Genomic DNA, 56221 nt, shown 5'->3' on the forward strand with positions numbered 1-56221 from the left:
GTACGTGATCACCGCCCGCGCCAAGGGGCTGACCGAACGGCGGGTGCTCTACGGTCACGTGTTCCGTAACGCCATGTTGTTGATCATCGCCGGCTTTCCGGCGGCCTTCATCGGCATGTTCTTCACCGGCTCATTGCTCATCGAGGTGATCTTCTCCCTCGACGGCTTGGGCCTGCTCAGCTTCGAGTCGGCGATGAACCGCGACTATCCGGTGGTCTTCGGCACGCTCTTCCTGTTCACCCTGCTCGGATTGCTGGTCAAGCTGATCGGCGACCTCACCTATACCCTGGTGGACCCGCGCATCGACTTCGAAAGCCGGGGACACTGAACGCATGCACCTGTCCCCTCTCAACCGTCGCCGCTTCGAGCGCTTCAAGGCCAATCGCCGTGGCTGGTGGTCGCTGTGGCTGTTCCTCGTGCTGTTCGTCGCCAGCCTGGGCGCCGAGCTGATCGCCAACGACAAGCCCCTGGCCTTGCAGTACGAAGGCCACTGGTACTTCCCGGCCTTCAAGCGCTATGCCGAGACCGAGTTCGGCGGGGAATTCCCGCTGGAACCCAACTACAAGAGCCCCTACCTGCGCGAGCTGGTCGAGGCCGGAAACGGTCGCATGATCTGGGCACCGATTCCCTATAGCTACGACACCATCAACTACGACCTGACGGTGCCGGCACCGGCGCCGCCGTCGACGGAGAACTGGCTGGGCACCGATGACCAGGCGCGCGACGTGCTGGCGCGGATCATCTACGGCTTCCGCATCTCGGTCCTGTTCGCCCTGACCCTGACCATCGCCAGCTCCATCGTCGGCGTCATTGCCGGCGCGCTGCAGGGCTACTACGGGGGTTGGGTCGACCTCATCGGCCAACGCTTCCTGGAGATCTGGTCGGGCCTGCCGGTGCTCTACCTGCTGATCATCCTGGCGAGCTTCGTGCAGCCGAATTTCTGGTGGCTGCTGGGGCTGATGCTGCTGTTCTCCTGGATGAGCCTGGTGGATGTGGTGCGAGCCGAATTCCTCCGCGGCCGCAACCTGGAGTACGTGCGCGCCGCGCGTGCCCTGGGCATGGCGGACCGCACGCTGATGTTCCGCCACATCCTGCCCAACGCCATGGTCTCGACCATGACCTTCCTGCCGTTCATCCTCACCGGCGCCATCGGCACGCTGACGGCCCTGGATTTCCTCGGCTTCGGCCTGCCCGCCGGCTCACCGTCGCTGGGCGAGCTGGTCGCCCAGGGCAAGGAGAACCTGCAGGCGCCCTGGCTGGGCATCAGCGCCTTCGCCGTCCTGGCCGTGATGCTCAGTCTGCTGGTATTCATCGGCGAGGCCGCCCGCGATGCCTTCGATCCGAGGAAGTGAGATGTCCAACGAGAACCTGATCGAAGTCCGCGACCTGGCGGTGGAATTCAGCCAGGCCGAGCAAGCCCTGCGCGTCGTCGAGCATGTCAGCTTCGACATCCGCAAGGGCGAAACCCTGGCCCTGGTCGGCGAAAGCGGCTCGGGCAAGTCGGTTACCGCCCATTCGATCCTGCGCCTGCTGCCCTACCCCATGGCCAGCCACCCGGCCGGCAGCATCCGCTACGCGGGCGATGACCTGTTGCAACTGCCAGAACGACGCCTGCGCGGCATCCGCGGCAACCGCATCGCCATGGTGTTCCAGGAACCCATGACCTCGCTCAACCCGCTGCACAGCATCGGCAAGCAGATCGGCGAGGTACTGGCGCTGCACAAGGGCCTGAGCGGCAAGGCCGCCACCGCGCGCATCCTCGAATTGCTCGAACTGGTCGGCATCACCAATCCCGAACGCCGCCTGAAGGCTTATCCCCACGAGCTCTCCGGTGGCCAGCGGCAGCGGGTGATGATCGCCATGGCCTTGGCCAACGAGCCGGAACTGTTGATCGCCGACGAGCCCACCACGGCGCTGGACGTCACGGTGCAGCTGAAGATCCTCGACCTGCTGCGCGATCTGCAGGCGCGCCTGGGCATGTCGCTGCTGCTGATCAGTCATGATCTGAACCTGGTTCGGCGCATTGCCCATCGGGTATGTGTCATGCAGCGCGGAACCATCGTCGAACAAGGGTCGTGCGAGGAAATCTTCGCCCATCCGCAGCATCCGTACACCTGCGAACTGCTCGCGGCCGATCCCCGCGGCGAGCCATTGCCGGTCGCGGAGAACGCACCGCTACTGGAAGCCAATGACCTGCGCGTCTGGTTTCCGATCCGCAAGGGCCTGCTGCGACGCACCGTGGATCACGTCAAGGCGGTGGATGGCATAGACTTCGCGCTGCCCAGGGGGCAAACCCTGGGCATCGTCGGTGAGAGCGGTTCCGGTAAATCGACCCTGGGCCTGGCGCTGCTTCGCTTGCTCGCCAGTCGCGGGGAAATCCGCTTCCAGGGGCAGCCGATCCAGGCGCTGTCGCAGAAGCAGGTAAGGCCTCTGCGACGGCAGATGCAGGTGGTCTTCCAGGACCCGTACGGCAGCCTGAGCCCACGCATGTCGGTGGGCCAGATCGTCGGCGAAGGCCTGGGCATCCACGGCATTGGCAACGCCGAGGAGCAGGAACGTGCGATCATCGCCGCACTGGAGGAAGTGGGACTCGATCCGCAGACGCGGCATCGTTATCCCCATGAGTTTTCCGGCGGGCAGCGTCAGCGCATTGCCATTGCTCGAGCCCTGGTGCTCAAGCCGGCGCTGATCCTGCTCGACGAACCCACCTCGGCACTGGACCGTACGGTCCAGCGTCAGGTGGTTGACCTGCTGCGTACGCTGCAGGCCAAGCATGACCTGACCTACCTGTTCATCAGCCACGATCTGGCGGTGGTCAGGGCATTGAGCCACCAGTTGATGGTGGTCAAGGAAGGACGCGTCGTGGAACAGGGTGATGCGCAGGCGATTTTCGCCAAACCGCAACACCCCTATACCCGGCAGTTGCTGGAGGCCGCGTTCCTGGCCCCGGCGACCGCCGACCAACATTGAAGAGGATGAATCACATGGGTTTTCTCGCCGGTAAGCGCGTACTGATCGTCGGCGTCGCCAGCAAACTGTCCATCGCATCGGGTATCGCCGCGGCCATGCACCGCGAGGGCGCCGAGCTGGCCTTCACCTACCAGAACGAAAAGCTCAAGGGCCGTGTCGAGGAATTCGCCGCCGGCTGGGGCTCGAACGCCGAACTGTGCTTCCCCTGCGACGTCGCCAACGACGAGGACATCGCCAAGGTGTTCGAGGAGCTGGGCAAGAAGTGGGACGGGCTGGACATCATCGTCCATTCGGTCGGCTTCGCTCCCGGTGACCAGCTCAACGGCGACTTCACCGAAGTCACCACCCGCGAAGGCTTCAAGATCGCCCACGATATCAGCGCCTACAGCTTCGTCGCCCTGGCCAAGGCCGGTCGCGAAATGATGAAAGGCCGCAACGGCAGCCTGCTCACGCTCTCCTACCTGGGCGCCGAGCGCACCATGCCGAACTACAACGTGATGGGCATGGCCAAGGCCAGCCTGGAAGCCGGCGTACGCTACCTGGCCGGCAGCCTCGGCCCGGAAGGCACCCGTGTCAACGCCATCTCCGCAGGCCCCATCCGCACCCTGGCCGCCAGCGGTATCGCCAGCTTCCGCAAGATGCTCGCGGCCAACGAGCGTCAGACCCCGCTGCGTCGCAACGTCACCATCGACGAAGTCGGCAACGCTGGCGCCTTCCTCTGCTCGGACCTGGCTTCGGGCATCAGCGGTGAGATCCTCTACGTCGACGGCGGCTTCAACACCACCGCCATGGGGCCGATGGAGGAGTGATTCTCCACTGACCCGGACTGAAAGAACCGCTGCTCAAGCAGCGGTTTTTTTTGCCTGTGTCCTGGGCTTGCCTTGGGGCACTAGAACGAAAAAGGCCGCTGCGAAATGCAGCGGCCTCTTCGATACCCAGGGCGGAATCAGTAACGCTCGATGTCCGCTTTGGCCTGCAACTCGCGACGGTAGGCTTCGAAGGCCTCCTGCCCGGCACGCGAGGAGAGGAAGCGACGGTAGTTGCTCAACTCCTCATCGGTCAGCGCCTGCTGCGGCTGACCTACGCCGTTCAGGCGAATCAGCACATAGTCGCCGCTGGACAGCGCAACCCCTGCATACGCTGGCTTGTCGCCGGCTGCCGGATGAGGCATGCGGAATACCTCCTGCAACACCTGCGGGTCGACACCCTCCTGATTGCGCGATGCCGCTTCCACGGGCTCCCAATGACGTCCCTTGGCCGCCTCGGCGTTCGGCGTGGAAGCATCCTTGAGGCTGGCCAGCAGACGCTCGCCTTCTGCACTCGCCTGCTCCGCGGCGCGGGTTCCGACGAGATGTTCACGGATCTGCGTGGCGACGGACTCCAGCGGCATCTGCTCCGGCTGGCGATGCTCTTTCACGCGCAGCACGACGATCGTGTCGGGATCCAGCTCGATGGCAGTGCTGTTGGCGCCGTCCTCGAGCACTTCCTGGCTGAAGGCAGCCTCGACGACCCTGGGATTGGCCGCCAAGCCTGCACCGCCGCTACGCCCGAAGGGCTCGCTGGTCTGCACCTGCAGGCCCAGGTCCTGGGCCGGCTGGCTCAGATCGGAGGCCTCGTAAGCCGAGTCTTCCAGTTGCTTGGTCTGCTCGACGAAGAGCTGCTCGACCTGCTGCGACTTCACCTCCTGCTCGAGCTTGCTGCGCAGGCTCTCGAACGTCGGAACCTCCGGCGCCTGCACGTCCAGCAGTTTGATCAAGTGCCAGCCATAGCTTGTTTTCACCGGCTCGGAAACCTGACCCTTGTCCAATGCATACAGCGCATCCTCGAAGGGTTGCTCGTAGACCCCGCGGCCGGCGAAGCCCAGGTCACCGCCCTGACGCGCGGAGCCCGGGTCATCGGAGTTTTCCTTGGCCAGGGTCGCGAAGTCCTCGCCAGCGTCCAGACGCTTCTTGATCGACTCGATCTTGGCCTTGGCCTGCTCATCGCTGGTCTTGTCATTGACCTCCACCAGGATGTGCGCGGCGCGACGCTGCTCGGCGAGGTTACCGACCTCTTGCTGGTAGAGCGCCTGCAGTTGCTCATTGCTGGCGGTCGCCTTGTCGAACAACGCGGACTTCTTCAGCTCCAGGTAGTTGACGACGACCTGCTCCGGCGTCATGAACTCCGCTTTGTGTTCTTCGTAGTGCGCCTTCACCTCGTCATCGCTGACGTTCACGGCCGAGGTGTCGGCGGCGATCTTGAGGGTAGCGAAGTCGCGCGTCTGGCGCTCCAGCTCGGCGAAAGCACGGACCTGCGGCTCGCTGACGAACGCGCTGCCGGCGATACCGGCGCGCAACTGGCCGATCAGCAGCTCATCACGCAGCATCTGGCGGAACTGCAGGCGACCGTAACCCATCTGGCGAATCACCTGGTCGAAGCGCTCGGTGCTGAATTTGCCATCCTGCTGAAATTCCGGCGTATTGACGATGATCTGATCGAGTGTCGCTTCGGACAGCGAGAGACCGCCCTCGCGTGCGTCCTGCAACAGCAGGCGACGCTCGATCAGCCCGCGCAGAGCACTATCACGCAGCAGGTTGTCGTCGAGCTTGCTGGCGTCGAAGTTCGGCCCGAGCTGTTGCAGTAGCTGCCGGCGTTGCATCTCGACGGCCTGACCGAGTTCGTTCTGGGTGATCTCCTCGCCGTTGACTTCGGCGGCACTCTGAGCATGACTGGTCGCACGGATGATGGCATCGAAGCCAGTGAGCGCCAGCAACAGGACGATGACGCCGATGATCGCCTTGGCAATCCAGCCCTGAGATTTGTCCCTGATGTTCTGCAGCATTCTTCCCCCAGTGGGACCGGCAAAAAGGCCCGGCCTCGCGGCATGGGTTGGTAGCGGATAAAAGAAAGGCGCATCCACTGGATGCGCCTTCCTGATGTGACTGGAGCAAGAGGCCGTGATCCGTAGACATCACGACCTGGCTAGCGTGAACCAGCGCTCCGTCTCGACAGGCGCCTTACGACGCCCGGGAGACAGCCTCGGAGACGCTTAGTTGACAGCGTCCTTCAGGGCTTTACCGGCTTTGAAACCGGGGATCTTGGCTGCTTCGATGGAGATCGGCTTGCCGGTCTGCGGGTTGCGGCCGGTACGAGCAGCGCGCTCCTTGACGGCGAACGTGCCAAAGCCCACCAGCACCACGGAGTCACCGGCTTTGAGAGCGCCGGTAACGGAGTCGATCACTGCATCCAGTGCGCGGCCAGCAACAGCTTTCGGGATATCAGCGGATGCGGCAATGGCATCGATCAGTTCCGATTTGTTCACTCTAGTCCCCTTATTTCTATTCAGATCGTTTCTATGAATTCGGTGTAAGCGAAGCGGTGCTGGGTGGCCTACCGACACAAGGCCCGCTTTATATCAAGGGCTCGAAAAAAGTGTCAAGGAAGCCGCCTGGCTCAATGGGTGCTGACTCGCTCCTTATTGTCGGAATCGCGCTTCTCTTCTTTTCCAACTATCTCAGGAGCCGCGTCAGGCAAGGGCTCCGGCGCGTATTGCAGCGCAATTTGCAGGACCTCGTCAATCCATTTGACAGGCTTGATCTGCAGGTCGGCCTTAATGTTCTCGGGAATGTCGCGAAGGTCGCGTACGTTCTCGTCCGGAATGAGCACCGTCTTGATGCCGCCGCGGTGTGCCGCCAGCAGCTTTTCCTTCAGGCCGCCGATCGCCAGAACCTGTCCACGCAGGGTGATTTCACCCGTCATGGCCACGTCGGCACGCACCGGAATTTGCGTCAGCGCGGAGACCAGCGCAGTGCACATGCCGATGCCGGCACTGGGGCCATCCTTCGGCGTGGCGCCCTCGGGCATGTGGATGTGCAGGTCGGTCTTTTCGTGGAACTCCGGCGAAATACCCAAACTACGGGCACGACTGCGGACAACCGTCAGCGCCGCGGTGATCGACTCACCCATCACATCGCCCAAGGAACCGGTCTTGGTCAGACGCCCCTTACCGGGCACCACGGCCGCCTCGATGGTCAGTAATTCACCCCCCACCTGGGTCCAGGCAAGCCCGGTGACCTGACCGATCTGGTCCTGCTGTTCGGCAAGCCCATAGCGGAACTTGCGCACACCAAGGTAGTGCTCGAGCGCCTCTGGAGCGATGCTGACCTGGAAGCGCTTCTCGTGGGCATGCTCCTTCACGACGCGCCGGCAGATCTTGGCAATCTGCCGTTCGAGGCTGCGCACACCCGCCTCGCGAGTGTAGTAACGAATGATGTCGCGGATGCTGGCTTCCTCCAGCTCCAGTTCACCCTTCTTCAAGCCGTTGGCAACGGTCTGCTTGGGTGCCAGATACTTCACCGCAATGTTGACCTTCTCGTCCTCGGTGTAGCCCGGCAGACGGATGACCTCCATGCGGTCGAGCAGCGCCGGCGGGATGTTCATCGAGTTGGCGGTGCACAGGAACATCACGTCGGAGAGGTCGTAATCGACCTCCAGGTAATGGTCGTTGAAGTTGTGGTTCTGCTCGGGATCGAGCACCTCCAGCAGTGCGGAAGCCGGGTCGCCACGCATGTCACTGCCCATCTTGTCGATCTCGTCGAGCAGGAACAGCGGGTTTCGCACCCCGACCTTGGTCATCTTCTGGATCAGGCGACCCGGCATGGAGCCGATGTAGGTGCGCCGGTGACCGCGAATCTCGGCCTCATCGCGCACGCCGCCCAACGCCATGCGCACGAACTTGCGATTAGTGGAGCGGGCGATGGATTCGGCCAGGGAGGTCTTGCCGACGCCGGGCGGGCCGACCAGGCAGAGCACCGGGCCCTTGAGCTTCTTCACGCGCTTCTGCACGGCCAAGTACTCGAGGATGCGTTCCTTGACCTCTTCGAGACCGTAGTGGTCGGCATCCAGGATGTCCTCGGCCTTGGCCAGATCCAGGCGCACCTTGCTCTGCGCCTTCCAAGGCACGTTGGTCAGCCAATCGATGTAGGAACGCACGACGGTCGCCTCGGCGGACATCGGCGACATCTGCTTGAGCTTGTTCAGCTCGGCATTGGCCTTGGCCAGTGCCTCCTTGGTCAGTCCGGCGTTATCGATACGCTTGCGCAGCTCGTCGATCTCGTTGTGGCCCTCGTCGATATCGCCGAGTTCCTTCTGGATCGCCTTCATCTGTTCGTTCAGATAGTACTCGCGCTGGCTGCGCTCCATCTGCTTCTTGACCCGTCCACGGATACGCTTCTCGACCTGCAACAGATCGATCTCGGCATCCAGCAGGGCCAGCACGTGCTCAACGCGCGCGGCAAGCTCGGTGATCTCGAGGATTTCCTGCTTCTGCTCGATCTTCAGCGCCATGTGTGCGGCCATGGTGTCGACCAGGCGCGACGGCTCTTCGATCCCGTTGAGCGAGGACAGCACCTCGGCAGGGACCTTCTTGCCCAACTGCACGTACTGCTCGAACTGGCTCATCAGGCTGCGACTGAACACCTCGGACTCGCGGCTGGCGGTGGCGTCTTCTTCGACCATCTCGACCAACGCACGGACGTGCCCTTCCGCCTCGATGAAACGTTCGATGGAGCCACGCTGCTCGCCCTCGACCAGGACCTTGACGGTGCCATCAGGCAACTTGAGCAACTGCAGTACCGTGGCGACGGTACCGACGCGATACAGCGCCTCCTCGCCCGGGTCGTCGTCGGCGGGATTGCGCTGAGCCACCAGGAGGATCTGCTTGTCGCCGGCCATGGCCGACTCCAGCGCCTCAATGGACTTTTCCCGACCGACGAACAGCGGGATGACCATATGCGGATAGACCACGACGTCGCGCAGCGGCAAAAGGGGCAATTCGATGGTTGTCTTCATAAAGTACGCTCTACGACGGCCCATGGGTCTCGCGACCAGAAGTCGCGCCTTGGACCTAAGATGAGGTCAGGCCCGGCAAATTACAAGCCGGTAGGAATGACGAAGGGGCCCGAAGGCCCCTTGCAGGTGACTTAAGCCTCGGGGGCCGCCTTTGCCGGCGGCTCGCTGCTCTCATAGATGAGCAGGGGCTTGGAACTGCCCTCGATCACACTCTCGTCGATCACCACCTTGCTGACGTCGCTCTGCGAGGGGATCTCGTACATGGTATCGAGCAGCACCCCTTCGAGGATCGAACGCAGGCCACGGGCACCGGTCTTGCGCTCCAGAGCGCGCTGGGCAACCGCCTTGAGCGCGTCGGGACGGAACTCGAGGTCCACGCCCTCCATCTCGAAGAGACGACCGTACTGCTTGGTGAGCGCGTTCTTCGGCTCGGTGAGAATCTGCACCAGCGCAGCCTCGTCGAGCTCTTCCAGGGTCGCGATCACCGGCAGGCGACCGACGAACTCGGGAATCAGGCCGAACTTGACCAGGTCGTCCGGCTCGATCTCGCGCAGGGATTCACCGATCTTCTTGTCCAGTTCCTTGCTGCGGACCTCGGCGTTGAAACCGATGCCGCCCTTGGTCGAACGGTTCTGGATGACTTTCTCGATGCCGGCGAAAGCGCCGCCACAGATGAACAGGATGTTGCGCGTGTCCACCTGCAGGAATTCCTGCTGGGGATGCTTGCGACCACCTTGCGGAGGCACCGAAGCCACGGTCCCTTCGATCAGCTTGAGCAGTGCCTGCTGCACGCCCTCGCCAGATACGTCGCGGGTGATCGACGGGTTGTCCGACTTGCGCGAGATCTTGTCGATCTCGTCGATGTAGACGATGCCCATCTGCGCCTTGTCGACGTCGTAGTCGCACTTCTGCAGCAGCTTCTGAATGATGTTCTCGACGTCCTCACCCACGTAGCCCGCTTCGGTGAGCGTGGTGGCGTCGGCGATGGTGAAGGGTACGTTGAGCAAACGCGCCAAGGTCTCGGCGAGCAGCGTCTTGCCCGAACCGGTCGGGCCGATGAGGAGGATGTTGCTCTTGCCGAGCTCGACGTCTTCCTTGCGCTCGCGCTGATTGAGGCGCTTGTAATGGTTGTAGACGGCGACCGCGAGCACTTTCTTGGCGCGCTCCTGGCCGATCACGTACTGATCGAGGATCGCACTGATCTCGCGGGGGGCCGGCAGCTTGTGGCCGCTGCTCTCCGCCTGTGCCTCTTGCACCTCCTCACGGATGATGTCGTTGCACAGGTCGACGCATTCGTCGCAGATGAACACCGAGGGCCCGGCGATGAGCTTGCGCACTTCGTGCTGGCTCTTGCCGCAGAAGGAGCAATAAAGCAGCTTGCCGTTGTCCTCGCCATTGCGGGTATCAGTCATTCGATCAATCCAATCCGGGTATGCACGAAAACAAAGATGAGGCCAATCGCGGGCATTTTCAAGCCCGAGGGGCGCGGCCGGAAGCCCCGGCCGCGAAGGAGGAAGGATCAGCTGACCATCTGGCGGTGCTTGAGCACCTGGTCGATCAAACCGTACTCGACGGCCTGATCACCGCTCATGAAGTTGTCACGGTCGGTGTCACGGGCGATCACTTCAAGCGGCTGCTTGGTGTGCTCGGCCAGCACCTTGTTCAGGCGCTCGCGGATGGTGAGGATCTCGCGGGCGTGGATCTCGATGTCCGAAGCCTGACCCTGGAAACCGCCCAGCGGCTGGTGGATCATCATCCGCGAGTGCGGCAGGCAGTAGCGTTTGCCAGCGGCACCGCCAGCCAGCAGCAAGGCACCCATGGAGCACGCCTGACCGATGCAGATGGTGGAGACGTCCGGCTTGATGAACTGCATGGTGTCGTAGATCGACATGCCGGCGGTCACCGAGCCGCCCGGGGAGTTGATGTAGAGGTGAATGTCCTTGTCGGGGTTCTCGGCTTCCAGGAACAGCAGCTGAGCCACCACCAGGTTGGCCATGTAATCCTCGACCTGGCCGACCAGGAAGATGACGCGTTCCTTGAGCAGGCGGGAATAGATGTCGTAGGCGCGCTCACCACGGGCGGACTGCTCCACCACCATGGGCACCAGGCCACCGGCCGCTTGGATTTCAGGCATTTGCATCGAGTAGTTGCGGGACATGTCCTGTGATCGCTCCCTAGATGATCGGGTCATGAAGACGCATAAGCCAGCGCGAAGGCTGGCTTATGGTTTGTGCTGGATACGCGGGAAGTATCAGGCGGCTTGCGGCGCTTCCACGGGCTTGACAGCTTCTTCGTAGGAGACCGACTTGTCGGTGACCTTGGCCTTTGCCAGAACAGTATCTACAACTTGCTCTTCCAGCACAACCGAGCGGACTTCACCCAGTTGCTCTTCGTTCTTGAAGTACCAGGAGACGACCTGCTGAGGCTCCTGGTAGGCCGAGGCCATCTCTTCGATCAGCTCACGCACGCGGGCTTCATCGGGCTTGAGCTCGAACTGCTTGACCATCTCGGCGATGATCAGGCCCAGGGAGACGCGACGCTTGGCCTGCTCTTCGAACAGTTCAGCCGGCAGTTGGTCGGCCGGGAAGTTGCCACCGAACTGCTGCACGGCCTGCTGACGCAGACGACCGATTTCATTGGTGATGAGCGCCTTGGGCACTTCGATCGGGTTGGCCTGCAGCAGACCGTCCATCACCTGGTTCTTCACCTTGGTCTTGGTCGCCTGGCGCAGTTCACGCTCCATATTCTTGCGAACCTCGGCACGGAAGCCTTCCAGGCCACCTTCGGTCACGCCGAACTGGGCGAAGAAGGCGTCGTCCAGCTCCGGCAGCACCGGGGCGGAAACACTGTTGACCTTGACGGTGAACTCGGCGGTCTTGCCGGCCAGATCGAGGTTCTGGTAGTCCTCGGGGAAGGTCGGGTTGATCACACGCTCTTCACCAGCGACGACACCCACCAGGGCATCTTCGAAACCCGGGATCATGCGGCCGGAACCCAGCACCAGGTCGGTGCCCTGGGCGGAGCCCCCAGCGAAGGCTTCACCATCGAGTTTGCCAATGAAGTCGATGTTCAGCTGGTCGCCATTCTCGGCGGCACGCTCGACGGCTTCGAAGCGAGTGTTCTGCTTGCGCAGGATATCCAGCATGTTGTCGACGTCGCTATCGGCCACATCAGCCTGCGGACGCTCGACCTCGATGGCCTCCAGGCCGGCCACTTCGAACTCGGGGAAGATTTCGAAGGTAGCGACGTACTCCAGATCCTTGCCCTTCTCGAACACTTTCGGTTCGACGGAAGGAGCGCCTGCCGGATTCAGCTTCTGCTCGACCACGGCCTCATAGAAGGTAGCCTGGATCAGATCGCCCAGCACTTCCTGACGGGCAGACGCCTCGTAACGCTGGCGGATCACGCTCATCGGCACTTTGCCGGGACGGAAGCCAGGGATCTTGGCACGGCGGGCGGTCTGCTGAAGACGCTTGTCTACTTCGGTCTCGATACGCTCGGCGGGCACGCCGATGGTCATGCGGCGCTCGAGAGCAGAAGTATTTTCAACAGAAACTTGCATGGATTTTCCTCGGTTTCAGACGTTTGCCGCCCATGCGGCCCCATAATCAAGGGCATGCATTCTAGTGGCTTGGGAAAAAGAAGTCACCCGTGGCGCAACGGCCCGCAACAGCAGGCAAAACAGTGCGCAGCGACAAGTAAGCCGCCGCGCCGCCGCGCCGCCGCGCAAGAGTACTGAGAAGAATAAAGAGAAGATGGTGCGGACGGAGAGACTCGAACTCTCACACCTTGCGGCGCCAGAACCTAAATCTGGTGTGTCTACCAATTCCACCACGTCCGCGAGACGCTGAAACAAAAGCGCCAGGCAAGGTGCCTGGCGCTTTCGGAAATATGGGGTGGACGATGGGAATCGAACCCACGACACCAGGAGCCACAATCCTGTGCTCTACCAACTGAGCTACGCCCACCATATTGCATTGCTTGTCGTGACATCGAGTGGCACGCCCGGCAGGACTCGAACCTGCGACCATCCGCTTAGAAGGCGGATGCTCTATCCAGCTGAGCTACGGGCGCCCGGTGCCGAAGTCCCGATACCGCCTGGGCTCGATGCCGACCGCCTGCTTCGCCAGCGGCTGGCTGTGCTCGACAAGCGGGGCGAATCTTAATGGCCGCCCCGAACCTCGTCAACACTAATTTTCAAGAAAATTCAGATATATACACTTCCCATAGAGAGAGGCGCGAAAACACCCGGTCGCGGGCGGGCATGACGTCGTCGCTTTGCCGGCGCGGTCACGCATGCGAGAATGCGCGTCCTCTCTTTCCTCTTGCATAGGGTTTCCCTAGCGCCATGACCGCACAACTGATCGACGGCAAAGCGATCGCCGCCAATCTGCGCCGCTCCATCGCCGAGCGCGTCGCCCAGCGTCGCCAGCAGGGCCTGCGCGCCCCCGGCCTCGCGGTGATCCTGGTCGGCAACGACCCGGCCTCCGAAGTCTACGTAGCCCACAAGCGCAAGGACTGCGAAGAAGTCGGCTTCGTCTCCCGGGCCTATGACCTGGCCGCCGATACGAGCCAGGAGCATTTGCTGGCCCTGATCGACGAGCTCAATGGGGATCCGCTGATCGACGGGATTCTCGTGCAGCTACCGCTGCCCGCCCACCTGGACGCCTCGCTGCTGCTGGAGCGCATCCGTCCGGACAAGGACGTGGACGGCTTCCACCCCTACAACATCGGCCGACTGGCGCAGCGCATGCCGCTGCTGCGCCCCTGCACGCCCAAGGGCATCATCACCCTGCTGCACAGCACCGGCGTGGATCTCTACGGGCTGGACGCCACGGTCGTCGGCGCTTCCAACATCGTCGGCCGGCCGATGGCGCTGGAGCTGCTTCTGGCCGGTTGCACCACGACCGTGACCCATCGCTTCACCCGTGACCTGGAAGCGCACGTCGCCCGTGCCGACCTGGTCGTGGTCGCCGCCGGCAAGCCCGGCCTGGTGAAAGGCGAATGGATCAAGCCCGGCGCGATCGTCATCGACGTCGGCATCAACCGCCAGGCCGATGGCCGCCTGGTCGGTGACGTGATCTACGAGACCGCCCTGCCCCGCGCCGGCTGGATCACGCCGGTGCCCGGCGGCGTCGGCCCGATGACCCGCGCCGGCCTGCTGGAGAACACCCTGCAGGCCTGCGAGGAACTGCACGACTGACGGCGCTCCAGGCTGTCCAAAGGGCGCTTCGAGCGCCCTTTTTCATTTCACGACCCGATCACCTCAGCGACAGACGCAGACGCCGGAAAGCCCCGAACCCTGGAGCGCCAGACCGTTACCAGCGTCGCCGCCAGCAATACCAGCAGGACCGGCGCGAAACTCCCGACACCCCAGCGTTCGAGCAATACGCCGCCCAGCAGGCCGCCGCCCGCGATCGCCGTGTTCCATACGGTGACCAACATGGATTGGGCGATATCTGCCGCTTCGCCAGCGGTCTTCGCCAGCGCCGTTTGGAACAACGTCGCCGCACCGCCAAAAGCCAGCCCCCAGCCAGCCACCGCCGCATGCACCACGATGGGTTCACCGCCGCCAACGCCCAACGCCAGAGCGGCGATAGCGAACACGGCAGTGGCGGCCAGGCTCAGCGCACGCAGGTGCTGGTCGATCAGCGTGCCGATGATCCAGATACCCAGCAGCGAGCTGATACCGAACACCAGCAGCACCACATCCGTTCGCTCGGCCATGCCGGTCGCCGCCAGGAACGGCGCGATGTAGGTGTAGAGAAGGTTATGCGCCAGGACGAAGGTCAGCACCGCGAACAGCACCGGACGCACGCCGGCGCGGCTGAACACCCGACGCAGTGACAGCCGCCTGGTCCGCGGCTGCCCGGCGAAGTCCGGCAACCGGATGCTGACCCACAGCATGAGCACCAGGGCCAGTACGCTCATGCTGCCAAAGCAAGCCCGCCAGCCGACCAGGTTGCCGAAGAAGGTGCCCGCCGGTACGCCCAGCGACAGCGCCAGTGGCGTACCGACCATTGCAATGGCGATGGCGCGGCCTTTCTGTTCTTCGGGCACCATGCGCGCGGCATAGCCTGCCAACAACGCCCACAACAAGCCGGCCGAAACACCCGCGAGGAAGCGCGCCAGCATCGTCAGGAGATAGCTGCCGGAAACCGTCGTAACGCTATTGGCCACGACGAAACCGGCGATGGCCACCTGCAACAGAGGGCGCCGGCGCATGCCCTGCGTGATCGTGGTCAGGGGTATCGCCGCCACCAGCGAGCCGATGGCATAGATCGTCACGGTCTGCCCGACCCAGGCCTCGGATACCGCCAGGCCCTGCGCCATCTGCGGCAGCAGCCCGGCGGGCAGTGCCTCGGTGAGAATGGTGATGAAGGCTGCCATCGCCAGAGCCAGCAATGCCCCCAGAGGCAGGCGTTCAGCGCTCATTGACCGGCCTCCAGCGCGCCATAGACGGCGTCGCGCAGGTCGCCGACGAAGCGGCCGGTCATCCCCTCGTAGAGGGTGTTGGTAAAGGCGACGACGCTCAGGCGCCGGGCGCGATCCACGAACCAGGCGTGCCCGTAGGCACCACCCCAGCGCCAGGTGCCTGGCGACTCCGGAGACGCGGCCTGCGCCGGGTCGCGCAGGACCGAGAAACCCAGCCCGAAACCGAAGCCAGGCGCCCCCGGCAATTCTCGCCCTCCGGTTTGATCCCGACCCATCTCCGCGACCAGATCGCTGGGCAGCAACGCGCCCTGCTCCTGGCGCAGGGCCTCCAGCAGGCGCAGCAGGTCCTCCGCGGTCCCCGCCATGCCCGCGCCCGCGGACGGAAATGCCTGCGAATCGAAGATACGCGAGGGGCTGAAGGTAATCCCCACGGTGCCCTCGAAGACCGGGACCGTCTCCCCCTCGGCCAGCCGATGCGGCCTCGGTGTGTCGCTCACGTAGGCGGTCGCCACGCGCTGGGGATCGTTCGCGGAAAATCCCGTATCGAGCATCCCCAGCGGTGCAGTCACCAGTTGCCTCACCGTTTCTTCCAGCGACGCGCCATGGACCCGTGCGATCAGCGCACCCAGCACATCCGTCGCCAATGAATAGCCCCACGACGTACCCGGCTCGTAAAGCAGCGGCACGCTGGCGAGACGACGCAGATTTTCCTCCAGGCTGATGCCAGAGGCATCCATGCCGTCCGACACACCGGCCCGGGCGTAAGGGCCGGCCGCACTGCTTTCGAGAAAGCGATAGCCAAGACCGGCCGTATGGCTGAGCAACTGCCGCGGCGTGATGCGGGCGCGGCGACCGTCCGCCAAGCGCGGCTCGAACTCGGGCAACCAGTTTCGGATGTCAGCGTCCAGCTCGAGCCGCCCGTGCGCCACCAGCACCAGGGCCGCCGTGGCAACGATGGGCTTGCTCACCGACGCCAGCCGAAACAGCGTATCGGCCCTCATGGGTCGTGCGCTTTCACGGTCGGCGAAACCCGCGGCCTGACGGTGAACCAGCTCACCGTCGCGCGCCACCAGAACGACGCAGCCCACCAGTCGCTGCGCATCGAGCGCCTGCTGAACGGTGTCACGCAGGCGCTGACCGAGCTGCTCCGCTGGGACGCCTTTGGCTAGGCAAAATGGGGGATTCGTCATGGCCAATCACTCGACTCAAGGGATGAGGCCTCACGATAAAAATCCCTCGATTAAAGAAAAAGCAGGCTACAGTTCCTGTTTAAACGGATATTAAGGTCCGCAATCGAGCAGCAAGATGGACAGCCTGAATAGCTTCGTGGTGTTCGTACAGGTCGCCGAGACACGCAGTTTCGTCGCTGCTGGCCGGCTCCTGGGTGTCTCGGCCTCGGCCGTCGGCAAGAGCGTGGCGCGACTGGAGGAGAAGCTGGGGGTACGCCTGTTTCACCGCAGCACGCGCAGTATCACGCTCACCGCCGAGGGCACCCTGTTCCTCGAGCGCAGTCGACGCATCCTGGCCGAGATCGAGGCGGCAGAACTGGAGCTGTCGCAGGCCAGCGCCGCGCCCCGTGGACGTTTGCGCGTAAGCCTTCCCCTCGTCAGCTCGCTGGTACTGCCCGTGCTCGGCGAGTTCATGCGCGAGTACCCCGAAATCGAGCTGGACCTGGACTTCACCGACCGGATGGTCGATGTGATCGAGGAGGGTTTCGATGCCGTGGTGCGCGCGGGCGAGCCAAGCGATTCGCGCCTCACGGCGCGTAGACTGGGCACCTTCCGCTTGGTACTGGTCGCCTCGCCCGACTACCTGGAACGACGCGGCGTGCCTCAAGCACCGAGCGACCTGCTACGGCACACCTGCCTGCACTACCGCTTCCCCACCAGCGGCAAGTTGGAAACCTGGGCGTTGCGGCAGGAGCCCGGCGCAGCGGACCTGCAATTGCCTACCTCGATGATCTGCAACAACATCGAGACGCGGCTGTGCTTTGCGCTACAAGGGCTGGGAATCGCCTATCTACCGGACTTCGCCATCCGCGAGCCATTGGCCGACGGCCGTCTTCGCCTCCTCCTCGCGGACCGCATGGAGCGCACGGGGACCTTCCACATACTCTGGCCTGCGAGCAAGCACCCCTCGCCGAAGGTGCGGGCGCTGGTGGACTTCCTCTGCGCACGGGTGTTTCCAGGGGCCTAGGGTGCTATTCCAGCAAGGCGCAGGCACCCTGGCGCTGGCGGGTATACCAGAGCACCCGGCGCGCGCCGCGGGTCACCGCGACATAGGCCAGGCGCAGGCTCTCATCGGCCATCGCCTCGTCGTAGCCGCCACGGAACCACCCGCAGTGACGGTACAACGCATCGCGCAGCGGGTGCGCCAGCGGCGGCTGGCAATCGTCGAGGACGATCGCCACACTGCCCTGCAGCCCCTTGGCCCGGTGAATGGTCATCGCCTGCACGGGCAATGCCTTGTCCAGGGCTTGGGTGACCTTGCGCAACGATTCGTTGCGCCGCGACAGCAACAGCAGGCGCTCGCCTTCGCCGAGGCGCCGGCATTGCCTGGTGATCTCCTCCAGCAGCAGCGGCAGATCGCGCTCGAGCTGAAAATCGGATACCACGCGTACGCCATGATCGCCACGGCGAGTCGCCAGAGCGGCGCGACAGCTCTTCTCACGCTTGTAGCGAACCGGCTCGATCAACCGAGCCGCATCGCGGATCACCCGCTCGACACAGCGGTAGTTGGTTTCCAGCAGCAGCACGCGGCTGCGTGTGCGACCCTGCCGTGGAAAATGCCGGTCGAAGTCGGCGAACAGTTGCGGCGAACTGCCCCGCCAGCCGTAGATCGACTGCCAGTCATCGCCGATCGCCATCAGGCTCGGCGGCTCACCGGCCCGCGCCAGCGCGCCGTGCAACGCCGCCAGCCAGGCGACGATACGCGGCGAAACGTCCTGGAATTCGTCGATCAGCAGATGCTGCATCGGCAACAGCAGTGCCAAGGACACCTGGTCCTTTTGCAGCCGCTGCTCCAGCGCGGCGAAGGCGCGATCGAAGCTCATCAGCCCCTCGGCCTCCAGGCGCTGCTCGAAGAACGGCCAGAACTGCGCCAGTAGACGCAGGAAGTCGCGCTCGGCGGCGGGCAGTCCAGGCCGCTCGGCGAGCGCAGCCGGCTCGAGCCCCAGGCTCATGGCGAACCCGGCTTGCGCGTACAGGGCCTCGGGGAGACTCTGGGCCCGAGCCTCCCCGGCCAACTGCACGCGCCCGTCCGGCGCCAGCGCGCCCGCCCGTTCGGCGAAGTCCGGCGACTGCTGCCTGAGCACGTCGAACGCCTCCTCCAGCATGCGCGACTGCCCCGCCGCCAGGCGTCCGCCGGCCATTGGGTTATCCGCTTCGCCGCGCCGCCCCAGTTGCTCGAACCAGGCCGGATCGGCAAGCACCCCGCGCGCCATGCCGACCATCAGCGAATGGAAGGTCCGCACGCACTGGCGCGCCTGTCGAGCGCTCAGCGGCTGCCCCCAGAACGCCATCAGTTGACCGAGGCGCTCGCGCAACTCGGCGCATGAGGCGTTGGTGAAGGAAATCAGCGTGAGCCGGTCGACCGCGATGCCCCGATGGCAGAGCAGGAACAGCACCCGCAGCAACAGGCTGCTGGACTTGCCGGAGCCGGCACCGGCGAATACGCGCAGCGACGGGTCGCGCGCCAGGATCATCGCCCATTGCTCGTCCGAGGGCGCGCCGATCAAGCCCGCCGCGACCGCCTGCGCAACCTTCTCGCGCATCGCCGTTTCCGCAGCCGCATTCGCCGGCCAGCGCCGCCCGGAGTGGATGCCCACAGGCGCTTCGGACGGCGTCTTGGGCTTGGCGGGCCTGCGCTTGGCGCGCGAAGCAGGCGCCGCAGGTTCATCGCCGCGCAGGTAGGCCGTGGTTCGCGGAAAGCAGCGCACCAGGGTTGCCTGCAGCGAACGACGGCAGCGCGAGAAGAGTTTGTCCATGGACCGCCCTGCAAAGCGCAGGTCATTGATTCATCGGACAAAAATGATACCCGACAGAAGCGGTCGAGGTCGCGCTTTCAGTCCTCCACGGCGATGGCTGGTGCCGCCAGGGTATAACGCTCCTGCAACAGACGGCGGATACGCCACAAGCTCTGCGCGGCCTCCAGTTCGCCCTGATGCTCGATGGCCTGCGTCTGCCGTGCGAGGACATCGTCATGGATGATGCGCCTGAACCAGGCCGAATAATCCCCCGCCCGCAGGTGCCGCAGCCAATCCTCCGGCGCCAGCTGCGCGGCCAGTTCCAGGAACTCACCCAGATTCCGCGCACGCTTGCCCAATGTCGGGAAGTAGAACGCCGACCAGTAGCCCACATCGCCACAGGCGTACTTGCCGCAATGGCGATGGTGCTCCTGCTGCGCGGCCGCACTCAGCAAACGACGCGGCGCCTGGCCCAGGCGCCAGAACAGGAACTCGCCTTCGCCCAGCGGTGCCAGGGACTCCGGGACTTCGCGCCCGACACGTTGGGCGAACAGCCGCAGCAACTCCGCCGCCGTGCTGCCCATGGTCATCACCACGTCCACTTCCTGCAGGACCTCGGCGTCGAGCATGTCCGGGCTGAGCGTCACCAGCAAACCACCGGCACCGGCACGCGCCGTAGGACCCGGGCTGTCGCCGAACCCCGGCAGTGTGTAGTGCGCCTCGTCGATCACCAGCCAGTGCGGACGCCCGGAGCGTGCGCGCATCTGCCGCAGCGCCGGCGCCAGGTCGGCGAACAACGCCTGGCGCGCATCGGCGCCCAGCGCCACGGTGTTCACCACCACGCTGATATCCGCCTGCAGCAGCGAGTGCAATGCCTGCTCCGTCGTAGGCGCCTCGCCGGCACCGCCCACGGTCAGCGCATGTTCCAGCGGCTGGTAGTCGCCCTCCGGATCGATGATGCAGAACTCGAAGCCACGCGCATGCATGCGCTCGCTGAGCAGCGTCACGTAGCTGGACTTGCCGCAGCCGGAGTTGCCCAGCAGCAGCGCCACGTCGAACGGAAACAGGTAGACCGCTTCCTCCTGCCGGGCATGCCCGGCGACGATGCCGCGGCGAGGCTCGGGAAGCAGCGCGGCGTCCTCGACGAGGATGCGCTCGATCAGCTCGACGATGCCCCGCCCGTGGTCCCCCGCCAGGCGAATGTCCACCATCTCACGCAGCGCCGGCAGCGCGTTGGCCACCGCGGCGCTGCCGCCGCACACGCTGAGGAAGGCGTGGTCGTTTTCCGCGTCCCCCACCGCCACCAGGTTCATCGCCGAGAGGTCCAGCTCGCGTAGCGCGCGACGCAACCCGGAGGCCTTGTTGACGCCGCTGGGCAGAATCATGATGGCGTCCTTGTTGAACAGCATGTGCAGATCCAGGCCCAGCTCGCGGATCGCCTCCATCACCGTGTGTTCGTGGGGCTTCCAGGTGGCGATGATCGAGCGTCCCACCGAAATGGGCGCCACACCGGCCTGCTCCAGACGCTGCACCAGAGCCGCCGGCGCCGCGTCGGCGAGCATCAGTTCGCGGCCGCTGGCCGGCTCGTAGAGCAGCGCGCCGTTCTCCGCGACGATGCAATCGAAGAGATCCAGGTGGGCGCAGGCATGCCGCAGGTCAGTGAGTTCACGGCCCGTCACCAGCAGCAGACGCCGCCCGCTCTCGCGCAGACGCCGCAAGGCGGCCAGGGTCTCGGCGTCGACGTAGCCGTGTTCGGCAAGGGTGCCGTCGTAATCGACGGCCAGCGCGAGGATGTACATCGCAAAGCCCACCCAGAGAGAAGGGACATCCGACGTTCAACCATAGTTGTTCGAACGCCGTCTGTCCCGCCGGGTGCGCGTCAGTCGTCGCGGGTGAGAACTTCCAGTAGTTCGATCTCGAACTGCAGATCGGAATGCGGCGCGATGTGCGCACCGACCTGGCGCTCGCCATAGGCCAGTGCGGCGGGCACGAACAGCCGGCGCTTGCCGCCGACGCGCATGCCCATCAGACCCAGGTCCCAACCCTTGATGACGCGGCCGGTGCCGATCACGCACTGGAACGGCCGGCCCTTCTCGATGGAAGAGTCGAACACCGTGCCGTCGACCAGAGTGCCGTGGTAATGGGTGGTGATCAGCGCGCCCTTGACCGCCGCCTTGCCCTCGCCGAGGGCCAGGTCCTCGACGATCAGGCCCGACTCGCTGGCCGCCGTCATTCGGCCACGCGCCAGGTGGTGCCGCCCTTGCCGTCTTCCAGTACCACACCCATGGCGGTGAGCTGGTCGCGGATGCGGTCGGACTCGGCCCAGTTCTTCTCGGCACGTGCCGCCAGGCGTGCGGCGATCAGTGCCTCGACCTCGGCGGCATCGACCTTGCCTTCGGCGCCGGCCTGGAGGAACGCCTCGGGTTCGAGCTGCAGCACACCGAGCACCTCGGCCAGGCGACGCAGTTGCGCAGCCAGCGCCGCGGCGGCCGCCAGGTCGGCGTCACGCAGGCGGTTCACTTCGCGGACCATCTCGAACAGCACGGCGCAGGCCTCGGGGCTGTTGAAGTCGTCGTCCATCGCCGCCGTGAAGCGCTCGACGAAGGCGTCGCCGCCCGCCGGCGCCGCATCGGGCAGGCCCTTGAGCGCATGATAGAAGCGCTCCAGCGCGCCCTTGGCCTCGCGCAGGCTGTCCTCGGAATAGTTGATCGGGCTGCGGTAGTGGCTGGAGACCAGCAGGTAGCGCACCACCTCGGGATGGTACTTCTCCAGCACCTCGCGGATGGTGAAGAAGTTGCCCAGGCTCTTGGACATCTTCTCGCCGTCCACGCGCACCGCACCGGCATGCATCCAGGCCGCCGCGTAGGGTTTTCCGGTGGCGGCTTCGCTCTGCGCGATCTCGTTCTCGTGGTGCGGGAACACCAGGTCCGGGCCGCCGCCATGGATGTCGAAGGTATCGCCCAGGCAGCAGGTGGACATCACCGAGCATTCGATGTGCCAGCCCGGACGCCCCTTGCCCCAGGGCGAATCCCAGCTCGGCTCGCCGGGCTTGGCGCCCTTCCAGAGCACGAAGTCCAGCGGATCTTCCTTGGCTTCGCCCGGCTCGATGCGCGCGCCGATCTTCAGGTCCTCGATCTTGCGCCGCGACAGCTTGCCGTAGCCCTCGAACTTGCCGACCCGGTAATAGACGTCTCCGTTGCCAGGGGCGTAGGCATAGCCCTTGTCGATCAGCGTCTGGATCATCTCGTGCATGCCGGGAATGTGCCCGGTGGCCCGCGGTTCCTGGTCCGGACGCAGCACCGAGAGACGCGCCTCGTCTTCGTGCATGGCACCGATCATGCGCTCCACCAGCGCCTCGAACGGCTCGCCGTTGTCGTTGGCGCGGCGGATGATCTTGTCGTCCACGTCGGTGATGTTGCGTACGTAGGTCAGCTCGTAGCCGCTATGTCGCAGCCAGCGGGCGACCACATCGAAGGCCACCATCACCCGCGCATGACCGATGTGGCAGAAGTCGTAGACGGTCATGCCGCAGACGTACATGCGCACGCTGTTGCCGAGCAGCGGCGTGAACGGTTCCTTGGTCTTGCTCAGCGTGTTGTAGAGCGACAGCGCCATTACTTGCCACCCCAGGAGTCACGCAGGGTCACGGTACGGTTGAAGACCAGCGCGCCCGGCTTGCTGTCCTTGGCATCGACGCAGAAGTAGCCTTCGCGCTCGAACTGGAAACGCTCCCCGGGCTGCGCGGCGGCCAGCGACGGCTCCGCGCGGCAGCCGCTGAGCACCTGCAGCGAATCGGGGTTGATGTTGTCGAGGAAGCTGCCGCCCTCTTCCGCCTTCTCCGGGTTGGCCGAGCGGAACAGGCGGTCGTAGAGGCGCACTTCGCACTCAACGCTGTCGCTGGCGGAGACCCAGTGGATCACGCCCTTGACCTTGCGCCCGACCGGGTTGGCGCCGAGGGTCTCGAGATCGACGCTGCAACGCAGTTCGACCAGGTTGCCGTCGGCATCCTTGACCATCTCGTCGGCGCGCATCACGTAGGCGCCGCGCAGGCGCACCTCGCCACCGAGGGTCAGGCGCTTGTAGCCGGGCGGCGGCACTTCCTCGAAGTCGGCCGCGTCGATGTAGATCTCGCGGTCGAAGGCCAACTGACGCACACCCATGTCCTGCTTCGGATGGCACGGCAGCTCCAGCGCATCGCGCTGACCTTCGGGCAGGTTGGTGATGGTCACCTTGAGCGGCTTGAGCACGCACATGGCGCGCGGCGCGTTGGCGTCCAGATCTTCGCGGATGGCGAACTCGAGCATGCCGATGTCGACCACCCCACCGGCGCGGTTGACGCCGATCATGTCGCAGAAATTGCGGATCGACGCCGGGGTGTAGCCGCGGCGGCGGTAGCCGGAGAGCGTGGACATGCGCGGATCATCCCAACCGCCGACGTGCTTCTCATCCACGAGTTGCTTGAGCTTGCGCTTGCTGGTGACGGTGTAGTTCAGGTTGAGGCGGGCGAATTCGTACTGGCGCGGCGTGGCAGGCACCGGCAGGTTCTCCAGGAACCATTCGTAGAGCGGACGATGGTCCTCGAACTCCAGGGTGCAGATCGAATGGGTGACCCCCTCGATGGCATCCGACTGACCGTGGGTGAAGTCGTAGCTGGGATAGATGCACCACTTGTCGCCGGTCTGGTGGTGATGGGCGTGGCGGATGCGGTAGAGGATCGGGTCGCGCAGGTTCATGTTCGGCGCGGACATATCGATCTTGGCACGCAAGGCTCGGGCGCCGTCGGGAAACTCGCCAGCGCGCATGCGGGCGAACAGTTCCAGGTTCTCTTCCACCGAACGCTCGCGGAAGGGGCTGTTGCGGCCGGGTTCGGTCAGCGTGCCGCGGTATTCGCGGGCCTCATCCGGCGACAGGTCGCAGACGTAGGCCTTGCCCTCGCGGATCAGGTGCAGCGCCCATTCGTGCAGTTGGTCGAAGTAGTCCGAGGCGTAGTGCTCCTCGCCGGCCCAGGTGAAGCCCAGCCACTGTACGTCGGCCTTGATGGCGTCGATGTACTCCTGGTCTTCCTTGGCCGGGTTGGTGTCGTCGAAGCGCAGGTTGCAGGCGCCGCCGAACTCCTCGGCCAGCCCGAAGTTCAGGCAGATCGACTTGGCGTGGCCGATGTGCAGGTAGCCGTTGGGCTCCGGCGGGAAGCGGGTGACGATCTTCGCGTGCTTACCGGAGGCCAGGTCGGCCTGAACGATCGGACGGAGGAAGTTGGCGGCAGCGGGCGTCTCGGGCTTGGTGCTCATGGTGTCCTTGGATACTGGCGTGGCCACGGGTAGGCCGCGGAAAACGAAACCCGTATCATAGCCGAAGCTGTCAAGTGCCTGACAGACCTCCGATTTCCACTCTTCGACGGAAAACTGCCATGATCAAGCTGCACACCAACCACGGCGTCATCACCCTCAAGCTGTTCGCCGACAAGGCGCCGAAGACCGCCGCGAACTTCGAGGAGTACGTCAAGGCCGGTCACTACGACGGTACCGTGTTCCATCGCGTGATCGGCAATTTCATGATTCAGGGCGGTGGCTTCGAACCGGGCATGAAGCAGAAACCCACCCGCGCTCCGATCGAGAACGAAGCCAACAACGGCGTCTCGAACAAGGTCGGCACCGTCGCCATGGCCCGCACCATGGACCCGCACTCGGCCAGCGCGCAGTTCTTCATCAACGTCGCCGACAACACCTTCCTCGACCACACCGCGCCGACCACCCAGGGCTGGGGCTACGCCGTGTTCGGTGAAGTGGTCGACGGCATGGACGTGGTCAACGCCATCAAGGGCGTGCGCACCACCTCCAAGGCCGGCCACCAGGACGTGCCCGCCGAAGACGTGATCATCGAGAAGGCCGAAGTCGTCGAGGACTGAGTCGCTCGATGAGCGTTCTGTTCATCTCCGACCTGCACCTGCAGGAAGAACGCCCGGACATCACCCGGGCGTTTCTGCATTTCCTCGCCGAGCGGGCGCGGTACGCCAAGGCGCTGTATATCCTCGGCGACTTCTTCGACGCCTGGATCGGCGACGACGGTGCCACGCCCTTCCAGCTGGGCATCGCCGATGCCCTGGCCGAGCTGAGTCGCGGTGGCACCCGTGTGTATCTGATGCACGGCAACCGCGACTTCCTCATTGGCCAGCGCTTCTGCCGCCGGGCTGGCGCCACCTTGCTGCCCGACCCGACACGCATCGAGCTGGATCACCAGGCGTTGCTGCTCTCCCACGGCGATGCCCTGTGTACCCGTGACGAAGGCTACATGCGCCTGCGCCGCTGGCTGCGCAACCCGCTGTCGCTGTTCCTGCTGCGTCATCTGCCGTTGTCGGCACGGCGCAAGCTGGCGCGCAAGCTGCGCAGCGAAAGCCGCGCGCAGACGCGCATGAAGGCCAGCGACATCGTCGACGTCACCCCTGAGGAAATCGCGCCACTGATGCAACGCTTCGGCGTGCACACGCTGATCCATGGCCACACCCACCGTCCCGCCGAGCATCGCATCAGCGTCGGCGGCGCTGCGGCGCTGCGTATAGTACTGGGCGACTGGGATCGACTGGGCTGGGTATTGGAAGCGCGCGACGGAACGCTGCAGTTGCAATCCTTCCCCATCGAAGCGGGCTGACTTCAGCCCGCCTCACGCGCCTGTTGCAGGCTCAGGCCTGCCCCCAGCAGGCCGGGATGCGTAGCCGTGACCAAGAACACCGGAACACGGCCGCAGTACTCGCTCATCGCGCCCTTGTCGAGGAAACCACGGCGAAAGCCACTGGCCCGGAAGAACTCGGCGAAGCGCGGTACCACGCCCCCGGCGATATAGACGCCGCCCTGGGCCCCCAGGTTGAGTACGGCATTGCCGGCCACGCGCCCCAGCCAGACGCAGAAACGTTCGAGCACCTCGCAAGCCAGCGGATCACCCGCCAGCGCCGCCTCGGTCACCTGGCCCGGCGTCTGCAACTCTGGGACCTGGCCCCGTAGCGCGCAGCAGGCGCGGTACAGGCGCAGCAATCCCGAGCCGCTGAGCACGCGCTCGGCATCGATGCGCCCCTCCTTGCGGTAGAGGTACTCCCAGATCGCCGCCTCCTCCGGCTCGGCCACCGGCAGATCGACGTGCCCGCCCTCTCCCGGCAGGCTCATCCAGCGTCCACCACGCAACGGCAGCAGCCCGGAGACACCCAGTCCGGTGCCAGGCCCGATCACCAACCTTGGGCGCCCCGCCTCCGCCTTGCCCGCCAGGATCGGCAGCAACTCATCCTCGGACAAGGCCGGAATCGCCAGCGCCATGGCGGAAAAGTCGTTCACCAGCAGCAGCCTCTGCAACCCCAGCTCGCGACAGAACGCGCGGCGACCCAGGGTCCAGGCATTGTTGGTGAAGCGGAACAGGTCGCCGTCCACCGGCCCGGCGCAGGCCAGGCACACGTCGGCGACCTCGTCCAGGCCGACGCCCGCCTGTGCCAGATAGGCACGCACGGCGGCCTCGGGCGTCGCATGCTCGGCCACCCGCAGCACACCGATATGTAGTAGCGTCTCATCCCGCCACAGGGCGAAGCGCGCGTTGGTCCCGCCGATATCGCCCACCAACCCGAACATCAGTCCAGCGCCTCCAACGAGTCCGCGAACGCGCTGGCGCCGCGATCGGCCGGACTGAAGGCCCCACGCATGAAGGCGAACAGCTCGCGCCCGCAACCCACGCCGGTGCCCGTCGGTGGCGCGGTCGGCGTTCGCGCCGCCAGCTCTTCGTCGGAGAGCAATACACTCAGCGTGCCGCGCTCGCCATCGAGGCGCAGCGGATCGCCGTCGCGCAGCAGCGCCAGCGGGCCGCCATCGAGCGCCTCAGGGCACACATGGATCGCCGCCGGCACCTTGCCGGAGGCACCGGACATACGCCCGTCGGTGACCAGCGCAACCTTGAAGCCACGATCCTGCAGGACACCGAGGAAGGGGGTGAGCTTATGCAGTTCCGGCATGCCGTTGGCCTTCGGCCCCTGGAACCGCACCACCGCGATGAAGTCCTGCTCGAGCTCGCCGGCCTTGAACGCCGCGGCCAGCTCCGCCTGGTCGGCGAAGACCCGTGCCGGCGCTTCCACCACGCGGTGTTCCGGCGCCACCGCCGAGACCTTCATCATCCCGCGCCCCAGGTTGCCCTGCATCAGGCGCAAGCCACCCTCGGCCGAGAAGGGCTCGCTGGCAGGCCGCAGGATATCGCTATTCAGGCTCTGCATTGGCGCCTGCCGCCAGACCAGTCGCTCGCCATCGAGGAAGGGCTCCTCCAGGTAGCGGGAAAGCCCAGGACCGGCCACCGTTTTCACATCCTCATGCAGCAATCCCGCCTCGAGCAGCGTGCGCACCATATAGTTGACGCCGCCAGCGGCATGGAAGGCGTTCACGTCTTCCTTACCGTTGGGATAGACACGCGCCAACAGGGGCGTCACCGCGGAGATCTCGGCCATGTCCTCCCAGGTCAGCAGGATACCGGCCGCACGTGCCAGGGCCGGGATATGCAGCGTATGGTTGGTGGAGCCACCGGTGGCGTTGAGGGCGACCACGGCATTGACGATGGCCTTCTCGTCCACCACCTCGCACAGCGGCGTGAACTCGCCGGCCTGGCGCGTCAGCCGGGTGACCTGCCGGGCGGCTTCCTGGGTCAGTGCATCGCGCAGCGGCGTATATGGGTTGACGAACGAGGAGCCAGGCAGTTGCAGGCCCATCACCTCGACCATCATCTGATTGGTGTTGGCGGTGCCGTAGAACGTACAGGTGCCCGGGCTGTGGTAGGACTTCATCTCCGATTCCAGCAGCTCCTCGCGAGTGACCTTGCCCTCGGCGAAGCGCTGGCGGACCTCGGCCTTCTCCTTGTTGGAGATGCCCGAGGGCATCGGCCCACCGGGCACGAAGAGCACCGGCAAATGCCCGAAGCGCAAAGCGCCGATCAGCAGCCCTGGGACGATCTTGTCGCAGATTCCCAGACACAACGCGGCATCGAACATGTTGTGCGAGAGCGCTACCGCGGTGGACATGGCGATCACCTCGCGGCTCGCCAGACTCAACTCCATCCCGGCCTCGCCCTGGGTCACGCCATCGCACATCGCGGGCACACCACCGGCGAACTGGCCCACGTGGCCCATCTCGTGCAGCGCCTGCTTGATCAGCGGCGGAAAGTGCTGGTACGGCTCATGGGCCGAGAGCATGTCGTTGTAGGCCGAGACGATGGCCACGTTGACCTGCTCCATCATCCGCAGCGCTTGCTTGTCTTCCGCGCCGCAGCCCGCCACGCCATGGGCGAAGTTGGCGCATTGCAGATGGCCACGCAGCGGCCCTTGGGCGGCGGTTTCGTGCATCTGGCGCAGATAGCGTTCACGGGTGGCCCGGCTGCGCTCGATCAGCCGTTGGGTCACCTCGAGGATTCGCGGGTGCATGCTCATCTCCTGTCACGGGGCGCTGTGCGTTCGACAGCCCTAGGGCGGTTTTCTTCCGCGCTGCTGTGACCTTAACGCACGCAGGAAGGAAATGTGCTGTCTACCGAGGCGCTAGTTGTTCGCCAGGTGGTTATTCGCAATGACCCGCATGCCGCCGAGCCAGGCGTTCTGCCAGTAACGATTGGACAGGTAGTCCAGGCGCACCGTACCGCCGCTGGAAGGTGCATGCACGAAGCGGCCTTCGCCGACGTAGATACCGGCGTGGCTGACGCTGCTGCCGCCGGCGGTGGCGAAGAACACCAGGTCGCCGGGCTGCAGGGCATCACGCTTGATCTCCGGCAGGTCCATCCGCGCCAGGTCGCGAGTGGTGCGCGGCAGGCCGATACCCGCCGCATCGCGGTAGACGAAGCCGATCAGGCCGCTGCAATCGAAGCCGCCGTCGGGCGTGTTGCCGCCATAGCGATAAGGCGTACCGACCAAGCCGATGGCACGGAACAACACGTCATTGGAGTTCGGGGAGAACTGCCCAACCGGCACGACAACGCGAGGCTGGGGCGGCGGCGTCGAGGGCCGGGATGAACAGGCGGCGATGAGCGCGAGGCTGCAGAGCAGCAGCGGGCGGGCCTTGGCATGCATTGGCAGGGTTCCTGGCCGAGTTTGCGCTACTCTGCCGTCTCGCTGTCGATGTCGCAAGGCGCGCGCAACTTAGCGCGCGCGGACCAGGCTCTGCTGGGTCGGCGCCAGGGCGAGAATGCGCTTGGCTTCCATGTAGCTGGCACGCCAATAGGCTTCGTCGAGGCTGTCGATGCGCACGCCACCGCCACGCTTGCTGGCGGAGTGGATGAACTGGTCGTCGCCGATATAGATGCCGGCGTGGCTGACACGACCACGGCCACGGTTGTTGAAGAACAGGACATCGCCCGGCTTGAGATCGGCGCGCGCTACGACCGGCGCCTCGAACTTGATCATCTCGCGGGTCGAACGCGGCAACTGCATGCCCGCTTCTTCGCGGAACAGGTAGTTGATGAAGCCGCTGCAATCGAAACCGGTCTTGGTGGAACCGCCGCCGTAGCGATAGGGGGTGCCAACCAGCTCGAAGCCACGTTCGAGGATACTGTCGGCAAGTACCGGCAAGGCATAGGGCGTGGCGTCGGTGATCGAGGAGAAGTCTTCTTCCGCTTCCGGCGCCTGCTCGAAGGCATTGCGCAACTGGCGGTAATCGTCGGAGGTACGAGTCGTCTTGGCCCGGCTCTGCGGCATCGTCGGATTGGCTGCGACGGCGCCATCGTCGGTCGCCGCGATGTGCTGAGCATGGGGCACGGCGCAACCGGTGGCGAGCAAAGTGAGCATCAGGGGCACGAGGGGTGCGAAGCGCTTACGCATGGGCACAGCCGTGTCAGTCGAAAATGATCGCGCGACTATGCCTTCCATCGAGGCGATTTGCAAATTCTATCGTGGAACTTTGTGACTTTCTTGTAACCCCGCCCCATCTAAGCGCCTTCGTACACCCTCCGGATGCCGCGGAATCGAGGTGCAATCCCCCGGCAATCGACGAAAAAAGGTGCGACAACCGGTCTCAGACCCGGTCAGTGGTTGACCGTATACGCCAACATCATCGATAGCTGGCACAGTGGCACCCCGCCGCTCTGCTCATGCCACTGGTTGAAAGCCCCCTGCACCTGGGCCAGATCGCGCAGGCTGGTCGGCGCCTTGTCGACGATGCCCTGGGCCTTGAGTGCGGCGACGACATCCTCGGTCGGCACGAAGGTGTCCTTGCCGACCATGCGCAAAAAGCGCGGAGCCGAGAGCCCGCCGAGCTGGTTGCCGCGCTTGGCCAGCAGCTTCCACAGACCGACCACATCATTCACCGGCCAGTCGGCGATGAAGGCGCCGAAGCTACCGTACTCACGCGCCAGGTCGAGCACCATCTGCGCGTTGCGCGGCACGCTGGAGAGCTTGCCCAGGTGCCGGATCAGCCGCGTGTCCTGCATCATCCGTTCGAGATGGTCGCCCGTCATCAGCACCACCTTCTGCGGATCGAAGCCGAAGAAGACTTCCTCGAAGGCCGGCCACTTGGCGTCCACCAGGCTGTGCTTGAGCCCCGCGCGGAAGATCCGCAGGCTGAGTTGCGAGAGATAGCGGTCATCGCTCATGGCGCGCAACTGCGCCGCATCGCGCGGCTGCGGCAGCTGCGCGCGCAACGCAACCTCGGAGCCGAACCGGTTCAGGCAGTATTCGTGCAGCCAGCGATAGTCGTGCATCCGTTCTCCTCAGGTCCGCTCAACGCAGGGTGAATTCGGCGCCTTGCAGCGTCTGCGAATCGAGGCCGAGCATGACCCGAAACGCTCCCGGCTCTGCGACGCGCTGCATTTGCGCGTTGTAGAACGCCAGGTCCTCGCGACCGATTTCGAAGCTCAACTCGCGGCGCTCGCCGGGCGCCAGCTCGACGCGCTGGAAGCCACGCAAGTCTTTCTCCGGACGCGCGATCGATGCCTGCAGATCGCCCACGTAGAGCTGCACGACGGTAGCCCCGGGACGCTTGCCGGTGTTCTCGATCCAGGCCGAGACACGCAGGCGCTGGTCGCCACTGAGGGTCTTGCCCGACAGCGTCGGCGCGGAGAGCTGGAAGTGGGTGTAGCTCAGCCCATAACCGAACGGCAGCAAGGGCCCGAAGGCGTCGTCGAAATAATGCGAGGTGTACTTGTTCGGATTTTCCGGGTTGTAGGGACGACCGATGCGCGGCGGGTTGTAGTAGATCGGAATCTGCCCGACCGAACGCGGGAAGGTCATCGCCAGCTTGCCGCTGGGGTTGACGTCGCCGAACAGCGTCTCGGCCACCGCACGACCGCCCTCGGTCCCCGGGAACCAGGCTTCGAGCACCGCGTCGGCCATCTCCAGCTCCGGGCCGATCGACAGCGGGCGACCGTTGAGCAGGACCACCACCAGCGGTTTGCCGGTCGCCTTCAGGGCGCGCAGCAGGCTGCGCTGGGTCTGCGGTACATCGAGGTTGGAGCGGCTGGAGGACTCATGGGCCATGCCGCGCGACTCGCCCAGCACGGCGACCACCACGTCGGCGTTGCGGGCATTGGCCACGGCCTCGTCGATCATCTGCTGCGCCGGACGCGGGTCGACTTCGACCGTCTGCTCGTACTGGTTGAGGAAGTGCAGGATGCGCGGATCGTCGGTCAGGTTGGCGCCCTTGGCCAGGCTCACCTCGGCCTGCTTGCCCAGCAGATCGCGCAGGCCCTGGTAGACGCTCACTGCCTGGCGTGCGTAACCATCCGCGGACCAACTGCCGATGATGTCCTGGCCGCTGTCGGCCAGCGGACCGACCAGAGCGATGCGACCCTGCTTGGCCAGCGGCAACAGTTCCTTATCGTTCTTCAGCAACACCAGGCTCTTGCGCGCCACCTGCAGCGCCGCCTCGCGATGCATGCGCGATTCGGCGTGGGTATCCTCCGGATCGCTGCCCTCGGGACCCAGGCGCCGCCAGGGGTTGGCGAACAGTCCCAGTCGGTATTTGGTCAGCAGCACGTCGCGACAGGCCGCATCCACTTCGGCCTCGGACACCTGGCCATCGCGCACCAGCTTCGGCAACTCGCGATGGAAGTAGTCGTCGCTCATGTCCATCTCGATGCCAGCATCGAGCGCCAGCTTCGAGGACTCCGAGGCGCTCCCGGAGACACCGTACTTCTGCAGTTCGTAGATGGCGCCGTGGTCGCTCATCACCAGGCCGTCGAAGCCCCACTGCTTGCGCAACAGGTCGCGCAGCAACCAGCGATTCGCCGACGAGGGCACGCCGTTGATGCCGCTCAGCGCCACCATCACCGCGCCGGCTCCGGCGTCCACCGCGGCCTTGTAGGGCGGCAGGTACTCCTGGAACATGCGCTGCGGGCTCATGTCGACCATGTTGTAGTCGCGCCCGCCTTCCACCGCGCCGTACAGCGCGAAGTGCTTGAACACCGCCATGATCGAATCGGACGCGGCGAGATCGTCGCCCTGGTAGCCGTGTACCAGCGCCCGGGCATACTGGGAGATCAGGTAGGGATCTTCGCCGAAACCTTCGGAAACCCGTCCCCAGCGCGGCTCGCGGCTCACATCGAGCATCGGCGAGAAGGTCATGTCCAGGCCATCGGCCGCCGCCTCCACCGCCGAAATGCGCGCGCTGAGCTCGACGCTCTGCGGGTCCCAGCTGCTGGCCATGCCCAGGCTGATCGGGAACACCGTGCGATGGCCGTGGGTGACGTCGTAGGCGAAGAACAGCGGAATGCCCAGGCGACTTTTCAGCGCGGCCTGTTGCAAGGCTCGAATCTGCTGCGGCACCACGGTGTTGAACACCCCACCGGCCTGCCCGGCCTGGGCGTCGGCCAATGCCTGCTCGCGCGGATAGTCCGGACCGATGCTGACCAGGCGCAACTGGTCGATCTTCTCTTCCAGTGTCATGCGCGCCAGCAAGGCGTCGACGAAGCGCTGCGCTTGCGCGTCCGGCGTGGCGGCCCGCGCGAGCGGCGTCATCACGGACAGGCACAGGGCCAGGAACAGCGCTGAAGCCCAGGGGAGGCCGTCACGCGGGACTGCGCGCAGTGGGGTAATACGGGACATGCCGAAAGACTCCGCGAGAACGCTAGGGACCAGGACGTGCTGGCGTATGGATTACAGACTCATGACATCGACGAAACGCGGCGTGGCGTCCTCATCGATACGCAGACTGGCGAAGTCGAACAGGTTGCGGTCGGCCAGTTGCGAGGGATGCACGTTCTGCAGCGCGCGGAACATGATCTCGGTGCGCCCCGGACTGCTGCGTTCCCAGCCCTGCAACATTTCCTTGACCACCTGGCGCTGCAGATTCTCCTGAGAGCCGCACAGATTGCACGGAATGATGGGGAATTCGCGTAGCTGGGCGTAGGCTTCGATGTCCTTCTCGCTGCAGTAAGCCAGCGGACGGATCACCACGTTGCGGCCATCGTCGGAGCGCAACTTGGGCGGCATCGCCTTGAGGGTGCCACCGTAGAACAGGTTGAGGAAGAACGTCTCGACGATGTCGTCGCGGTGGTGCCCCAGGGCCATCTTGGTCGCACCGATCTCGTCGGCGAAGGTGTACAGCGTGCCGCGGCGCAAACGCGAGCACAGCGAGCAGGTCGTCTTGCCCTCCGGGATCTTCTCCTTCACCACCGAGTAGGTGTCCTTCTCGATGATGTGGTACTCGACGCCCAGCTCCGCCAGATACTGCGGCAGCACGTGCTCAGGGAAGCCCGGCTGTTTCTGGTCCATGTTCACCGCGACGATCTCGAAACGGATCGGCGCCACCTTCTGCAGGTAGAGCAGAATATCCAGCAGGGTGTAGCTATCCTTGCCACCGGACAGGCAGACCATGACCTTGTCGCCATCTTCGATCATCCTGAAGTCACCGACAGCCTCGCCGACCAGGCGACGCAAGCGTTTCTGCAGTTTGTTCTGATTGACCGAAAGGGAGCTGCCCATGATGCATCGAGTCCGCGGTGAAGCCGAAAAGGTCGGGCATCTTACGCCGAAATACGCCGCGCCCCCAGCCCATCCGCACGCAATCGAAGCGCCACGCGTCGCGCAATGCCAGCCATGATGGACGCGCTCAGCGAGGCGATCCTCACGCGACTGCGCCACGCCCCCCAGGGCATCGCCGAATACCCGCTGCTGCAGCACCTGCGCCAGCAGGGTCTGCTGCCGGCGCTGAGCCTGGGCGACAACCTGGCGCTGTTCCGCACGCATTTTCGCCTGTTCAACGCGCTCTACCGGCTGCGCGACCAGCTGCACGCCGAAGGCACACACAGCCTGCAGATCAGCCCGCTGTGCATCGCCTTGCGCCCTTACCTGCCGGGTCACGATGCGCTCGCCAGCAACGATCCCCTGCGCGACTACTACCTGGACGAACAGCAACTCGAGGATACCGACGAGGACGACGTGGATCGCCTGCTCAAGGGGCTCTGGCAACGGCTGGATGCCTGCGCTGCCCGCGACGAAGCCCTGCGGGTACTGCAGCTCGATGTCCACAGCGCGCCGGACTTGGCGACCGTTCGTCGGCGCTATCGCCAACTTGCCGCCCTGCACCACCCCGATCGCGGTGGCGATGCGGAGCACATGCAACACCTCAACCAGGCGATGGAAATTCTCTTGCGCTATTACCGCTGACGGTGCTGGTCCAAAACACTCTAAGCCTCGCCATTTCTGGGCTGCAGCCACTTCTATACTGCGACACAAGGTCGCACAAAGCGACGCCAGCAGCGATACAGGAGACGACCATGATCCAGCACCTCTGGGGCTTGTTCGCCCACCCCGACCGGGAATGGCAAAGCATCCGCGGCGAAGAGCAGAGCATTAGCCGGATGTATCTCACCCACGTACTGTTCCTTGCCGCCATTCCGGCGGTGTCCGCCTATATCGGCACCACTCGGGTTGGCTGGGACCACGGCAGTGGACTGGTGGTCAGACTGACCGAGGCCAGCGCGCTGCAGATGGCGGTGCTGTCCTACCTGGCGATGCTTGCCGGGGTCGCCTTCATGGGTGCCTTCATCCACTGGATGTCCCGCACCTACGACGCCAGCCCCAACATTGCTCAGTGCCTGTGCTTCGCCGCTTATACCGCTACCCCGCTGTTCGTCGGCGGCCTGGCGGCGCTGTATCCCAACCTCTGGCTGGCGATGGCGGTCGGCACCATCGCCGTGTGCTATACCGCCTACCTGCTGTACGTCGGCATTCCCACCTTCATGAACATTCACCGCGACGAAGGCTTCCTCTTCGCCAGTTCGGTGCTGGCCGTGGGCCTGGTGGTGCTGGTCGCGATGATCGCCGCCTCGGTGATCTTCTGGGGCGTCGGCTTCGGGCCCATGTACACCACCTGAGACGGATTCGACGAACGGCCCGCCAGACGGGAAACCGCTCCACCCTCCTCGCCTCCAAACAGGTAGACGCCCGCGCCTCGCGGGCGTCGCCTGCCAACGCTGCGAGGAAATCATCATGCACAGCCATGTCGTCACGCTGCTACACAGCCCCGACCGGGCTTGGAGCGAAATCCGCTTCGACGAGGAACGCAAGGACACCCAGTACCTGCGCGACCTGCTACTGATGGCTCTGGCGCCTGCGCTGGCGCTGTTCTTCGGCACCTGGCTGACCGGCTGGAACCTGGTCGGCGTCGAACGCACCACGCTGGCCTTCGCCAGTGCGCTGCGCCTGAGCATCCTGTTCTATCTCGCAACCCTCGCAGGCGTCGCCGTGATGGGCGCACTGCTGCGCTACATGACGCGTGAGCAAGGCATCCGTCCGTCGCTGCACCAGAGCGTGGCCTTCGTCACCTACCTGTGCACGCCCTTCTTCATCGCCGGGCTCTTCGCGCTCTATCCCAGTCGCTGGCTAGCCATCGCCGTGCTGCTGGTCGCCGGCCTGCACGCGAGCTACCTGATGTACCGTGGACTGCCGGTATTCCTCGGCTTGACCCACGAGAAACGCTACTTCTACGGTGCCTGCCTGTGGGGTGCGGGATTGCTGGTGATGGTCACGCTGATGGTGTCGATGATCCTCTACTGGACCCTCGGCACCCAGCCGGAATATCAGCGTGGCGTCGAACAGGACCAGGCCTATCCGACGCAGGAAGAGCGCCCACGCGAGGTTCCTCCGCAGCTCTAGGGCATAATGGCGAATTCGCGTACGTCACAGTCACCGCTCCGCCATGCCCGAACACCTGCAGCAAAAGGTCGAGGCCTGCTATGCCCAGGCCGAAGCCTTCTTCCAGCGTCGCTTTCCGCGCCCCGAGGTGAGCCTCGCCCTGCGCGGCCTGAAGGCAGGGGTCGCGCATCTGCAGGAGAATCGCCTGCGCTTCAATGGGCGACTCTATCGGGAGAATCGCGAGCACTTCCTGCAGCAGACCGTGCCCCACGAGGTGGCCCATCTGGTGGCCCACCAGATGTTCGGCGGGCGCATCCGCCCCCACGGCAAGGAATGGCAACTGATCATGCGCGGGGTATATGGGCTACCCCCCGACCGCTGCCATCACTACGAGGTACAGCGCGCGCCGCGTACGCTCTACCTGTATCGCTGCGACTGTCCCGACGGGGAATTCGCCTTCACCGCACAGCGCCACGCGCTGGTGGGCAAGGGGCGCCGCTACCTGTGCCGACGCTGCCGTGGCGCGCTGGTCTACAGTGGCGAACAACGCGAGGAATAGCGGCTAAGGCAGACTCACACGAAAGCGCGCGCCCCCCAGCCGCGACTCGTCCAGCTGCAGCTCGCCGCCGTAGCTTTCGAGGATGTCCTTGACCACCGCGAGGCCGATACCCTGCCCCGGATGCTGGCCATCCAGTCGTTCGCCACGCTGCAGGATGCGCTGGCGCTGCTCCGTGGGCACCCCGGGACCATCGTCTTCGATGACGATCTCGCAGACGCCCGCCTGCCAGCGTGCACCGATGCGCACCTGGCTGATGCACAGGCGATAGGCGTTTTCCAGCAGGTTTCCGAGCAGCTCCATCAGCGCCGCCTGCTCCATGGGCACCTGCAGGTCATCCGCCAGCGCCAGGGTCAGATTCACCCGCTTGCCGTGGTAAACCTTGACCAGCGTGCTGCAGAGCTGATCGAGCAACGGTGCCAACGCCACACGGTGGCGAATCAGGCCGCTGTGGCCCAGGCTCGCACGTTGCAGGTGATAGCCGATCTGCTGGCTCATGCGTTCGATCTGCACGCGCATCACCGGCGCTTCGGGACGCCCTTCGCCGGCGAGGTCGTCGCTGAGATTCTGCAGGACGGCCAGCGGCGTCTTCAGGCTATGCGCCAGATCGCCCAGCGAATGCCGATAGCGCTCGCGCTGACGGCGCTCGCCGTCGAGCAGGCGGTTCAACGAGCCGGTCAGGCGCAACAGTTCGCTGGGGTGTCGATCGCTCAAGCGTTCGCTGCTACCGCGCTCGATGCCATCGAGCTCGGCGCCGATCCGTCGCAGCGAGCGAAAGCCCAGGGTCAGCCCGAGCCAGAGCAACCCGAGCAAGGCCAGCAGGCCGCCGCCCAGCCACAGATAGAGCTGGTCACGCAGGCCGACCAACATGCTGCGGTACTCACTGGTCGGCTGCATGGTGATGAAGCTGAACCGCCCTGCGTCGCTGTTGCCCAGGCTCACTTCCACGTCGTAGACGAAGTACTCCTCGCCGTCGCGGTCGCGCGCCAGGAGGAACTCGGTGCCCCGGCCGTCGTAGCGCGGCAGGTAGTCCACCGACTCACCGTAGGCCGAGCGCGACTGCCAGACGAGCCGTCCCCAGCGATCGTGGATGAAGCCCAGCAACTTGGCGTCAGGCAGGTTGAATGCCTCGTCGGGCAGTCGATCGGGCATCAGCAACTGGCCATCGACGATGCGCGCCGAACCGATCAGGGTGGAAACGTCGGCGGCCAGGCGTTGCTCGATGACGTCATCGAGGGTGCGTTCGAAGGACGCCAACTGCACCGACAGTAGCGCCAGCATGAACAGCACCGCCAGCACGGCGGCACCGGCCATCAGCCGGCCACGCAGGGAAAAGCCGCCGGACGGCATCCTCAATGGCAACGCTCGGTGAACAGGTAACCCAGGCCACGCACGGTATCGATCGGCCGTTGCCCGCTGGCGGTTTCCAGCTTGCGCCGCAGGCGCCCGACCAGGACCTCGATGACGTTGGGATCACGCTCGGCACCGTCGGGATAGAGCTGCTCCATCAGCTGGTCCTTGGCGACCACCTGCTGGTGATGCAGCATCAGGTATTCGAGGATGCGGTATTCATAGGCGGTCAGGCTGAGCACCTCGCCGCCACTGCTGGCCTGCTTGCGATTGAGGTCCAGGGACACCGAATCGGATGCCACGCTCTGCTGGGCGAAGCCCGACGAGCGCCGTAGCAACGCCTTCAGGCGTGCCTCGAGTTCCTCGAACTGGAAGGGTTTGACGACATAATCGTCGGCACCACTGGCCAGCCCCTCGACCTTGTCCTGCCAGTTGCCCCGGGCGGTCAGCACCAGGATCGGGAAGTTCAGCCCAGCATCGCGCAGGCGCTGGATCAGTTGCATTCCGCTCATGCCGGGCAAGCCCAGATCGACCACGGCCACGTCGTGGCGAAACGCCTCGACGCAGCGCAAGGCCTCCTCGCCGCTGGCCGCAGCATCGGCCACGTGTCCGAATTCGCAGAGTCTCGTCTGCAGGTGATGGCGCAGCAGCGCCTCGTCTTCGACCACCAGTACTCTCATCTCACTCCCCACAAGGGTCTGTTCGCAGCCCCGCCTGAGCTCTATCCTGCCGCATCGGCTCTGAATGCCGCCTGAACATTCGCGGACATCCCGTACCTTCCGGAGCAAAGCACACGCATGCTGATCAAGAAAGGCGTCCATTCCATCGTCACCACCTGGCTTGCCGGGCTTCTCGCCCTGCTGCCACTGGCGCTGACATTACTGCTGGTGAGCTGGCTGGTCAGCCTGCTCAATCGCTTCGCCGGCCCCGCGAGCGAGGCCGGACGCGTCTTCTCTGCCCTGGGTCTGACACTGGTGAGCAACCCCTTGCTCGCCTACCTGATCGGCACCCTGGTGCTGATCGCCGCCATCTACCCGCTGGGCCTGGCCGTACAGCTGGGCCTCAAGCGTCCGCTGGCGCGACTGGTCGACTTGACGCTGCGGCGCATCCCGCTGCTGGGCAACCTGTACAACCTCGCCGATCGCTTCGTCAGCCTGCTGGACAAGAAAGAAGACGCCGATATCGCCGCCATGAGTCCCGTATGGTGCTCGTTCGGCGAGGACGCTGCCAAGGTCCTGGCACTGATGCCCAACCCCGAACCGGTCGACATCGAGGGGCAGCCGCACTACGCCGTACTGATCCCCACCGCGCCGATTCCGATTGGCGGCGGGCTGATCTACCTTCCCGTCGACCGCGTCAGTCCCGCGCAGATCGGCATCGATGCCTTCACCAGCATCTACGTCTCGATGGGCATTACCCCGCCGCCGACGCTGCGCAACCTGGTTCCGGCGGAACCGACGTCATAGCCGTCCGGCGCGCCAGCCCGCAGTGACGAACAGCAGACTCAGCAGGCTCAGTAGCGGCAACCATCCGGCGTGTTCCCAGACCCAGCCGCCGCAATAGCCGACCAGGCTCGAGCCCAGGTAGTAGGCGCACAGATAGAGCGCCGAAGCCTGGGCTCGAGCGCCCTCGGCACGCTGTCCGACCTGGCCGCTGGCCACCGCATGGGCGGCGAAGAAGCCCAGGGTAACCAGGCCCAGGCCGAGCACCACCATGCCCAGCCAGGGCGCGGCGCAACAGGCGACCCCCGTCAGCATCAGCGCCACGCCACCGCGCAGCACCCGTCGCGCACCGAACCGTGGCACCAGGCGCCCGGCCCAGCCGGCGCTGAAGATGCCGATCAGGTAGACCGTAAAGAGCAGGCCGATGACCGTCGAGGACAGGCCGAACGGCGCCTGCGCCAGGCGGAAGCCGGCGTAGTTGAACAGCGCCACGAAGCCACCCATGAGCAAAAAGCCCTGGGAGAACAGCACCCGCAGTGGGGGATTGCGCAGGTGCATCGCGAAGTTTCCCAGCAAGCCGCGCAACGAGAGCGGCTGGGCGCGAAAATGCCGGGAGGGTGGCAACAGCCAGAGAAACGCCAGCAACGCCGCCCAGCCCAGACCGGCGATGCCGCCCAGGGCCAATTGCCAGCCGCCCAGATCGCTCAGCAGGCCAGCGAGCAAACGCCCAAGCAGCCCACCCAGGGCCGTGCCGCCGATATACAGGCCCATTGCCGCAGGCAGCGCCTGCGGGTCGAACTCCTCGCCGACGTAGGCCATCGCCAACGCCGGCAGACCACTCAAGGCCAGTCCCAGCATGGCGCGCAGCAGCAATAGGGTGGACCAGGACTGTACGAGCACGCAGGCCAACCCGAGCAGGCTGGCCAGGCCAAGTGCCGCGGCCATCACCGGCTTGCGCCCCCAGCTCTCGCTCAGTGCCCCGGACAGCAGCAGGCAAACGGCGAGGCTCAAGGTCGCCAGCGACAGCGCCAGGCTGGCACTGGCAGGGGAAACCTGGAAGTACTCGGCGAGCGACGGCAGCAACGGCTGCACGCAGTAGAGCATCGCGAAGGTGGCAAAACCGGCACAGAATAGCGCCAGGGTGGCGTGACGGTAACCGGCGCTGCCCTTGTTCAAATAAGCAGACATGTGTTCGGGAAACTCGGAGTACGCCGCCGGCTCAGCGCGAACGACGCACGATGCGGATGCTGTGCTCCAGCGTGGGCTTGCGCGTCACGCTCGCGGCGCGACGGGTCACCGTGTCCAGGGTGATGTTCCAGTAACCGCTGCTGGGCACGGTGATTCGCGCGGGGAAGCGGTCGAACGCGCCGCCGTGGTAGGTATGCCGACCACCGTTCTTGAAGGCGCGGAAGTTCGCATCGTTCATCAGGCGGATGTTGCAAGGCTGCGAGCACTGGATGATGACCAGATCGCCCTCATCGAGTTGTTCGCGTTGATGGATGAACTTCATGGACACCGCTCTCCCGGCAAAGGGTGCAGAGCATACCCGCAGCGCCCGCAGGCGTCACCGCAGAGCGTCGAGGATTCGCCGAATGGGCCGCCAACGGCTAAACTGGCGCCCCGCTGGACATGCCCGGCACCTGTTCCCATTTTCGCTCGCAGCGTACCCGCTTGCCATCACGGATCCCTCGATGATTCCAGTACTCGAAGGCACCGAACGCCAGAAGCGCCTCGTCTTCAAGGGGCTGGTGTGGATCACCTTCGTCTGCGGCCTGGGCTTTGGCGTGCTCAACGCCTTGCGCGAGCTGTGGCTATTGAGCCTTTGCGAGCTGGCCTATGCGGCTTTCTCCGCCTCACTGCTACGCATCATCGAGCATACCCATCACCTGCGACGCTGGGCGATCATCTATCTGATGCCATTCTTCGCGATCATGTTGTTGGCCATCGCCACGCCGGAAGCCACCTTCACCATGTTCGCCTGGATCCAGACGATTCCGATCATCTGCTACCTGCTGCTTGGCCTGCGCTCCGGGCTGCTGATGAGTCTGCTGTTCGTCATCCTGGGCGTGTTGCTCTACGCCCGCACGCACCTGGCAGGCGACATACTGGACCAGCTGGCGCTGCTCGGTAACGTGCTGATCTCCTCGCTGGCGATCATGGTGTTCTCGCACTTCTACGAGCGTGGCCGCCTGGAGAACGAGCAACGCCTGATGCAGCTCGCCAGCACCGACGTGCTCACCGGACTGTGCAACCGCATGCGCTTGCAGGAAATCTTCGACCGCGAACGCGCCCACGCTCGACGTAACGCACGGCCGCTCTCACTGGTGATGCTCGATATCGATCATTTCAAGCAGGTCAACGACCGCTACGGCCATCAGGCGGGGGACAAGGCACTGCAGCATTTCAGCGACGCACTCTCGGGTCGCCTGCGTGAAAATGATCTGTTCTGCCGGCTCGGCGGCGAAGAGTTCGCCCTGTTGCTTCCCGGTGCCGATGCGCAACAAGCCACTGCGCTGGCCGAGGAGCTTCAGCAGCGACTGGCGGAAACGTCCCTGGAGCTGGAGCGGCAAAACACCACCCTCACCTTCAGTGCCGGCGTCGCGAGCCTCGGCCAGGATGGCCAGAGCCTGGATCAACTGCTGCATGCCGCCGACCAGCGCACCTACGCTGCCAAGCGTGCCGGGCGCAACCGTGTCTTCTCCGCCGCGACAGCCCAGCTCGAATCGCTGGCCCCGCAATAGTGTCCTGCTCATGCGGCTGATGATAGGATCGCCGGCCCATGCGTATCCCCGACCTCTACCAGCAGCTCGCCGACCACGGCGCCAAGCCGCGCCACATCGACCGTATCAGCCGAGCCTGGCTGCAAGGTAGGCCGCTGGACGCCTGCACCCGTCGCCAGCAGGCCGAGCACTTCCTGCCGTTGAGCCTGCGCCAGGCCCTGCCCGAGCTGAACCAGCGCTTCGAAACGCTCGCCCAGATGGAGTCCAACCACCCCGCCAGTGATGGCTCGGCGCGTCTGCTGGTGCGCCTGGCCGATGGACAGCGAGTGGAAAGCGTCCTGCTGCCGCGCGATGGCCTTTGCGTCTCCACCCAGGTCGGCTGCGCCGTCGGTTGCGTATTCTGCATGACCGGCAAGAGCGGCCTGCTGCGTCAGGTCGGCAGTGCCGAGATCGTCGCCCAGGTCGCACTGGCGCGACGTCTGCGCACCGTCAAGAAGGTGGTATTCATGGGCATGGGCGAGCCCGCGCACAACCTCGACAACGTCGTCGAGGCGATCGACCTGCTGGGTCGGGACGGCGGCGTCGGCCACAAGAACTTGGTGTTTTCCACGGTCGGCGATCCCCGCGTTTTCGAGCGTCTGCCGCGCGAGCGGGTCAAGCCGGCGCTGGCACTCTCGCTGCACAGCAGCGATGCCGCCCGCCGCCGCCAGCTCCTGCCCAAGGCGCCACCGCTGAGCCCCGAGGAACTGGTCGAGGCCGGTGAACGCTACGCCCGGGAGACCGCCTATCCGATTCAGTACCAATGGACTCTGCTGGCCGGGATCAACGACGGCGACGACGAACTCGAAGGCATCCTGCGACTGCTGCACGGCAAGTACGCGGTACTCAACCTGATCCCCTATAACGCCCTCGAAGGGGACGCGTACCGTCGCCCTAACGGTGAACGCATCGTGCAGATGGTCCGCCACCTGCACAGCCGCGGCATCCTCACCAAGGTGCGCAATTCAGCGGGGCAGGACGTTGACGGTGGCTGCGGCCAGTTGCGCGCGCGCAGCGAAGCGCCCCTACGCATCCGGCATCGCCAACTGCCGTGAAATGACCAGCATCGGCGCGATCCATGGCAGAATGCCGAATCACGCCGGTTTTCGTGGCCGTGCCAGGCACGCTGCCCGTCGCGACTCCGGCCATAGGGCCTAGGAGTCTGCGATGAAGCTTTACCAGTACGATCACTGCCCGTTCTGCCTGCGTGCCGACATGCTCGCGAACTACAAGGAAGTGGCGCACGACAAGGTCTACCTGCTCAACGACGACGAAGCTACCTGCTTCGCGCTGATCGGCGCCAAACAGGTGCCCATCCTGCAGTTCGACGACGGCACCTGCATGGGCGAGAGCCTCGACATCGCCCACCGCCTGGACGAGATCGGCAATCCGGCTCGCCCCATGCGGGCACGCAGTGACATCGACGCGACGCTGCAGGCGCTGGAGGCCGTGCGGCCGGCGATCAGCGGGCTGCTGTTCCCGCGCAACATCGCCCTCGGCCTGCCCGAGTTCGCCACCCAATCCGCCCGCGACTATTTCCAGCGCAAGAAGGAGCAGATCCTGGGTTGTTCGTTCGACGAAGCCCTGGCGCGCAGCAATGAATTGCGCATCCTCGTCGAGCAGTGTCTGGACGGTTTGCCCCCGCTACCGACGGTCGAGCATCTGCTCGGCTGGGACGACGTGATGCTCTACCCCACACTGCGCAACCTGAGCATGGTGCGCACCTTGCGCATGCCCGGTCGCGTTCGCCAATACCTGGAGACCGTCGCCGCCCTCACCCGCACGCACCTGTACTTCGATCGGGCCATCTGAGCGTCGCGGCACTGGGCGGCTATCGCCCCATCGAGGTAAATACATGTCCAACGCCTATCAGAGCCAGGCCCCGGAACGCACCTGGATCGATAGCCAGCAAGGAGCGCTGATACTGGAGTTCGGCACCGACTGGTGCGGACACTGCCGCGCCGCCCAGCCGCTGATCGAAGCCGCGCTCGGCGCGAACGTTACCCATTTGAAGATTGAGGACGGTAAGGGGCGTCGCCTGGGTCGCTCCTTCGGGGTCAAGCTCTGGCCTACACTGATCTTCATGCGCGACGGCGTCGAAGTCGCACGACTCGTCCGCCCCGGTAGTCGGGCCGAAATCGAGCAAGCGCTGCAATCTGCCCTCTGACGCGCGAAAGCCATGGAGGTGTCCGTGAACGACGATCCCAAACAGCCCCTGCGCCTGCGCGAACTGGCTCAGAGCCTGGCCGCTGCAGCGTTGGGCGTCCAAAGCGCGCGCAACCGTGCCCGAGACTTCAGCCGCGGACGCGCCTGGCAGTTCATCGTTCTCGGAATGCTCGCCACCCTGCTGTTCGTTCTGCTGCTACTGGGACTGGTCCAGATCATCGTGCATCTGGCCTAGGACTGGATGTGCCGCTAGCGCTCGCTTGCGGCAAAGCCCTCGCCCCATGACGAAGCGAGGGCTTGCGCGGGATCGGCAAGCGGCCCATGCACAACGCGCTTGCCCATCCGCATGAGCGATGTCTAGAAGAAGCCCATCGGCTCGGTGCTGTAGCTGATCAACAGGTTCTTGGTCTGCTGGTAGTGGTCGAGCATCATCTTGTGCGTCTCACGGCCCACGCCCGACTTCTTGTAGCCGCCGAATGCCGCGTGCGCCGGATACATGTGGTAGCAGTTGGTCCACACCCGACCCGCCTTGATCCCACGACCCATGCGGTACGCGCGGTTGATGTCGCGCGTCCACAGGCCCGCACCCAGACCGAACTCGGTGTCGTTGGCGATCGCCAGCGCTTCGGCCTCGTCCTTGAAGGTCGTCACGCCCACCACCGGGCCGAAGATCTCTTCCTGGAACACGCGCATCTTGTTGTGCCCCTTGAGCAGCGTCGGCTGGATGTAATAACCGTTGGCCAGGTCGCCCTGCAGCGATTCGGCGGCGCCGCCGGTGAGCACTTCGCAACCCTCCTGCTGGGCGATGTCCAGGTACGAGAGGATCTTCTCGTACTGCTGCTGCGAGGCCTGCGCGCCGACCATGGTGTCAGTGTCCAGCGGGTTGCCGCGCTTGATCGCCTTCACCTTCTTCATCACCGCCGCCATGAACGGCTCGTAGATCGATTCCTGCACCAGCGCGCGCGACGGGCAGGTACACACCTCGCCCTGGTTGAAGAACGCCAGCACCAGGCCTTCGGCGGCCTTCTCGATGAACGAGGGCTCGGCCTGCATGATGTCTTCGAAGTAGATGTTCGGGCTCTTGCCGCCCAGCTCCACGGTGCTCGGGATGATGTTCTTCGCCGCGCAGGAGAGGATGTGCGAACCCACCGGGGTGGAGCCGGTGAAGGCGATCTTGGCGATGCGCGTGCTGGTCGCCAGCGCCTCGCCCGCTTCCTTGCCAAAACCCTGGACGATGTTGAGCACACCCGGCGGCAGCAGGTCGCCGATGATCTCCGCCAGCAGGGTGATCGACAGCGGCGTCTGCTCGGCCGGCTTTATGATCACGCAGTTGCCGGCCGCCAGCGCCGGGGCCAGTTTCCAGGCCGCCATCAGCAGCGGGAAGTTCCACGGGATGATCTGCCCCACCACGCCCAGCGGCTCGTGGAAGTGGTAGGCGGCGGTGTGTTCGTCGATTTCCGCCGCGGCCCCTTCCTGGGCGCGGATGCAGCCGGCGAAGTAGCGGAAGTGGTCGGCGGCCAGCGGGACGTCGGCGTTGAGCGTCTCGCGAATGCCCTTGCCGTTGTCCCAGGTCTCCGCGACGGCGAGTTTCTCCAGGTTCGCCTCGATGCGGTCGGCGATCTTCAGCAGCACCAGCGAGCGCGCCTGCACCGAGGTCTTGCCCCAGGCATCGGCGGCGGCGTGCGCGGCATCCAGCGCCTTGTCGATGTCGGCCGCGTCGGAACGGGGAAACTCGGCGATCACCGAGCCGTTCACCGGCGAGGTGTTGACGAAGTAGTTGCCGTGCACCGGAGCGACGAATTCACCACCGATGTAGTTGCCATAGCGCGGTGCGAAACTGACCACCGAGCCCTGGGTACCGGGTTGTGCGTAGATCATGTGAGGCCTCTTGTCGTTGTGTCGATAAAGTCCCGCGTGAGTCCCATGGCAGAGCGGGAGCGAACCGTAGAAGCATAGGCGTTATGCAGCGCGCTCGCCTCCGCCATTGGTAGTAGACGCAGCCTCGGGCCGGTAGCCCAGGCGCAAGCCACCCCAGTGGCGCCCCTGCACCCGGATCGGCACCGAAAGGTCGTGCATCAGCTCGCCGGTATCTCGGGTGTAGGTCTGCAGCAGCAACGGCTGCTGGTGGCTGCCGCAGCGCGCGCCGGTGCGGTCGTTGAACAGCCGCTTGCTGCGCGCATGCACGCGATCGTGGGTCGGATCTCCCGTCGGCGGCCGGGCAAAGACCCGGTTATGGGTCGGCACATAACCGTCCGGGGTGCAGGCGATGGCGAACACCAGGCCTTCGTGCCGCTGCAGCAGCGGCTCCTGGATTGCCGGCAGGACCTCATCGGTATAGCGATCGAAACGGGTGGTGAAGCGAGGGGGCTCGCTGCCGGCCTGCAACTGGTAGTCGCGATCGAACAGGTCTTCGGGACGGATGCGTCCGGCCTGCAAATCGGCCTCGAAGCGCGCGGCAATCGCCGCCGCTCCCTCCAAGGCCAGGGCATAGACCCGCTGATGATAATCGTCCAGACCAATCACCGAGAGTCGCTCGCTCAGGTGCTCGCTCTGGCGCTCCAGTTCTCTGGCGGACTCCGCGACGTTCTCGGTCTGCTCCTCGCACACGCCAAGATCGCTGCGCACCTGGGCCACCGCCGCGAACAGCGCATCGAGTTGCGCGCGGTTGCCATCGACACCCGCGGCAATACCACGTACCCGTTCTTCCACATCGCCCGCGAGTCCGGCGATGTTCTGCAGGCGCTCCCCGGTGTGCTCCACCGCGCCGACGCCCGACTCCAGGTCGGTGGACAGACGGCGAATGCGCTCGGCCACGCTCGCGGTACGGGTCTGGATATCCGTGACCATCTGCCCGACTTCCTCGGTGGCGCTGGTCGTGCGCCCGGCGAGCTGGCGCACTTCGTCGGCGACCACGGCGAAACCACGCCCGTGCTCCCCGGCGCGCGCCGCCTCGATGGCGGCATTGAGTGCTAGCAGGTTGGTCTGCGCGGCGATGGCCTGGATCACCTGGGCGACCCGCTGGATTTCCTCGCTGCGCAGGTTGAGCGCCTCGATTTCCTCGCGACAGGCATTGGCGTTGCCGGTGAAGTCGTGCAGGCGCGCGATGGTGGTGGAAAGCTCCTCGCGCCCCGCCACGCTGCTCTCGCGGGTATGGCTGGCCGCCTCCAGCGCCTGGCTGGAAAACGCCGCCGTGGCCTGCTCGGTGTCTATCATCACCTCGGCACTGCCGACGATGCTGTCAGCCGCGGACAGTTGCGACTGCAACTTGCCGCGCAGGTGCCCGACGGCATGGGTGACTCCCGCCGACGCCAGGGCATTGCGACTGGTCGCATGGGACAGCTCACGGGCCAGCGTCACCAACGGTTCCTGGGCATCCACGGACGCCACATCAGCCGGTTTCCCCTGACGATGGGCCAGCAGCCCCAATGGCAATGCAGCCAGGAGCGAGACCCAGAGAGGCACCCAGTGGCCGTCGGCCAGCAGCACGAGCGCCATGATCGACAGAACCCACACCAGTGGCGCCAAACGGCGAGCGAGGATCGACAGCATGTGACCTCCAAGTCGAGACCGTGCCCCCTACCCATGGCCGGTCTTTTTTCGTTGTAACCGCTGTATACCAGTATCCGAGCCCCCAGCGCCATGCGTCCGATGGTCGAACATACGGGGCTCGCCCGCCCACACCCATTCTCGCGCCAGTCTTCCGACACATGCCGCACGTCATCGGCGCGGAAAGCAAAAAACCGTCGCCTGATAGAAAAATATCATTGAGCCACCAGGCTCAAGGAACTGCCGGAATCGCCGAAACTCTGACTGTCGTTGCCTTCCGCTGTCCTCGTTCCCCCAGGAGTTGTACCCATGTTCAACGGGCCCTTGAAGAAGGCGCTCGCGCTCAGTCATGCCGAACTGAGTCGAGCCAAGCAGTTACACGAAGGTCTGTCCAACGAGGCGGGCGTTTTTGAGCTCGACCGCGAAGGCCGTGTGCGACGGGTGAACGAGCGGGCCGCCGCCATGCTGCAGAGCGAGCCGGGAAAAATCCTGGGACAGACACTCGGGCAGTTGTGCGATGGCTCACGGGACGAACCCGCCAGCCAGCAAATGCTGGAAAGCCTGCGCCAGGGTCGTTCGGCCAGCGGCTTGCTGGGGCTGCGGGCAGGCGGCAACGAACGCTGGCTGCAACTGACGCTGCTCCCCATCAAGGATGAGCAAGGTCATCTCGAAGGCTTCACGCTCATGGGGGTGGATCTCTCCCAGCAAGTGCAGACCGCACGCGAGCATGGCAACCTGATCGAGGCGCTGCAGCGCTCCAACGCGATGATCGAGTTCGACATGCAGGGCAACGTGCTGGGTGCCAACAACCAGTTCCTGTCGACCATGGGCTACCGCCTGGAGCAGATTCGCGGCAAGCACCACAGCCTGTTTTGCCCACCCGGTGACGACCGCACGCCCGCCTACCAGGCGTTCTGGGACCGCTTGCGTCGTGGCGAATACGTTGCCGGACGTTTTCGCCGGATCGATGCGCATGGCCAGGACGTCTGGCTGGAAGCTTCCTACAACCCGGTACTGGATGCCCACGGCAAGCTCTACAAGGTGGTCAAGTTCGCCACCGTGATCAGCGACCAGGTCCGCCGCGAGCAGGAAGTGGTACAGGCCGCGAACATGGCCTTCGAGACGTCACAGCAGACCGACCAGTCGGCACAGCGCGGCGCCGCGGTGGTGCGCGAGACCGTCGACGTGATGCATCGCATCGCCACCCAGATGCAGGAGGCCTCGCACGGTATCGAAGCGCTGGATCACCAATCCCAGCTGATTGGCGCCATCCTCAAGACCATCAGCGAGATCGCCGACCAGACCAACCTGCTCGCACTCAACGCCGCCATCGAGGCCGCCCGCGCCGGCGACCAGGGCCGAGGCTTCGCCGTGGTCGCCGACGAAGTGCGCCAGCTCGCCGGGCGCACCAGCAAGGCCGCCGAGGAGATCGTCGGCGTGGTGGAGAAGAACAAGGACCTCGCCCAGGCGGCCGTAAAGAGCATGGACAGCAGCCGCAGTCAGGCCGAACAGGGTCTGGGACTGGCCAACCAGGCCGGCGAGGTGATCGTGGTGATCCAGGAAGGCGCCCAACAGGTGGTCGACGTGGTCGGCCGCGTGGCCAACCAACTCAAAGCCTAGGTCGGGTCGGAGTTTCGCGTCGAAACCGGGAAAAGCGGCATCCCGCGAAACCTCACCGGCCCCAGGGCTGCTAGTCTGCGGGGACAATCACAAGAAGTCCCGCCCGATGACACCCCGCACCTACCTGCTGACCGCCCTGGCAATGCTCGCCTTTGCCGGCAACTCACTGCTGTGCCGCCTGGCCCTTCGCGATACGTCCCTCGATCCCGCCAGCTTCACCCTGCTGCGCCTGTCGAGTGGCGCCGTGGTGCTGCTGCTCCTGCTGCGCCACCGCAACGGATCCTGCCAGGCGACCGGCAGTTGGGCCGGAGCCATCGCGCTGTTCGTCTACGCTGCCGGCTTCTCCTTCGCCTATACACGTCTCGACGCCGCCAGCGGTGCGCTACTGCTGTTCGGCGCCGTGCAGCTCGGCATGCTCGGCTGGGGCCTGCTGCGCGGCGAACGCCTGGCACCGGGCCAATGGCTGGGCATGCTGGTCGCGCTTGCGGGCGTGCTGACGCTACTGTTGCCCGGTGCCAGTGCACCGCCATTGTTGGCCGCAGGGCTGATGCTGGCAGCAGGCGCCGCCTGGGCCGCCTACTCGCTCATTGGACGCAGCGCCGGTGAACCCCTGGCAGCCACGACGGGCAGTTTTCTGCGCGCCGCGCCTCTGGGTCTGGCAATGGCCGTCGTCTGCGCAGGCCAATTGCACTGGGATGCGCTCGGAGCGCTCTGGGCACTGCTTTCGGGAGGGCTGACCTCGGCACTGGGCTACGCGCTCTGGTACCAGGTTCTGCCACGACTGGGCGCCCTCCGTGCCGCCAGTACGCAGTTGAGTGTGCCGCCGCTGACCGCACTCGGCGGAGCACTGGTATTGGGTGAAGCGCCCAGTGCGCGTCTGCTGCTAGCCAGCCTGGCGATTCTCGGTGGGGTGGCCCTGGTACTCAAGGAACGCAGGCAGCGGGTATCCGGCGACTAAATGACGAACCCCTGGCGAGCGAGGCGGTCAACCGTATGCACCACTCGTCCACGGAGGCCACGATGTCCCCCGCCCTGATCATTCTGCTGCTGGTCTGCGCCTGGCTAGCCGTTGCGCTGGCCATGCTCTGGGGTATGTTGCGCCTGGCCCGTCGGAGTTCGACAGCCCTCAACGAATATCCACGCCGTCATCCCGCAATGGCGGCGCGGGCGGTACGCCTGCAAAAGCGAGAACTTCGGACAGAAAGAAAAACAGCCCCGCGATGGGGGCTGTTCAGCCAGTTGGCCAAGAGGGGATGAGCGAAGAATACTGTATATAAATACAGATTCAAACCCTTCCTTCCTCTATCGCCAAACTGGGCTCAACGGTACACACCGGCAACGCCGGCTCCGGCACCTTGTCGGCCTCGGCCTCCAAGGCGGCACAACGAAGCCGGCAGGCCTCATCGTAGCTCGCGCAAGGAATGAAGAACTCGTTGAGGTACAGACGCCAGCAGGGCTTGCCCCGTTCTTCGATTCGCTGGATTTTGGTGAGCATCCCAGGTCTCCCTGAAACAAACCTAAAAAGACTGTGCAAAGGACTGGGTTACAGGCTCCATGGTTCCCACGAACCGGTGCGGGGCGACGACCGGGTACTAGCCCATTGCCTGCAAACGCTTTTCCCATTCCTTGGTTTCTTTCTTGGAAACCCCGCCCAGCAGCTCGAGCGCCTGGCGTAGACGGAAGCGCGTGAGGTCCGGCCCGATGATTTCCATGGCGTCGAGAACGGACACGGAACTGGCCTGGCCGGTGATCGCGGCGAACATCAGTGGCATCAGATCGCGCAGCTTGAGTTCGAGGCTCTCCGCCACCTGGGTGATGCAGGCGGTGATGCGTTCCTTCTCCCACTGGCGCAGCGCCTCCAGCTTCCACAGCACCAGCTGCAAGGCCTGGCGCACCGCGTCGGGCTGCAGCTTCTTGTGCGCGAACAGCGCCGCATCGGCCTGCACGGGTCCACTGAAGAAGAAGCCGGCCAGAGGCGCCAACTGACTGAAGGTCTCGACGCGGCCCTGCACCAGCGGCGCGATACGCATCAGGTAGTCGGGATTGAGTGCCCACTTCTGCACTTCGGCGGCGAAGGCCTCCACCGACAGTTCGCGGATCCACTGGCCATTGAGCCAGGAGAGTTTCTCCAGGTCGAAGATCGGCCCACCGAGGGAGACGCGATTGATGTCGAAGTGCTCGATCATCTCGGCAAGGGAGAACTTCTCGCGCTCGTCGGGCATCGACCAGCCCATGCGACCCAGGTAGTTGAGCATCGCCTGCGGCAGGTAACCCATGCGCTCGTAGAAGGTGACGCTGGTGGGGTTCTTGCGCTTGGACAGCTTGCTCTTGTCCGGATTGCGCAGCAGCGGCATGTAGCACAGCGCCGGCTGCTCCCAGCCAAAGTACTCGTAGAGCTTGATCAACTTGGGCGCCGAGGGCAGCCACTCTTCACCACGCAGGACGTGGGTGATGCCCATCAGATGGTCGTCGACGACATTGGCGAGAAAGTACGTCGGCAGGCCGTCGGCCTTCATCAGCACCTGCATGTCCATGCGGTCCCACGGGATCTCCACGTTGCCACGGAGCATGTCCGGGACCGTGCAGATACCTTCGCTGGGAACCTTCATGCGCACCACGTGGGACTCACCCGCCGCGATGCGAGCCTGCGCCTCGGCCGGATCGATGTGCATGCAGTGGCCGTCGTAACGGGGGGTTTCCTTGCGCGCCTGCTGCTCGGCACGCACCGTGTCCAGACGTTCGGCGGAGCAGAAGCAAGGAAACGCGTGGCCCTTGGCGACCAACTCGTCCGAATACTTCTTGTAGATCGCCCCCCGTTCGCTCTGCCGGTAGGGACCATGCGGGCCGCCGACGTCCGGGCCTTCGTCCCACTCGATGCCCAGCCAGCGCAGGGCGTCGAAGATCTGCTGTTCGGATTCGCGCGTGGAGCGCACCTGGTCTGTGTCCTCGATTCGCAGGACGAACTGACCGCCATGCTGGCGAGCGAAACACAGGTTGAACAACGCGATGTAGGCGGTGCCGACGTGCGGATCGCCGGTAGGCGACGGCGCAATGCGGGTACGAACGGTGGTCATGGAACCCTCGAGAAAAACGGCGGAACGATCAAGCCGGCGATGTTATCAGGCCCGGGCCGGCCGGCTCCAGCAACCCCTCGCCGAGTTCCGGCAGGCGCGCCAGGAGAAAGTCGAGAAACGTCTTCACCTTGGTCGCCTGGTAGCGCCGCGAGGGATAGACCACGAACAGCTCTCCCATCGGCAAGCGGACATCGGCCAGCACCTCGACCAACTCGCCCCGCGCCACCTGCTCGTGGCAGATCATCCGCGGTAGCACGGCGATACCGGCGCCCGCCAACGCCGCCTCTCGGCACAGGGTGATGTTGTTGCAGGTCAGCGCACGGCGGCAGGGCACGTTGTGGTCCAGTAGCGGCCAGAAGCGCGCGCGGTGCATCTCCAGGAGGATGCCGGCATGCCCTTCGAGGTCTTCCGGTTCCTGCGGCCTGCCGTAGCGGCGCAGGTAGTCGGGCGTGGCGTACAGGCGGTGGCGGGTGGAGAACAGCGGACGGCCAATCAGGCTGGAATCCTGTGGGCGACCGACGTGGATCAGCAGGTCCACACCCTCCTCCACCAGATCGACGGGTCGCGAGGTCAGCTCGACCTCGGCGTTGATGCTCGGGTACTCGCACATGAACTGACCCAGCAGCTTGCCCAGGAACAGTTGGCCGAACTCGATGGGCGCGCAGATGCGCAATAGCCCCGAAGGCTCCTGCTGCAGTTGCATCACCACCTGCTCGGCCTCGGCGAAGTCGAGCATGATCTGCCGACAGCGCTCGTAATAGGCCTGGCCGACCTCGGTCAGACGCAGTTTGCGCGTGGTGCGATTGAGCAGGCGAACGCCCAGACGCTCCTCGAGCAGCGCCAGGCGGCGGCTCACCGTCGACTTCTGCATCCCCAGACTCTGCGCGGCCTGGGTGAAGCTATGGCATTCGACGACGCGGGTGAAGATCAGTGCATCATCCAGCCCCATTATTGTTCCCTTCACACAACAAAGCTGGCGAAGTGTAGCCCGCTTCTGCGCGCGGCGGGCGGTTTAGCGCCGCCGTTCAGTCACGCGGCAGGCGACCTGCCCAGGCGACGAAACGCTGCAGGAACTCGGGCTCGGAACGGAACAGCATCAGGTTGAGCACCACGTGCAGCACAGCCGCGGCCAGGAACAACTGCGCCAGGCTCAGTTGGGCAAAGCCCAGCAACACAATGGCGAACACCGCCGAGGCGACCATGAACAGCGCATTGAGGATGTTGTTGGCAGCGATCACCCGCGCCCGCTGATGCAGCGCCGTACGCGACTGGATCAATGCATATAGTGGAACGATGTAGAAACCGCCGAACACGCCCAGGGCGAAGAAGTCGCCCAGTATCCACCAGGCGTCGGACCGCGCCAGCAGTTCGCGCCAGCCCAAATCATCGCCACTCGCCACGAAGCCCTGCACGTGCCAGGCCAAAGCCAGGCCGAACAGCGCCAGGCCCAACGCGCCAAAGGGCACCAGGCCGATCTCCACGTGCCGCCCGGAGAGGCGCTCGCAGAGCAACGAACCGGCGGCGATCCCCAGCGAGAACAGCGTCAGCACCAGCGTCACGCTGCTCTCGTCACCATGCAGGGTGCGCTGGGCGAGCGCCGGGATCTGCGTCAGATAGAGCGCGCCAAGGAACCAGAACCAGGCATTGCCGATCAGCGCACGGCTGACCGAACGATGCTGGGCGAAGCCCAACCGCAGGATGTCGCGGGTCTGCCGCAGGATATGCCAGTCCAGCGCCAGCGCCGGCAGCGCGGCATGCGCGCGGGGAATCAGGCAACTCGCGAGATAACCCAGCAGCGCCACCCCGACGACCGCGCAGGAGACCGTCAGCACGTAGTCGTCAGTGCCCATCAACAGACCGGCGCAGAGCGTCCCGCCGAGGATCGCGACGAAAGTGCCCATTTCCACCAGGGCGTTGCCACCCACCAGCTCATGGGCTTCGAGCTGCTGCGGCAGGATCGAATACTTGACCGGCCCGAAGAGCGCCGACTGGGTTCCCATCAGGAACAGCACCAGCAGCAACGCCGGCAGGCTGCCCACCCACAACGCCAGGCCGCCGGCGAGCATGATCAGCACCTCGGCCGCCTTGACCCAGCGGATCAAGGCATCCTTGGCGAACTTCTCACCGAACTGCCCACCCAGCGCTGAGAACAGGAAGAACGGCAGGATGAACAGCCCCGCGCAGAGATTGACCAGCAGATTGCCGTCCACTTCCAGGGCCATGCGATAGAGGATCGTCAGCGCCAGGGCCTGCTTGAACAGGTTATCGTTGAACGCTCCCAGCCCCTGGGTGACGAAGAACGGCAGGAAGCGCCGCGTGCGCAGCAGCGCGAATTGCGAAGACATGAACTACTCCGATCAGGGCCCAGGGTCTCGACAGGCAGCGATCGTCACGGGAGCCGGCGATCGATACGTATCGAGACACTACTTAGCCGCGCAGGATGAACGAGCCATGACAGGCGCTCAAGCCAGCGCCGCGAGTGCCTCTGCGCAGCTACGCGTCACCGAGCCCCAGTCGCCCTGCTCCAGCCATTGCGGCTTGAGCATCCAGCTACCGCCCACGCAGAGCACATTGCCCAGCGCGCGGTAGTTGCCCATGTTCTCCGGCGTCACCCCTCCGGTGGGACAGAAGCGAGCCTGTGGGAACGGCCCGGCGAATGCCTTGAGGGCAGCAACGCCACCGACCACCTCGGCCGGGAACAACTTGAAGCGCTCGTAGCCCAGGCTCAGTCCGAGCATGATCTCGGACGCTGTGGCGATCCCCGGCAGCAGCGGTAGCGCGCTGTTGCGCGCAGCCTCCAGCAGTTCCGGTGTGCAACCGGGGGAAACGATGAACTGCGCACCGGCAGCTTCCGCCAGGTCCAGGGTGCGTCGGTCGATCACCGTACCGGCACCCACGCACAGCTGCGGTCGTTGCTCGCGCAGCAGGCGAATGGCACCCAGGCCCCATTCCGAGCGCAGGGTGACCTCCAGGGTGGTCAGGCCGCCCGCCGCCAGGGCATCGGCCAACGGCAGGATCGCCGCCTCATTGGGAATGGTGATCACCGGCAGGATTTTCGCCTGCCGGCAGATTTCGTCGATCCGTGCAGTCTTCTCAGCCATGTTCATCGGCGCATGCCCTCAAGGTCGGAGTCTGCGCCCTCCCAGGCGCGTGGCGGCAGTAGACAGGGCCTGTCGTCGTTTCTCTGTAGCGGCCGGCGACGAGGCCAAAAAGTCAGGGACACCAGTAGATCTCCAATGGCTGGCGAAGGAAGGCACGAATCGGCATCTGGTGCACGTCCGTGCCCGCCAGCGCCTTGCGCAGGGTATCGAGTTTGGCGCTACCGGCGATCGCCAGCAACGGTAGCCTGGCACTCGCCAGCAGCGGCAGGGTCAGGGTCAGGCGCTCACGGGGTTCGCTGGGCGCACGCATCGGCAGGCAGCGGCGCGGGCACTCACTCTCC

The 56221-nt window shown here is 65.0% G+C and carries 52 protein-coding genes, 3 tRNA genes and 1 pseudogene (2 of these 56 running past the window's edge); 21 read left to right on the forward strand and 35 right to left on the reverse strand.

Going from position 1 to position 56221, the window contains the following annotated elements:
- The 4 genes in view from ACYRGX_RS15205 to fabI are tightly spaced (at most 14 nt apart) and all read left to right on the forward strand, a layout consistent with a single transcriptional unit that may run on beyond the window.
- Positions 1-328, forward strand: the 3' portion of a protein-coding gene (locus ACYRGX_RS15205; RefSeq protein ID WP_473053300.1) for a microcin C ABC transporter permease YejB. Its footprint begins 755 nt before the window's first position; the window shows 328 of its 1083 coding nt (coding positions 756-1083); its start codon lies beyond the left edge, outside the window; the stop codon is at positions 326-328.
- 4 nt (positions 329-332) lie between these two features.
- The gene (locus tag ACYRGX_RS15210; RefSeq protein ID WP_473053301.1) at positions 333-1352 is read left to right on the forward strand and encodes an ABC transporter permease; all 1020 of its coding nucleotides are present in this window, start codon (positions 333-335) and stop codon (positions 1350-1352) included.
- Position 1353: 1 nt separating this feature from the next.
- On the forward strand, positions 1354-2970 hold the full coding sequence (locus ACYRGX_RS15215) for an ABC transporter ATP-binding protein (RefSeq protein WP_473053302.1): 1617 nt from the start codon (positions 1354-1356) through the stop codon (positions 2968-2970).
- A gap of 14 nt (positions 2971-2984) precedes the next feature.
- Entirely contained in the window at positions 2985-3779 is a 795-nt protein-coding gene (fabI, locus tag ACYRGX_RS15220) for an enoyl-ACP reductase FabI (RefSeq protein ID WP_473053303.1), read from the forward strand.
- 137 nt (positions 3780-3916) lie between these two features.
- Here fabI and ACYRGX_RS15225 read toward each other — a convergent pair whose 3' ends face one another.
- The 9 genes from ACYRGX_RS15225 to ACYRGX_RS15265 all read right to left on the reverse strand — a co-directional run bounded on the left by ACYRGX_RS15225 (position 3917) and on the right by ACYRGX_RS15265 (position 12873).
- The gene (locus ACYRGX_RS15225) at positions 3917-5791 is read right to left on the reverse strand and encodes a SurA N-terminal domain-containing protein (protein WP_473053304.1); all 1875 of its coding nucleotides are present in this window, start codon (positions 5789-5791) and stop codon (positions 3917-3919) included.
- Positions 5792-5998: 207 nt separating this feature from the next.
- Positions 5999-6271 (reverse strand): nucleoid-associated protein HU-beta, encoded by a 273-nt coding sequence (gene hupB, locus ACYRGX_RS15230; RefSeq protein ID WP_473053305.1) that lies wholly within the window; start codon positions 6269-6271, stop codon positions 5999-6001.
- A 131-nt stretch (positions 6272-6402) separates the two neighbouring features.
- Positions 6403-8799 carry an endopeptidase La gene (gene lon / locus ACYRGX_RS15235; protein ID WP_473053306.1) on the reverse strand — a complete coding sequence of 799 codons (2397 nt, stop codon included), beginning with the start codon at positions 8797-8799 and terminating at the stop codon, positions 6403-6405.
- A gap of 131 nt (positions 8800-8930) precedes the next feature.
- Positions 8931-10211: an ATP-dependent Clp protease ATP-binding subunit ClpX gene (gene clpX / locus ACYRGX_RS15240; RefSeq protein WP_473053307.1), complete on the reverse strand. Its 1281-nt coding sequence runs from the start codon at positions 10209-10211 to the stop codon at positions 8931-8933.
- A 107-nt stretch (positions 10212-10318) separates the two neighbouring features.
- Positions 10319-10957 (reverse strand): ATP-dependent Clp endopeptidase proteolytic subunit ClpP, encoded by a 639-nt coding sequence (gene clpP / locus ACYRGX_RS15245; RefSeq protein ID WP_473053308.1) that lies wholly within the window; start codon positions 10955-10957, stop codon positions 10319-10321.
- Positions 10958-11050: 93 nt separating this feature from the next.
- Positions 11051-12361, reverse strand: a complete 1311-nt coding sequence (gene tig, locus ACYRGX_RS15250; protein ID WP_473053309.1) for a trigger factor — start codon at positions 12359-12361, stop codon at positions 11051-11053.
- Positions 12362-12555: 194 nt separating this feature from the next.
- A tRNA-Leu gene (locus ACYRGX_RS15255) sits at positions 12556-12640 on the reverse strand.
- A 51-nt stretch (positions 12641-12691) separates the two neighbouring features.
- A tRNA-His gene (locus ACYRGX_RS15260) sits at positions 12692-12767 on the reverse strand.
- Between the two features lie 29 nt (positions 12768-12796).
- Positions 12797-12873, reverse strand: a tRNA-Arg gene (locus ACYRGX_RS15265).
- Positions 12874-13147: 274 nt separating this feature from the next.
- Between ACYRGX_RS15265 and folD the strand changes: the two genes are divergently transcribed.
- Positions 13148-14002 carry a bifunctional methylenetetrahydrofolate dehydrogenase/methenyltetrahydrofolate cyclohydrolase FolD gene (gene folD, locus ACYRGX_RS15270; RefSeq protein ID WP_473053310.1) on the forward strand — a complete coding sequence of 285 codons (855 nt, stop codon included), beginning with the start codon at positions 13148-13150 and terminating at the stop codon, positions 14000-14002.
- A gap of 47 nt (positions 14003-14049) precedes the next feature.
- Here folD and ACYRGX_RS15275 read toward each other — a convergent pair whose 3' ends face one another.
- The gene (locus tag ACYRGX_RS15275) at positions 14050-15234 is read right to left on the reverse strand and encodes an MFS transporter (protein ID WP_473053311.1); all 1185 of its coding nucleotides are present in this window, start codon (positions 15232-15234) and stop codon (positions 14050-14052) included.
- Positions 15231-16424 (reverse strand): serine hydrolase domain-containing protein, encoded by a 1194-nt coding sequence (locus ACYRGX_RS15280; RefSeq protein WP_473053312.1) that lies wholly within the window; start codon positions 16422-16424, stop codon positions 15231-15233. The genes ACYRGX_RS15275 and ACYRGX_RS15280 overlap by 4 nt, the downstream gene beginning before the upstream one ends.
- Before the next feature lie 115 nt (positions 16425-16539).
- On the opposite strand from ACYRGX_RS15280, the gene ACYRGX_RS15285 reads away from it, so the two are divergent.
- Positions 16540-17430: a LysR family transcriptional regulator gene (locus ACYRGX_RS15285; protein ID WP_473053313.1), complete on the forward strand. Its 891-nt coding sequence runs from the start codon at positions 16540-16542 to the stop codon at positions 17428-17430.
- 4 nt (positions 17431-17434) lie between these two features.
- Here the strand turns inward: ACYRGX_RS15285 and ACYRGX_RS15290 are convergent, their stop codons facing one another.
- The 5 genes from ACYRGX_RS15290 to ACYRGX_RS15310 form a co-directional block, all read right to left on the reverse strand.
- Positions 17435-19219, reverse strand: a complete 1785-nt coding sequence (locus tag ACYRGX_RS15290; RefSeq protein ID WP_473053314.1) for a UvrD-helicase domain-containing protein — start codon at positions 19217-19219, stop codon at positions 17435-17437.
- Positions 19220-19296: 77 nt separating this feature from the next.
- The gene (locus tag ACYRGX_RS15295) at positions 19297-20997 is read right to left on the reverse strand and encodes an HAD-IIB family hydrolase (protein ID WP_473053315.1); all 1701 of its coding nucleotides are present in this window, start codon (positions 20995-20997) and stop codon (positions 19297-19299) included.
- Positions 20998-21077: 80 nt separating this feature from the next.
- Positions 21078-21431: an FKBP-type peptidyl-prolyl cis-trans isomerase gene (locus ACYRGX_RS15300; RefSeq protein WP_473053316.1), complete on the reverse strand. Its 354-nt coding sequence runs from the start codon at positions 21429-21431 to the stop codon at positions 21078-21080.
- On the reverse strand, positions 21428-22813 hold the full coding sequence (gene cysS, locus ACYRGX_RS15305) for a cysteine--tRNA ligase (protein ID WP_473053317.1): 1386 nt from the start codon (positions 22811-22813) through the stop codon (positions 21428-21430). Before cysS ends, ACYRGX_RS15300 begins: the two co-directional genes overlap by 4 nt.
- Positions 22813-24486, reverse strand: a complete 1674-nt coding sequence (locus tag ACYRGX_RS15310) for a glutamine--tRNA ligase/YqeY domain fusion protein (protein ID WP_473053318.1) — start codon at positions 24484-24486, stop codon at positions 22813-22815. Before ACYRGX_RS15310 ends, cysS begins: the two co-directional genes overlap by 1 nt.
- A 119-nt stretch (positions 24487-24605) precedes the next feature.
- Between ACYRGX_RS15310 and ACYRGX_RS15315 the strand changes: the two genes are divergently transcribed.
- On the forward strand, positions 24606-25103 hold the full coding sequence (locus ACYRGX_RS15315) for a peptidylprolyl isomerase (RefSeq protein ID WP_473053319.1): 498 nt from the start codon (positions 24606-24608) through the stop codon (positions 25101-25103).
- 8 nt (positions 25104-25111) lie between these two features.
- Positions 25112-25843, forward strand: a complete 732-nt coding sequence (gene lpxH, locus ACYRGX_RS15320; RefSeq protein ID WP_473053320.1) for a UDP-2,3-diacylglucosamine diphosphatase — start codon at positions 25112-25114, stop codon at positions 25841-25843.
- A 2-nt stretch (positions 25844-25845) separates the two neighbouring features.
- Here the strand turns inward: lpxH and ACYRGX_RS15325 are convergent, their stop codons facing one another.
- The 7 genes from ACYRGX_RS15325 to ttcA all read right to left on the reverse strand — a co-directional run bounded on the left by ACYRGX_RS15325 (position 25846) and on the right by ttcA (position 34112).
- On the reverse strand, positions 25846-26808 hold the full coding sequence (locus tag ACYRGX_RS15325) for a glucokinase (protein ID WP_473056704.1): 963 nt from the start codon (positions 26806-26808) through the stop codon (positions 25846-25848).
- Positions 26805-28631, reverse strand: coding sequence for a phosphogluconate dehydratase (edd, locus tag ACYRGX_RS15330; RefSeq protein ID WP_473053321.1), 1827 nt, complete (start codon positions 28629-28631; stop codon positions 26805-26807). Before edd ends, ACYRGX_RS15325 begins: the two co-directional genes overlap by 4 nt.
- Positions 28632-28742: 111 nt before the next feature.
- Positions 28743-29267, reverse strand: coding sequence for a C40 family peptidase (locus ACYRGX_RS15335; protein ID WP_473053322.1), 525 nt, complete (start codon positions 29265-29267; stop codon positions 28743-28745).
- Positions 29268-29336: 69 nt separating this feature from the next.
- Positions 29337-29981: a C40 family peptidase gene (locus ACYRGX_RS15340; protein ID WP_473053323.1), complete on the reverse strand. Its 645-nt coding sequence runs from the start codon at positions 29979-29981 to the stop codon at positions 29337-29339.
- A 236-nt stretch (positions 29982-30217) separates the two neighbouring features.
- Positions 30218-30892 carry a DNA-3-methyladenine glycosylase I gene (locus tag ACYRGX_RS15345; protein WP_473053324.1) on the reverse strand — a complete coding sequence of 225 codons (675 nt, stop codon included), beginning with the start codon at positions 30890-30892 and terminating at the stop codon, positions 30218-30220.
- A 19-nt stretch (positions 30893-30911) separates the two neighbouring features.
- Positions 30912-33233 carry a beta-glucosidase BglX gene (gene bglX, locus ACYRGX_RS15350; protein ID WP_473053325.1) on the reverse strand — a complete coding sequence of 774 codons (2322 nt, stop codon included), beginning with the start codon at positions 33231-33233 and terminating at the stop codon, positions 30912-30914.
- Positions 33234-33284: 51 nt separating this feature from the next.
- Positions 33285-34112 (reverse strand): tRNA 2-thiocytidine(32) synthetase TtcA, encoded by an 828-nt coding sequence (ttcA, locus tag ACYRGX_RS15355; RefSeq protein WP_473053326.1) that lies wholly within the window; start codon positions 34110-34112, stop codon positions 33285-33287.
- 117 nt (positions 34113-34229) lie between these two features.
- Here ttcA and ACYRGX_RS15360 point away from each other — a divergent pair, with 117 nt between their 5' ends.
- From ACYRGX_RS15360 to ACYRGX_RS15375, 4 genes are all read left to right on the forward strand, one after another.
- Positions 34230-34796 (forward strand): DNA-J related domain-containing protein, encoded by a 567-nt coding sequence (locus ACYRGX_RS15360; protein WP_473056705.1) that lies wholly within the window; start codon positions 34230-34232, stop codon positions 34794-34796.
- A gap of 110 nt (positions 34797-34906) precedes the next feature.
- Positions 34907-35506, forward strand: a complete 600-nt coding sequence (locus tag ACYRGX_RS15365; protein WP_473053327.1) for a Yip1 family protein — start codon at positions 34907-34909, stop codon at positions 35504-35506.
- 115 nt (positions 35507-35621) lie between these two features.
- Positions 35622-36287: a Yip1 family protein gene (locus tag ACYRGX_RS15370; protein WP_473053328.1), complete on the forward strand. Its 666-nt coding sequence runs from the start codon at positions 35622-35624 to the stop codon at positions 36285-36287.
- Positions 36288-36330: 43 nt separating this feature from the next.
- Complete coding sequence (locus ACYRGX_RS15375; protein WP_473053329.1) at positions 36331-36825, forward strand: SprT family zinc-dependent metalloprotease; 495 nt, start codon at positions 36331-36333, stop codon at positions 36823-36825.
- A 3-nt stretch (positions 36826-36828) separates the two neighbouring features.
- On the opposite strand, the gene ACYRGX_RS15380 is transcribed toward ACYRGX_RS15375, so the two are convergent.
- Complete coding sequence (locus tag ACYRGX_RS15380) at positions 36829-38172, reverse strand: ATP-binding protein (protein WP_473056706.1); 1344 nt, start codon at positions 38170-38172, stop codon at positions 36829-36831.
- A gap of 2 nt (positions 38173-38174) precedes the next feature.
- On the reverse strand, positions 38175-38852 hold the full coding sequence (locus ACYRGX_RS15385; protein ID WP_473053330.1) for a response regulator: 678 nt from the start codon (positions 38850-38852) through the stop codon (positions 38175-38177).
- 120 nt (positions 38853-38972) lie between these two features.
- Between ACYRGX_RS15385 and ACYRGX_RS15390 the strand changes: the two genes are divergently transcribed.
- The gene (locus ACYRGX_RS15390; protein WP_473056707.1) at positions 38973-39638 is read left to right on the forward strand and encodes a DUF502 domain-containing protein; all 666 of its coding nucleotides are present in this window, start codon (positions 38973-38975) and stop codon (positions 39636-39638) included.
- Here ACYRGX_RS15390 and ACYRGX_RS15395 read toward each other — a convergent pair.
- The gene (locus ACYRGX_RS15395; protein ID WP_473053331.1) at positions 39633-40802 is read right to left on the reverse strand and encodes an MFS transporter; all 1170 of its coding nucleotides are present in this window, start codon (positions 40800-40802) and stop codon (positions 39633-39635) included. The two genes, ACYRGX_RS15390 and ACYRGX_RS15395, sit on opposite strands and share 6 nt — an antisense overlap.
- Positions 40803-40833: 31 nt before the next feature.
- A complete protein-coding gene (locus tag ACYRGX_RS15400; RefSeq protein WP_473053332.1) occupies positions 40834-41124 on the reverse strand; it encodes a DUF1883 domain-containing protein in 291 nt (96 codons plus the stop codon).
- A gap of 181 nt (positions 41125-41305) precedes the next feature.
- Between ACYRGX_RS15400 and ACYRGX_RS15405 the strand changes: the two genes are divergently transcribed.
- The 5 genes from ACYRGX_RS15405 to ACYRGX_RS15425 all read left to right on the forward strand — a co-directional run bounded on the left by ACYRGX_RS15405 (position 41306) and on the right by ACYRGX_RS15425 (position 44774).
- Positions 41306-42355 (forward strand): GGDEF domain-containing protein, encoded by a 1050-nt coding sequence (locus ACYRGX_RS15405; protein WP_473053333.1) that lies wholly within the window; start codon positions 41306-41308, stop codon positions 42353-42355.
- Between the two features lie 38 nt (positions 42356-42393).
- On the forward strand, positions 42394-43428 hold the full coding sequence (locus ACYRGX_RS15410; RefSeq protein ID WP_473053334.1) for an RNA methyltransferase: 1035 nt from the start codon (positions 42394-42396) through the stop codon (positions 43426-43428).
- A gap of 112 nt (positions 43429-43540) precedes the next feature.
- Positions 43541-44185: a glutaredoxin 2 gene (gene grxB, locus ACYRGX_RS15415; RefSeq protein ID WP_473053335.1), complete on the forward strand. Its 645-nt coding sequence runs from the start codon at positions 43541-43543 to the stop codon at positions 44183-44185.
- Positions 44186-44228: 43 nt separating this feature from the next.
- Positions 44229-44540: a thioredoxin family protein gene (locus tag ACYRGX_RS15420; protein ID WP_473053336.1), complete on the forward strand. Its 312-nt coding sequence runs from the start codon at positions 44229-44231 to the stop codon at positions 44538-44540.
- 24 nt (positions 44541-44564) lie between these two features.
- Positions 44565-44774, forward strand: a complete 210-nt coding sequence (locus ACYRGX_RS15425; protein ID WP_473053337.1) for a DUF2970 domain-containing protein — start codon at positions 44565-44567, stop codon at positions 44772-44774.
- Positions 44775-44896: 122 nt separating this feature from the next.
- Here ACYRGX_RS15425 and exaC read toward each other — a convergent pair whose 3' ends face one another.
- Together exaC and ACYRGX_RS15435 are read right to left on the reverse strand one after the other, a co-directional pair.
- Positions 44897-46417: an acetaldehyde dehydrogenase ExaC gene (exaC, locus tag ACYRGX_RS15430; RefSeq protein ID WP_473053338.1), complete on the reverse strand. Its 1521-nt coding sequence runs from the start codon at positions 46415-46417 to the stop codon at positions 44897-44899.
- 81 nt (positions 46418-46498) lie between these two features.
- Positions 46499-47554: pseudogene (locus tag ACYRGX_RS15435) on the reverse strand (methyl-accepting chemotaxis protein); the annotation flags it as partial.
- 840 nt (positions 47555-48394) lie between these two features.
- Between ACYRGX_RS15435 and ACYRGX_RS15440 the strand changes: the two are divergent.
- The 3 genes from ACYRGX_RS15440 (at position 48395) to ACYRGX_RS15450 (ending at position 50962) form a co-directional block, all read left to right on the forward strand.
- Positions 48395-49705, forward strand: coding sequence for a methyl-accepting chemotaxis protein (locus tag ACYRGX_RS15440; RefSeq protein ID WP_473053339.1), 1311 nt, complete (start codon positions 48395-48397; stop codon positions 49703-49705).
- Positions 49706-49811: 106 nt separating this feature from the next.
- Positions 49812-50663 (forward strand): DMT family transporter, encoded by an 852-nt coding sequence (locus ACYRGX_RS15445; RefSeq protein ID WP_473053340.1) that lies wholly within the window; start codon positions 49812-49814, stop codon positions 50661-50663.
- 62 nt (positions 50664-50725) lie between these two features.
- A complete protein-coding gene (locus ACYRGX_RS15450) occupies positions 50726-50962 on the forward strand; it encodes a hypothetical protein (RefSeq protein ID WP_473053341.1) in 237 nt (78 codons plus the stop codon).
- Positions 50963-50990: 28 nt separating this feature from the next.
- Here the strand turns inward: ACYRGX_RS15450 and ACYRGX_RS15455 are convergent, their stop codons facing one another.
- From ACYRGX_RS15455 to pgl, 6 genes are all read right to left on the reverse strand, one after another.
- Entirely contained in the window at positions 50991-51200 is a 210-nt protein-coding gene (locus ACYRGX_RS15455; RefSeq protein ID WP_473053342.1) for a hypothetical protein, read from the reverse strand.
- Between the two features lie 97 nt (positions 51201-51297).
- Complete coding sequence (gltX, locus tag ACYRGX_RS15460; protein WP_473053343.1) at positions 51298-52779, reverse strand: glutamate--tRNA ligase; 1482 nt, start codon at positions 52777-52779, stop codon at positions 51298-51300.
- 28 nt (positions 52780-52807) lie between these two features.
- On the reverse strand, positions 52808-53728 hold the full coding sequence (locus tag ACYRGX_RS15465; protein ID WP_473053344.1) for a LysR family transcriptional regulator: 921 nt from the start codon (positions 53726-53728) through the stop codon (positions 52808-52810).
- Positions 53729-53804: 76 nt separating this feature from the next.
- On the reverse strand, positions 53805-55124 hold the full coding sequence (locus tag ACYRGX_RS15470; protein WP_473053345.1) for an MFS transporter: 1320 nt from the start codon (positions 55122-55124) through the stop codon (positions 53805-53807).
- A gap of 117 nt (positions 55125-55241) precedes the next feature.
- Positions 55242-55886: a bifunctional 4-hydroxy-2-oxoglutarate aldolase/2-dehydro-3-deoxy-phosphogluconate aldolase gene (locus ACYRGX_RS15475; RefSeq protein WP_473053346.1), complete on the reverse strand. Its 645-nt coding sequence runs from the start codon at positions 55884-55886 to the stop codon at positions 55242-55244.
- A 106-nt stretch (positions 55887-55992) separates the two neighbouring features.
- A protein-coding gene (pgl, locus tag ACYRGX_RS15480; protein WP_473053347.1) for a 6-phosphogluconolactonase crosses the window boundary here: on the reverse strand, positions 55993-56221 show its end. Its footprint extends 488 nt past the window's final position; the window shows 229 of its 717 coding nt (coding positions 489-717); its start codon lies off the right edge, out of view — the gene reads right to left on this strand; its stop codon occupies positions 55993-55995.

This window comes from Pseudomonas sp. R4-15 (assembly GCF_055768815.1).

Excerpts from the sequence above, each read along its gene's own strand:
- ACYRGX_RS15210 (WP_473053301.1), top strand. The coding sequence starts at position 333 with ATGCACCTGTCCCCTCTCAACCGTCGCCGCTTCGAGCGCTTCAAGGCC.
- ACYRGX_RS15215 (WP_473053302.1), top strand. The coding sequence starts at position 1,354 with ATGTCCAACGAGAACCTGATCGAAGTCCGCGACCTGGCGGTGGAATTC.
- fabI (WP_473053303.1), top strand. The coding sequence starts at position 2,985 with ATGGGTTTTCTCGCCGGTAAGCGCGTACTGATCGTCGGCGTCGCCAGC.
- ACYRGX_RS15225 (WP_473053304.1), bottom strand. The coding sequence starts at position 5,791 with ATGCTGCAGAACATCAGGGACAAATCTCAGGGCTGGATTGCCAAGGCG.
- lon (WP_473053306.1), bottom strand. The coding sequence starts at position 8,799 with ATGAAGACAACCATCGAATTGCCCCTTTTGCCGCTGCGCGACGTCGTG.
- clpX (WP_473053307.1), bottom strand. The coding sequence starts at position 10,211 with ATGACTGATACCCGCAATGGCGAGGACAACGGCAAGCTGCTTTATTGC.
- clpP (WP_473053308.1), bottom strand. The coding sequence starts at position 10,957 with ATGTCCCGCAACTACTCGATGCAAATGCCTGAAATCCAAGCGGCCGGT.
- tig (WP_473053309.1), bottom strand. The coding sequence starts at position 12,361 with ATGCAAGTTTCTGTTGAAAATACTTCTGCTCTCGAGCGCCGCATGACC.
- folD (WP_473053310.1), top strand. The coding sequence starts at position 13,148 with ATGACCGCACAACTGATCGACGGCAAAGCGATCGCCGCCAATCTGCGC.
- ACYRGX_RS15275 (WP_473053311.1), bottom strand. The coding sequence starts at position 15,234 with ATGAGCGCTGAACGCCTGCCTCTGGGGGCATTGCTGGCTCTGGCGATG.
- ACYRGX_RS15280 (WP_473053312.1), bottom strand. The coding sequence starts at position 16,424 with ATGACGAATCCCCCATTTTGCCTAGCCAAAGGCGTCCCAGCGGAGCAG.
- ACYRGX_RS15285 (WP_473053313.1), top strand. The coding sequence starts at position 16,540 with ATGGACAGCCTGAATAGCTTCGTGGTGTTCGTACAGGTCGCCGAGACA.
- ACYRGX_RS15290 (WP_473053314.1), bottom strand. The coding sequence starts at position 19,219 with ATGGACAAACTCTTCTCGCGCTGCCGTCGTTCGCTGCAGGCAACCCTG.
- ACYRGX_RS15295 (WP_473053315.1), bottom strand. The coding sequence starts at position 20,997 with ATGTACATCCTCGCGCTGGCCGTCGATTACGACGGCACCCTTGCCGAA.
- ACYRGX_RS15300 (WP_473053316.1), bottom strand. The coding sequence starts at position 21,431 with ATGACGGCGGCCAGCGAGTCGGGCCTGATCGTCGAGGACCTGGCCCTC.
- cysS (WP_473053317.1), bottom strand. The coding sequence starts at position 22,813 with ATGGCGCTGTCGCTCTACAACACGCTGAGCAAGACCAAGGAACCGTTC.
- ACYRGX_RS15310 (WP_473053318.1), bottom strand. The coding sequence starts at position 24,486 with ATGAGCACCAAGCCCGAGACGCCCGCTGCCGCCAACTTCCTCCGTCCG.
- ACYRGX_RS15315 (WP_473053319.1), top strand. The coding sequence starts at position 24,606 with ATGATCAAGCTGCACACCAACCACGGCGTCATCACCCTCAAGCTGTTC.
- lpxH (WP_473053320.1), top strand. The coding sequence starts at position 25,112 with ATGAGCGTTCTGTTCATCTCCGACCTGCACCTGCAGGAAGAACGCCCG.
- edd (WP_473053321.1), bottom strand. The coding sequence starts at position 28,631 with ATGCACCCGCGAATCCTCGAGGTGACCCAACGGCTGATCGAGCGCAGC.
- ACYRGX_RS15335 (WP_473053322.1), bottom strand. The coding sequence starts at position 29,267 with ATGCATGCCAAGGCCCGCCCGCTGCTGCTCTGCAGCCTCGCGCTCATC.
- ACYRGX_RS15340 (WP_473053323.1), bottom strand. The coding sequence starts at position 29,981 with ATGCTCACTTTGCTCGCCACCGGTTGCGCCGTGCCCCATGCTCAGCAC.
- ACYRGX_RS15345 (WP_473053324.1), bottom strand. The coding sequence starts at position 30,892 with ATGCACGACTATCGCTGGCTGCACGAATACTGCCTGAACCGGTTCGGC.
- bglX (WP_473053325.1), bottom strand. The coding sequence starts at position 33,233 with ATGTCCCGTATTACCCCACTGCGCGCAGTCCCGCGTGACGGCCTCCCC.
- ttcA (WP_473053326.1), bottom strand. The coding sequence starts at position 34,112 with ATGGGCAGCTCCCTTTCGGTCAATCAGAACAAACTGCAGAAACGCTTG.
- ACYRGX_RS15360 (WP_473056705.1), top strand. The coding sequence starts at position 34,230 with ATGGACGCGCTCAGCGAGGCGATCCTCACGCGACTGCGCCACGCCCCC.
- ACYRGX_RS15365 (WP_473053327.1), top strand. The coding sequence starts at position 34,907 with ATGATCCAGCACCTCTGGGGCTTGTTCGCCCACCCCGACCGGGAATGG.
- ACYRGX_RS15370 (WP_473053328.1), top strand. The coding sequence starts at position 35,622 with ATGCACAGCCATGTCGTCACGCTGCTACACAGCCCCGACCGGGCTTGG.
- ACYRGX_RS15375 (WP_473053329.1), top strand. The coding sequence starts at position 36,331 with ATGCCCGAACACCTGCAGCAAAAGGTCGAGGCCTGCTATGCCCAGGCC.
- ACYRGX_RS15380 (WP_473056706.1), bottom strand. The coding sequence starts at position 38,172 with ATGCCGTCCGGCGGCTTTTCCCTGCGTGGCCGGCTGATGGCCGGTGCC.
- ACYRGX_RS15385 (WP_473053330.1), bottom strand. The coding sequence starts at position 38,852 with ATGAGAGTACTGGTGGTCGAAGACGAGGCGCTGCTGCGCCATCACCTG.
- ACYRGX_RS15395 (WP_473053331.1), bottom strand. The coding sequence starts at position 40,802 with ATGTCTGCTTATTTGAACAAGGGCAGCGCCGGTTACCGTCACGCCACC.
- ACYRGX_RS15400 (WP_473053332.1), bottom strand. The coding sequence starts at position 41,124 with ATGAAGTTCATCCATCAACGCGAACAACTCGATGAGGGCGATCTGGTC.
- ACYRGX_RS15405 (WP_473053333.1), top strand. The coding sequence starts at position 41,306 with ATGATTCCAGTACTCGAAGGCACCGAACGCCAGAAGCGCCTCGTCTTC.
- ACYRGX_RS15410 (WP_473053334.1), top strand. The coding sequence starts at position 42,394 with ATGCGTATCCCCGACCTCTACCAGCAGCTCGCCGACCACGGCGCCAAG.
- grxB (WP_473053335.1), top strand. The coding sequence starts at position 43,541 with ATGAAGCTTTACCAGTACGATCACTGCCCGTTCTGCCTGCGTGCCGAC.
- ACYRGX_RS15420 (WP_473053336.1), top strand. The coding sequence starts at position 44,229 with ATGTCCAACGCCTATCAGAGCCAGGCCCCGGAACGCACCTGGATCGAT.
- exaC (WP_473053338.1), bottom strand. The coding sequence starts at position 46,417 with ATGATCTACGCACAACCCGGTACCCAGGGCTCGGTGGTCAGTTTCGCA.
- ACYRGX_RS15440 (WP_473053339.1), top strand. The coding sequence starts at position 48,395 with ATGTTCAACGGGCCCTTGAAGAAGGCGCTCGCGCTCAGTCATGCCGAA.
- ACYRGX_RS15445 (WP_473053340.1), top strand. The coding sequence starts at position 49,812 with ATGACACCCCGCACCTACCTGCTGACCGCCCTGGCAATGCTCGCCTTT.
- ACYRGX_RS15450 (WP_473053341.1), top strand. The coding sequence starts at position 50,726 with ATGTCCCCCGCCCTGATCATTCTGCTGCTGGTCTGCGCCTGGCTAGCC.
- ACYRGX_RS15455 (WP_473053342.1), bottom strand. The coding sequence starts at position 51,200 with ATGCTCACCAAAATCCAGCGAATCGAAGAACGGGGCAAGCCCTGCTGG.
- gltX (WP_473053343.1), bottom strand. The coding sequence starts at position 52,779 with ATGACCACCGTTCGTACCCGCATTGCGCCGTCGCCTACCGGCGATCCG.
- ACYRGX_RS15465 (WP_473053344.1), bottom strand. The coding sequence starts at position 53,728 with ATGGGGCTGGATGATGCACTGATCTTCACCCGCGTCGTCGAATGCCAT.
- ACYRGX_RS15470 (WP_473053345.1), bottom strand. The coding sequence starts at position 55,124 with ATGTCTTCGCAATTCGCGCTGCTGCGCACGCGGCGCTTCCTGCCGTTC.
- ACYRGX_RS15475 (WP_473053346.1), bottom strand. The coding sequence starts at position 55,886 with ATGAACATGGCTGAGAAGACTGCACGGATCGACGAAATCTGCCGGCAG.